The sequence below is a fragment of the Paenibacillus sp. Y5S-9 genome (assembly GCF_036894235.1).
In the GTDB taxonomy this organism is placed as follows: Bacteria; Bacillota; Bacilli; order Paenibacillales; family Paenibacillaceae; genus Paenibacillus.
Map to the genome: position 1 here is coordinate 1,153,430 of NZ_CP145887.1, position 57,671 is coordinate 1,211,100.

The following is a 57,671-nucleotide window of genomic DNA, read 5'->3' on the forward strand; positions in this document are numbered from 1 at the left end:
GACCTGAACGAACTGGAGAAGCTCTATACCCATAACAAAATCCGTGCCAATCAGATCATCCAAAGTCTGAACAAATACGTAACTGATCTGGACGATGTGAAGGGACTTGGGTTCTGCGTTGGGGTGGATCATGCGCTGTATATGGCAAAAATATTTAACGAAGCCGGCATTCCATCCATGGCCCTACATGGCGGGTCAAGCGAACAGGAACGTCATTCTGCGAAAGGACAACTGGTGAACGGGGAACTTCGCATGATCTTTGTCGTTGATCTGTACAATGAGGGCGTGGATATCCCTGAGGTGAACACCATCCTGTTCCTACGTCCTACTGAAAGTCTGACCGTATTCCTGCAACAGCTTGGCCGTGGACTACGGATGGCGGAGGGCAAAGAGTGCCTGACTGTACTCGACTTCATCGGGCAAGCGCATCAGGAGTACAGGTTCCAAGATAAATTCCGCGCCCTGATCGGCGCTACTAAACATTCCATCTCGTACTACGTCGAGAATGGCTTCTCGAACCTGCCTCGTGGGACGTTCATTCAATTGGAAAAACAAGCGAAAGAATACGTCATGCGCAACCTCAAGCAGATGAGTCGTAATCGCAGAGCGTTGATCCAGAAGCTACAAACGTTCGAGCAAGACACCGGACTGCCGCTGACCTTGGCTCATTTTGTAGAGCATCACAGGATGACACTATATGAATTGTATGGTGGACGTACGGGAAAAAGGTATTTCCGGGGTATGCTGGCCGAAGCCGGACTGACAGAGCCAATCGAGAGTGAGCAAGATGAGTACATCCGCAGACTGCCATCTGTGCTGACGATCAACTCCCGAAGCTGGCTGACGTTCCTGATCGACTTTATTGAAAAAGGCAAAGAACCGACCAACGCTGATGAACAGCGCATGTTGATCATGTTCTATTATACCTTCCACCGGGCTGAGCCTGAGAAACTAGGGTTGAGTAGCATCGAAGAGGGTGTGCAGCGTGTGCTGTATTTTGAAGCATTACAAGCAGAGCTTGTGGATATTTTCAAATATAATCTGGCTCATCTGCGATTTGTGGATAAAAGTAATTCGTTCCCGTACACTTGTCCACTGGATATCCACTGTATGTACTCCATCGACCAAGTGCTTGCCGCCTTTGGCTACTGGAACGCTGAGCAATCACCCGCCTTCCGTGAAGGCGTGAAGTATTTTGCCGATGAACAGACCGATATCTTCTTCATTACATTGAACAAATCGGACAAAGATTTCTCACCATCTACGCTGTATGAGGATTATGCGATCAACGAGCGTTTATTCCACTGGCAGACACAGAGCCGGGTATCAGAGCATACGGCTACCGCGCAGCGGTATATTCATCATCGAGAGACGGGCAACCGAATCGTGCTGTTCGTGCGGGAGTATAAGGAGGAGCATGGCTATACGTCTCCATTTGTTTTCTTGGGCGAAGCGGATTATGTGAGTCATGAGGGGAATAAGCCGATGAGCTTTGTATGGCGACTGCGGGAAGAGATGCCTGCGAAGATGGTGGCGGTGGCTAATAAGTGTATTGTTTGAAAACTAGCGGTATTAGAATATGTATGGAGGCAAGGTCATGTGGGATAGAATTTTGGATGGTCAATTTTTATCTAAATTAGGCGGATTGGGCGGGATTGTTGCTATTCTTAGCTTTATGTGGACTTTTTTTAAGAAAAATCAGGTAATAACTTCGTTAACTTCATCCAAGATCGAAAGGTTAATTTCATCAAAAGAAAAGAGGACTTTGATAAAAATATCCAATTACATCTTTTATGTTATGATAGGCTCTATTTTTTCTGTTTTTCTGACAGTGTTATATTACAATTTTGGTGTTAATGAATATTTTACATTTTGTATTTCAATCATTGGAACAATTTTTTATTTTACTATCTTATATGTTAGCCTTACACAAAAAAGTATTTTCGATAAAAGGTTATCAAGGTCAAAGAATCTTACATTCACATTAATCGTACTTACGTTACAAACATTATGTTTTTTCTCCGTGCTCCCAAGTTTCTTAGCCAGTAATATAGCAGAAGGTAGTTTAGTGTTAACTATGGACAAACCAGAAGTGTTATTAATTAATTTAACACTGAGTTTAATTACGTTGTGTTTCTCAAGTTCCATGTTTGTACTATTAATAATAATGACATTCACACAACTCAGAGAAAAGTTTACTAGGTATGCTTATGAGTGTTTTTATGTTCTAGATCAGGAAGATGAGGAAATAAAATGGTTTATTTATCATCTCCTTGATAAGGATCATTTTTTACTTGGAAATTGTGAGTATATACATGATGCTACAATTTTCCGTACCGAAGAGCGTTCTAAATTACTCTCCGAGAAAATCCATTTACTGAAATTATTGAAAAATAAGGAGGGGGAAATAGAATACTATATATAGAGAAAAACTGATATATAGGTGATGGCAAATGTTCCATTAAAGCAGTGATGCATTAGCTTCTTGTAAATCATGTCACTTAAAAAGTAAAAAATTAAAATGTATTATAGATTTTGCGTATCGAAGAAACCCTATCATTCCAATAATGGAGAGATAGGGTTGTTGTTTTTTACATCAATATTCCTTTTATAACATTTTTGGCGGTTCGTATATGTTCTGAATTAGAGTCTCTTAGTAGTTGTACAATTTCCTTGATTTGCTTCTCATCTTCAGTTACTTCAAACTCTTCCTCTACATACGCAAATAATTGAATTAAGTTCACTTCCAGTGACTCAGCGATCTTAGCCAGATTCACCAAAGAAACATTCTTTTCTCCACGTTCAATCTGTCCTATGTATGAAAAATGAAATCCGCCTTTTTCTCCGAGGGATTCCTGTGAATACCCTCTTTCTTTGCGTAGTGCGCGAATTCTGGCTCCGACCAGCTTCAGAACTTCTCTGTCCTCGTTCATGGTATTCACCTCTCTATGTTCAAAAGTGTAGACAAGTTTCCTCAAGGTAAACACCAAACGAAGAATACAAATAATCTAATTGATTACTATATGTATCATTTTATTGTATAATACTGGTATTAACTCTTTGGAGGGATGACAATGGCAAGAAATTGGTCCATAACCGTAGCACATTGTAATCACCAAGTAGATTTTACCCCACGTTTGCAAGACCATGATATCTCCACACAACCTAGTTCCAAACATACTCCTGCTTACCACATGCTACGTACCACAATAATGGCCTACCACCAACATGCTATGTATCATCTCAAACTTGCCGCTATCATGCGTAATCACAGTCAGTTTAAAGTCTGCCTAATTCTATGTGATTGGGCTCTAGCCTCAATGATTAAGGCGCTTTATATCCATAAGTATCATTCAGTTCATCCACCTAAGGAACTCACCATGAACGAAATCTTACCTTTAGTGCATACGGACACTGAACCTGGATTGGATATCGCTTTGTTCATCGGTACTATGCAACATATGTCATCCCAAACTGATTATCTATATGACCAGCCAATAGAACTGAACAACATCGAAAAGCTTCTTCACCGAACAGAAGAGATATTGGACGAGTTAGCCACTCGATTGAAGGATGATTCATCAGGGTAAGATGTTTTTTAATTGATCATTTGGGTTAAATGTTTGATTTATCTGTGTTACGCTTACAAGATGACATCATCCTAATAAAGGTATTTGATGCAGAGATTACATAGGATGCTCTTTGCTTTGCATCTGGAAAGTAGGTGTACATTTTGAAAAGAGTGATTGCTATCGCGTTTTTTATATTATCTATATTGGAATTGGTTACATTAATCCTAATTGGTAAAAGCATGATGACTGGATACATGGAACCGAGTACGTTTAGAGGGATAATTTCATTCCCACTAGGCGCTACGTACCTCTCGATCTGGATGTTCTTTTCACGGCAAGAGTTTACCGGAGGACGAGTCGCGGCACAGATCAGTTTTACAGCGGCATTGTTAACGGCGTGCCCGTTGGTGTGTTTGTTAATTATTTTCTATTAAATCAAGAGATTAAGAAGATTTCCTTTGAATTAGGACCTATGAAGTACGTTGTTGGAAATATTGTTATGGTGAGAAAGGAAAAATCAGGATTTTAGAAGGATGTATATACATCAAGCTTCTGCTAACATGGTAAAATCCTATTTCAAACGCGGAGAATGATATGAGTACAATTAAAGTGACACCAGAGCAACTGTTGTATGTATCCAGACAGATCGAGCAGGGTAGGCAACAGTTGGAGGGTATACGTAATGACCTGACCGCACGGATCGGATTCATCCAGTCTCAGTGGGCGGGAGCAACACAAGAACGATTTTTCTATGATTTTCAGCAGTCACGTCCAGTGTTGGACCGAGCACTGGAAAGTATGGTGAAGTCCTCTCAGGATCTAATGTCGATTGCCGAGAGATTCGAACAAGCAGATCAGGAACAGGTGAGCTTGGGAGGCGTTGCTGGACAGATTGCTGCCCATACAATGATGAACCATAATACAAGTAACCCAGAAGAGCAACGACGAATGGTATATAATCCTTTGTTTGGAGTTAACATGCCTGCCAGTGAAGCAGAGGATGGGATGCCAGGGCAAAAGGAGTTTGTTAAGTATTGGGAACAGGGTGGTACCTATGAAGAAATGAGAGCTGGACCGAAGCAACCGGAGTCTGGCGGTGGGGATATATATGATGAACAGATTAGTGCATTTAAGGAAGGTCATCATCCCATAACTGGAGAATCCATACCAGCATGGCAAGCAGCAGTTTCTATAGGAGGTTTACAGACTGCTAAGCTCGTATTGGCTTTTACAGGAACGTATAATAGGGGTTATAAGGTTCCGACTGGAGGATTGAAGTTTCCAAAGTCTAAGCTAGATAACTTGAATGGTGTAAACCCTGTGATATTTAACAGAGATACCGTTATTAGTTCTGCTACTGCCCCCAAAAAAGGTGGAGAAACCGTTGTAGGACATGCTTTGCAGAAACATGCAGGGCGAAACCCCGATATATGGGGAAGAGTTAGAGGTGGGCCTGAACAAATTAATCAAGTAGCTCAAAAGCATTTACAGGATATACTTGATGCTCCAGGTGAATTTAAGAAAATTACAAATAATAGAGGTATTACTTTCCTCGAAAAGAATTTACCTGATGGTCGCGGAGCAAGGCTTAACCAAGATGGTTCATTCAAAGGATTTATCGATCAATGATGGAGGTTGTGAATTTGGAAAGTTTAGAAATCATTTTAATTGATTTTAACAAAAATAATCTGGATCAATTCATGAAAAATGATTTGAACATTCAGGTAGATCGGATCAAAAGTTCTCACTTTTATGATAACCGTAGTGAAAACGATATTGAATTTCAGCAAATAGAGAGCCTTGAAGAGATTCTTTCTCCTAAGGGAACGGGGAATATATTATTATCTCAGCTTAACCTAGGTCATACCTATAACGACGTGATGATTGTATTTTCATTCGATGAGGAATCTGGAGATATCGTTATGAATTTTCCTGAAGAGGAGTTGTTCAGCGGAGAAAATTCAGAGACAACGTTAAATGCTCAGAAGTTAATAGAGTATATTCTTGATATTAAGAAGAAGTATGCAATTGAAAAAGTTAGAATCGGTTATGAACCAGCTATGGATGATGACACTTGCTTGGTCGAGATTGATAAAGAAATGATGGATACGAATGTGATTGTCTCAAAACTGTTGGCTTAGAATCCTTATGAACCAGAGTTTGATGCAGAAAAATTAGACATTACAAATTACCGAACGCCCATTTCAACTCGAATACGAGTAGTCATGGGCTATTTTTAACTCCTCATTCCAATCCAACCACTTTACAAAATCAACCCATCGCTCTCCATGGCAAATGGTATAATGGCAAAAAGGGAGATTCTGGCGCAAAGCTGGAAAACCTCCAAAGCAGAAAGGATGTTATACCACATGCCTACATACAACAAATTGGTGCGGGACAAGATTCCGCATATTATCACATCCAGTGGCAAGGAATGCCGCACACGTATTCTGGACCCGGAGGAGTATAAGCAAGAGTTAAGAACGAAGCTGCAAGAAGAATCGGATGAGTACGTAAATGCAGCGAGTGATCAGGAAGCTTTGGAAGAACTAGCCGACATGCTGGAGGTCATCCGGGCACTGGCGGAGGTGCACGGTGTGAATGCAGCTCAGCTGGATAAGCTTCGGGCAGACAAAGCCGAGGAGCGCGGTGGATTCCAGGAACGGGTGTATCTGATCGATGTCGACGAAGCTTAACGTTAAACTCATTACAGATAACTTGGCAGACGAACTCATTTCCCGGATGCAGCATGCGTCCGGGATTTATATTATGACGTCCTTTATTATGCAGTCTGGTGTGAAGCTGCTTGCCCCGCATTTGAAACGGGCAGCAGAACGTGGAGCTGAGGTGCGAATGCTCGCGGGAGACTATCTGTATATCACGCAGCCGGAGGGACTTCGGGCGCTCTGTGAGGTCGATCCACGAATTGAAGCGAGGCTGTGGCGAAGTATGGGGACTTCTTTTCACCCGAAAGCGTATCTGTTCGATCATGACAACGGGGAAGGACTGCTGATCGTTGGTTCGTCGAACTTTTCGTTCACGGCGCTGAAGACAGGGTATGAATGGAATCTGGCGATGAATGCGGAGGCGGAGCCATATACGTTTCAGTCAGCTTTGGACAAGTTCATGCAGAGCTTCTACCACGAGACAACCTTGCCAGTGAACTTGGATTCGATTGCGCTGTATGAGGAAGAGTATCTCAAATATCACCAGAAGAACCCGGAGATGATCCAGCGGATCACGGAGATGGAAGAAGCGGAGTTTGGCACAGGTCTACCTGAGGACAAAGAGGAAGAAACCGCCACCGAGCTGTCGCTTGCCCCGATCCAGCCGCGTTTTGCGCAGTTGGATGCGCTTGAAGCACTCCATGGCACGATGGAGGAACAGTACGATAAGGCGATGGTCATCATGGCGACCGGGCTTGGCAAAACGTATCTGGCGGGCTTCTTCGCGCAGCGGTTCAAGCGGGTGTTGTTTGTGGCGCATCGGGAAGAGATTTTGTTCCAGGCAAAGAAGTCTTTTCAACGGATCATGCCGGAGCGCAGTCATGGGATCTACAACGGGCAGTATAAGGATGGAACCGCGGATTGTGTGTACGCTTCGATCTTTACGCTGAGTATGCAGAAGCACCGGGATGTGTTTGCCGTCAATGCATTTGATCTGATCGTGGTGGATGAGTTCCATCATGCGGCGGCGAAGACGTACATGTTGGTGATTGAGCATTTTCAACCAAGGTTTCTGTTGGGCATTACGGCAACTCCGGATCGACTGGATGGCAAGGATGTGTATGCGCTCTGTGATGGGAATGTGGCTTACCAGATGCATTTTATTGAAGCGATCCGGCGAGGTTGGCTGGCGCCATTTCAATATTACGGAGTATTCGACGATACGGATTATTCGCAGATTCGTTGGATCGGCACGAAGTATGATGAAGAACAGCTCATGGCTGTTCAGTTGCAAGAGGAGCATGTGGAGACGATCTATGCGGCCTGGCTGCGGCACAAGCAGACGAGAACGATTGGATTTTGCTCATCGATCCGGCAGGCCGACTATTTGGCTGCGTATTTTCGCAGTCAGGGAGTGAAGGTGCTCAGTCTGCATTCGCGCACATCGGAGATGTCGCGGGAGGAAGCCATTCGCCAGCTTGATGTGGGTGAACTGGAGGTTGTGTTGACGGTGGATCTGTTCAATGAAGGAACGGATATACCGCGTGTAGACACGCTTCTCTTTGTGCGTCCAACGGAGTCACTTACGGTGTTCACCCAGCAGGTAGGTCGCGGTCTGCGGCTGGCTGAAGGCAAATCTCATTGTGTCATCATCGACCTGATCGGGAACTACCGAAATGCGGATGTGAAACTGAGTCTGCTGGATGTGCGTGGGGAGCTGGAAGGAACTGCGAAAGATCGGGATTCGGCTGTGCCGGAAGTTCCGGCTAACTGTGGCATTCATCTGGAGACGAAGGTGGTGAACCTGCTTCAGGAGCTAAGCCGCAAACGTCTGCCCCGTCGTGAGAAGTTGCATCAGGATTTTCTGGATGTGAAACGAGAGCTGGGGCGCATCCCTACGTATCTGGGGCTGCATCTCATGGGGCGTTCGAAGAGTATCGGGTATCGGAGCGAATTCGGTTCCTATGTTGGGTTTCTGTATTGGGCAGAACTACTGACCCCATATGAGGGAGAGATGTACGTCCGGCATGAGGCTTGGCTGCGTGATGTGGAGAAGACAGTTATGAACAAAAGCTACAAAATGATCGTGCTGCTATACATGTTGGAGCGAGGCGAAGCGCACTGGATGGACCCGATCTCGCCTGGGGAGATGACGAGATTTTTCCATATGTACCTGACGGAGAAGGAATACCGGAAACGGAAAGACTTTTCAGACAAGGATAAGCAAGCGCTCTGCGAATGGAACGAGAAAACGGCATCACGGATTGTGAAACTGATTATCGACATGCCGATGTCTATGTGGAGTGGGGCGAAGGGCAGCATGACACGATTCGAGGAAGGCGTGTTCTCGCTGAATGTAAAAGTGCAGGATAGGGAGGAACAGGCAGTGTTATATCGCTGGACACGGGAAATATGTCTGTATCGGCTGCATACGTATTTTGAGCGAGGAAGTTATTGATAAGTAGCGAGAAGAAGTTCTTACACAGTCAGTCAAATTGAAATTTTACTTGGCAAATATAAATTTACCAAGAAGAAAAAGCAAAAAGCGTACCAGTGGATTATCGGTACGCTTTTTGCTTACTTGAAATTAGCTTTTTTTAGTTTCACTTATATTATTCGAATAGGGGAACTGTCTAATAATTGTAGAGAGACCGAACAACAAATATATCAATATAAAAAGATTAGATATTATTAATTTTAAAAGAGGGTTTTATTATAATTTATTGAATAATATATAATATATGGAAGTGGAATCGTCATAAGGAGGTGAACTATTTAGACCTATTTTTTATTAAAAAGTAGATTGTGCCAGAAACTAGTCCAGCTAAGATAAGAAGGCTAACAACGAGAATAAGAATATTATTCCACACAATGTGCATTGTCGAAACCCCTTTCATAATAATTTTTAGGAGGTATTTAAAGTGAAGAAGATCAGTATGTTATTGACATTATTCTTGGTTTCAATATCCATTTCCGTTCTTTTTACTAATTCAGCCCACGCAAGTACAGGTGAGGAAGATACAGCCTTAAAAATACAAAATATACTAGATAAGTATGAAGTGAACGAACCATTTTCTGACGAAGATACACAATATTTAAAAGAAAACTCAGCTTTAAACAATAATATAACATATATTCAAAATAAAGGGGACGTATCAGTCTTTTCGGTATCAAAGAAATTTTTCACAGGTAACAATAAAACATTAGCTTTAACTGGTTATGTAGAATACGATAACGGATTCGGTAAAAATAGTTGGAATTTCTATATGGACGCATGGGACACAGCTGGCATAAAAAGAAACATCCGAGCAGAAGTTAAAATTGATTGTGTAGGTATTGTAAATTTTGAAACTGGAGCAATAGGTAAGATCTATAACAATACAGTAAGCCAGACATCGTCTGGCAAAGTGGATTTCCTTACCTTAAATAAGTCTGATTCATTCACAGGCCTACCTATGTTTGTTTATTATTATCCAAAGGCTACATTTGACGGAGTTGATCTAGTTGGTGAATTCAGATAAAAACATTTCTAGAAATTAATATTCATCAACAAACCCATGGCTAAGGTGCTCTAGCCATGGGTTTGTTAGATACATCATCTACATAATGGGGCGTTTAATTGATATTACCATTGTTCCGTGTTTTTTCTGTGCGTTCTTTCGGAGGTCATCTAACATCTTTCACAGTTGATATGACCCCACTCTCCACATAGACCATAATCGCTTGATACAAAAACCTCACAAAATCCCCATCGCCAAACTGATCAAAATAACCGCATAGCGACGATCCGTCGTATAGGTCTCCGCGATACATCTCAGAATCTCAGCATCACAGACCATAAACTGCTCCAGACAACTCTTCCATTTACGCACTAACGCTTGTACCTCACGAGAATCAGGGGACCGATCCTGATGTTTCGCCAATTCCCGAAATACCTGCTCCATGTTGACCGAGAAATGCTGGTAGGCTTTTTCTTGTTCTTCCACAGACAGTTGGTTCACATTAGCTTCGAATTCCTGATATTTCTCGGTATCTCCGTAGATGAACTTCGCCTCGGATTCATATTGTTCTTGGATGGGCAGAATGGAAGAGTCGTCAAACAGATGAAGATGAACAATATCTTTTCCATCCACATACTCGTCCAACTGGTCGATGATGGTTTCAAGCTTTTGTTTTCGTTGAACGAGTGTACTGCGGTGCTCTCTCAGGATTTCTTTCTGTTCGTCTTTGGAGAGTTGCATCATGGCTGCAATGTCTTTTAAGGAGAAATTCATTTCTTTGAACAACAGAATCATTTGCAGATTCCCCAGTGCCTCTTGATCGTAATACCGATAGCCATTGTCCTCGACTTTGCTCGGTTTTAATAGATCAGTTTTATCGTAATAATGTAATGCGCGTTTGGTGATGCCTGTAATCTGAATGATATCTTTAACGGTGAAATAGGGTGTCTTCATTCCAAAAGTCCTTTGTTTCAGCAAGGATAACACTTGCCGGAGTGATAGTTGCTTCGGTAATCGGTGTACCTGTTTTGTTCAGATAATATTGAATTAGGTGATAACCGCAGACATAGCCAGCCGCATAGGGCATACCTACGGGCGTAAAGTTTTGCATGATGGCAAGTTCATCGCCGTATAGATACGGATTAATATGGTCAAAACCGGTGACATGCAGCTGGTCTTTCATTTTCGGCTTGATAACGTTATTCAAATTCTCCATATCCGTTTTGGCTACCCAGGGTCCTAGCAGTTCTTCTCCAAACAGGGATGTCGCAAAACTCTCGGCCAGCCCCTCGCTAACAACCATCTCGCCAAGCGTAATCTGTGGATTCCACTGGATATATTGATATCTCACATTATGATTGCATTCATGGGCTAACACGGATTGCATACGAGGTAGAGTATACCCATTGGGGATAAGGTTCGCAATAATATAACCCGGGATTCCACCATCTCCGCTGATGCCTTCGTTCATGGCGAGTGAAGGACTATTCTTGTCGCCTAATAAAATCGTGTATAGATATTCGGAGACCGATAGCTCAATTCCATGATTTGTAAAGGTCGATAGACTCCTACGAACAGCTTCATGACACTGTTGCCAAAATGCTTCCGACGAGATCGCTGCTAACGATTCGTTAATTTCAGGTGTAATATCTGCTGGAGCGATATTCATAAAGTTATTCATCATGATTACATCGAAGCCATTAGGTTCGCTTGATCGAAACGGGATCTGTTGAATGTTCCATTTGTTCATGAATGGACTCATCATTCGCTCGCGGTATAACTCCAATTTCTCATCGGGTGCAGCCTGGATGATCTTTTCATAGATTTGATCTGAACGTAACGCGGTAATTTTCATCCTTAATCTCTCCTTCATGTAAGCTTGAGATCATTATCAAGTATGACCTAACGTTACAGTCAAGCGTTGATGTTACGCTGCTGGCTCTCTGAATGATTCTTCATCTTCAGTGCGAACATCAGAGCAGACAGGATATAGATCAGGCTTAACAAGAGATAAGGGAGTTGCAGCGAGAATACGCGATCAAATGTCGTCTCACTAACCCGCACCAATAATCCGCCGAGAAGTGTACCAATGGCACTGATGCCAAAGGATAGAAAGCGAAACACACTTCCAACCCTGCCAAGCATTTCATTAGGAACGGAACGTTGCAGGATGGAGGAACGGGTAACATTGTAGACAATAATGAAAAATGCAGCACAGAAGTACAGACTGCCTACCATATACGCATTTGTAGTTAAACCCACCACACCGTAGATGATTCCCATGCACAAAATGGAGGTAATAATCAATTGTTTTGTACTCCATTTCTTGCGCATATAAGCAACAGCCTGACTTCCTACAATGCTGCCGATGGTTGCAATGGAGATGAGAATACCGAATGCAAAAGCATCCAACTGAAGCACATCTCTTACAAAAAAGATCTGAGTAGCCAGAATGATCGAATACATCAGCGTAATGGTGACAGATAGAATGGCTAGTCCGCGGAGAAAACGATCATGATAGACATATTGAATACCGGACCACATCTCGCGTTTCCAATTCTTCATCGGTCGAACTTCCTTCTTGGTTGTTTCCGTATCCCCTGGATAGAAGTTTCCCTTCAAACTGATCAAAAAGAGTAGAGCAATAACAGCTGTTACGGCGTCTATGGCAAAAGGAAAAACAATATGCAGGGTTATGATGAACCCTCCCAGGGCAACGCCCAGAATATCACTTGTGATTAACTGTCCGGCGGTGAACTGCCCATTTGCTTTCTCCAACTTACTCTCATCTACCAGTTGTGGGATCACCGTCTGTACTGTACTGTCGAATACAACTCGGCTCAGGCCAATCCCAAACATGAACAGTGCCAGAATCGGAATACTCACCCATCCTCCCCAGATGCATAACGTCAGGACAAGCAGAAGGATCATTCGAGTAAAGCCTGCCCCAATCAACATATGTTTGCGTGAGTAACGGTCGATGAGGACACCTACTGGCAGACTGAATAGTAGCCAGGGTAAACGAAGTGCCGTCATGGTGATGGAGGCATACAGCGTATCGCTCGTAAGTGTTGATATGAGCCATGGAACCGCAGCAAGTGTAAGTCCATCACCCAAGAAAGTAAGCGAAAATGCACCGAATAACTTGGTATAATTCGACTTGATTTTCATCGTTCCCTCCAACAATAAGATGTTAAGCATACCAACTTTGAGGTTGGAAAATAATGTGTTTTCACTTAAACCAAATTTAAGTTATTCTAAAATGGTTTTCAATCCTATTTTTACAACAAATAACTTCACAAAACGCTTACAAACTTTCAATTCTACCCTACCTTTTCCGCTACGAAGCTGAGATAATGGGAGAGGAATAAGGCATGAAACAGACGCGACAACCATGTTCACCAATAGTCTAAAAATAAAAGCTGCATATCCATAGGAGGATTATTAATGACGACACAACCATTGAATCTGATCCAATCCACGGAGGGCCAAGCGTTGCTTGCCCAAATGTATGGACAATCACAAGTAGAGGAGCAGACCACACGTTACACGAAGCTGAACGCAACATTCGAAGAGTACTTTGGCGCACAAGAAGGAAGCAAGTTGTTCAGCGCGTCAGGACGCAGCGAGATTGGCGGTAATCACACGGATCATAACCATGGTAAAGTGCTCGCAGGCAGCATTACGCTGGATACGATTGCAGTGGCAGCACCAACTTCGGAGTCGGTTATTACGTTTTACTCAGAAGGTTATGACAAGAAATATGTAATCGATCTCACGGACCTCACGCCAAATACGGAAGACGATGGCACAACAGCATTGATTCGCGGTATGGCTGCGGGATTTGGAGAATTTGGATATAAGGTTGGCGGCTTCCAGGCGTATCTCTCAAGTAATGTGTTCTCGGCATCTGGGGTGAGTTCCTCGGCGTCATTTGAGATGCTGATCTGTACGATTTTGAATCATTTCTATAATGACGGTGCACTGGATGTTGTGACAATGGCGAAAATCGGTCAGTATGCGGAGAACCACTATTGGAACAAACCTTCCGGTCTGCTGGATCAGATGGCTTGTGCGTACGGCGGACTGATTTCTATTGATTTCGAAAATCCTGCACAGCCTGTCATTGAACCTGTTCAGTGGGATTTCCAACAGAACGGCTACTCATTGGTCATTGTGAATACGGGCGGTAACCACGCCGATCTGACGGAAGATTACGCTGCTGTGCCATATGAGATGAGAGCGGTTGCTCAGGCGCTCGGCAGTGAGTATGTTCGGGAAATTACAGCTGACGCAATCTATGCTAACCTCAAGAAGGTTCGTGAAGTTGCTGGGGATCGTGGAGTGCTGCGTGCACTTCATTTCCTGGAGGAAAATAATCGTGTCGATGGTCAGGTTCAGGCGTTGCGTGATGGACGGTTTGCTGATTTCTTGAAACTGATTACGGCGTCCGGTAACTCGTCATGGAAGTGGCTGCAGAATGTATATCAGAGTGGTGCTGTGAAAGAACAGGAGATTGGCATCGCGCTGGCACTGACCGAGAATTATCTGCAAAACCTGGGTGATGGCGCTTGTCGTATTCATGGTGGTGGATTCGCAGGGGTTATTCTGACGATCCTTCCGAACGAAAAAGTAGAAGAGTATATGTCATGGATGCACGACATGCTGGAAACGCCGATTATTGTTGTTAATGTGCGTGCACAGGGTGCAGTATGTCTGAATGCATTGATTGCCTAATGCTGGCTAAACAGTACTCAGATAAATAGTTATTATTCAAGGAAGTCCGGGCGATGCCCGGGCTTTTTGGGTTATTCCATTTTTGAAAAGTTTCAAACTTTGAAGGGTGTAATGTGTTATTTAAGTAGTGGTTGTATCTCAATAATGTGCTCATGGGAGGAAGGATCAGATGATTACACCTACAGTGGCTGGGCAGGAAGAGGCTCAATTATACGAGGAGTTACGGCGTGCGATCGAAGAATTCGAAGAGAGCGAGGAGCGGAAAATCGTTCTCAATCGGATGATCAAACAGCTCAGATTCGCCAAGTGGCGCAAAGATCGGATGAGCAAGGTCGATGCATACTGTCAAAAGATCAAGCCCGCGACACTTTGGATTATCTTAACCACAGGTGCTCTTGTGCCCGTCTTGTTATTTACGATGTTCATCTGGGTATCTCTATGGGTAGAGTAGCAGACAACTAGAGAGATAAGGAGAGATCTATTCCGTATGTTATTTATTGTGTTTTTGATTGCGATCGTATTTGGTACTTTGTTGATTTTTCGGATGGATGAGGATAGAAGGTTAAAAGCCGGAGCGCTGACCGTAGTCGTGTTCAGTATTCTGCTGTGTATGCTACTCATATTCCAAATGGGCAGTTACGGAGGCGATTCTTTTAGCTATTTGGGTTTTTTCAACATGTCATATGGGGCAGCCAACGTATGGATTCACATCTTTATTGTGACGACGCTGGCGGCGTTACTGACGTATCTGGGTGCGAGTGAGTAGCAGAGAAGTGAGGTTAAACAGTGAGGGGAGTTGGTCGGGATTACTCGTCACTGTCTAACCTTTGGCATGTAACGAAGTGCAACTGATCTGACCGCAGCATGATACAGTGATTTTTTATACCTGCTCACAAGTAAATAGTTAGAAGGGAAATAAGCTTCCCATCTAACTATTGTTTGCTTCGTTCATACATTTTTATAGATTGAAGTCACTCGGGTAATCAGTACTGTTACTGTTTAGTGTAAATTGGGATTACTGCTGTTCAAGGATTGCACTTGTCCCTGAATATACTGATGGTAATCACGGAAGCTGCTGATGTGATGCAAAGAATCGGAGTTCTCAGACTGGATCTTAATTTTACCGTCCTGAGGCAATTTTTTCATCTCAGCAATGACGGATTTGGAACCTTGGATATCACCAGACATATCTTGAATTCGCTGTAATAATGCGGGATGTCCTTCATGCTGGAGCATTTCGGCAAGCGGTCGCATTTCCTCCAACTTTTGGCTCGATCGTTCAAGTGTGGTCATCACTTTGTCTCCATCTGTACTTGCACTAAGTGAGACCATTCGGTGGATATGATCTTTCTCCATACGCTCAAGTGCCTCAAGATGAGAAGCTTCCAGTCGTTTGGGATCGCTCCAACTCTCCGACCGGACGGTGTCATTCTGCTGCTGGGAAGCATTATTCGCGGTGCCATTACCACATCCCCATAACAAAGTTGAGCAAGTTAACACAGCTCCAACAGCAATCATACTTTTTAATCTCATACTGTCACTCCTTCGATAATTTCCTGAAGGTAGTATGAGCAATTATATCCAAAATGATGCTTACTCGCTTCATTTCTCTGCCATAATTAAGCATATCACTGGTTTATCTGGTCAAAACGGCCTAGATGGATTCAATTTTATTTAGCTATTCAAACTCAATTTACAGACTTTCTGCTTATTTTTGCAGACATCTGTTTTCGGGTGTACAGATATTGATTTATAATGAATGGATATAAATACAGGTAAATTGTTACAAATAAACTACGCCTAACAACTGAAAAAAAAGAGACCTGGACATTTGGTCCAAGTCATTCCTAATGAAACATAAAAATTGGTGTATCACTTTGTAGTTTTTTCTCAGGAGGAAGGTACTTCCTTTTTCGGGTTTCGACTATCGATAAACCAGCCAGGTCCTTCTACACTGATAACCTCCTGCGAGTCGTAGTTATAGGAAACTGTGATACGTTCATCCTCATGTCCCGTTATATGACCGTATAGATATAGTCGTGAATGAATGGAAGGATCATCAATATCGTGACTCGTTACAATAAAGTCGGCATTATAGTATTTCTTTATGTACTCAACACTTATTGGTGTAGCTGTTTCAACAATACTTTGCTTATCTGAGGTAGACATACTTGAACATCCTCCTAATAAGAATAGAAAAATAAGTAAGGTCAGAGCTGCAGGTTTTATTTGCATAAGCGTTAATTCTCCTTTTATGGAAATAAACTCTAAGCACACTTTAATACAAATTAATGTAATAGACAAGGTGGGGTATCATGACATACATAAATGATAAGACCTATTGGACCATTGCTGATGAGGTATACAAACGAGATTTACCATCATCCGGATATAAAAATGAAAATCTTCCAGGTTGGACAATAGTTGAACCGAAGGGAGCAATACTCCACGATACGAATGGTTCGGGATTTGATGCTTCAGTGTTTTACAATGAGGATAACAATCAAGTTATTATTGGTTATAGGGGAACTGAACCCCCTGATCGTCCCAAATGGAGTGTACTAACAGACTGGGAGACTGATTTAAATGATGTTGTGGGTAATCGAACCAAGAATTTGGAGGAAACTCACAATTATATGGAGCAATATAAGGAAGAGATTGCCTCGTTACCTCTGCATAAACAAATGCCTTTTATTGAGGCTGAATCTAGGTATCAGAATAATCAATTTGTTCAGGCAATGAACCTCTTTGATAAGGTGAAGGAGGAGTACCCAGAAGCTGAAATATCAACGACTGGACACTCGTTGGGAGGTGCTCAGGCGGAATATGTGGCGATTCGTAATGGAATATCGTCAGCTAGTTATAATCCGCCAAGTATTGTGCATTTACTTCCTGATGATTTGCAAGAGAAGGTTCGGAACGGAGATTATCTGAAAACGAATGTGGCCTATGTCCATCCAGGGGATTCTGTGGGTTCTGGTGTGAAGAATGCTGAGCAGCATGTCGGTGCTACTTATTATATCAATTCGACTTTTGAAGATGCTAATCGATACGAGACCATCCCCATGTTCTTACCGGCACCTCGGGAGACGTGGTGGGAACAAAGATTGTTTGGTAACAAGTGGTCGTTTGAATTTATTCGTGTTCCGTCTATATCCGGAGAACAGAGTGTACTATCTAAGTTTTTGGATTCCATGCTAGTGGGTCAGAGAACACATAGTATGGAGCATTTTACATTCGATGAGAAAGGGAACATAAGTAATACATTGTATACGATAGATGGGCGACGTGTGGATGGTCAGCCTAGAGTAGAAAATTATTCAGAGATGATGAAGGCAAGAGAAGAGTTTAAAGAAGCGATGAATATGCTTGTCGAGAAGCATGGTTCTGCTATGGGAGGTTTTGGCCAACTTGCGGCAGCAGTACTAGGAATCAGCCCAGTCGAAATGAATAGACAGAACTCAGCGTACTATGTTGGCGACCAACACGGAAGCACCATTCAGCTAACACCTGAGGAGCTTGGACATGCTTCCAGACAGATGCGGGATAGTCTACATGGTTTTGCCAATGATGCGCGCTCTTCAATCCAGATGTTTCAAGCGCATATATCAACAAGTGAGAGCCAGTCCTTTACACCCATTGCCTATGATGCTACAGCAACGTTGGAGCGGGTCAATCGGTGGTACCAAGAATCCATTACAGAGATCGCAGATTATATCGAACGAAAAAGACAGGATTTTGTTCTGGCAGATCGATAATAGTTTAGCTGCAATGAACTACAGGAGGTGTATATATGGGGAGAATATCTGTCTCTCTGTCAGATTTGAGAAGAGCGATCCAGCAGTGTGAACAGTTGCAGCAACGCTTGATTCAACAGGAACAGCAGATGCGAAACATATATGGAAGACTGCACGATTGGAAGGGAGAGTCCGCAGTACAGTTGTCTGCAAAAATGTCGACATTTCTTGAAGGAACTACATCCAAATTAGCAGAGTTAGAAGCACACAAAGAACAATTAAAACAATATATAAGGAAGATGGAAGAGGCCGACCGCGAAGATCGACGCAAAGCCCAGTACCCTTATTAATCGTCCTTATTTTCCGAACTGGGGGGAATTATGTATATCTATAACAATTTGATATGGCGCTGGACCATCAATCTTCTATATCCTGCCATTATCTTTGTCTTCCAGAGCTGGGGCCCGCTATTGGATTCGTGGACAGGTCCTATTTTGTTCGTCGCGGTGTTCTGCTTTCTATGGAGCGATGTAAAAGACATGTTCCTCTCGACGGGATTGACATGGTTTATTGCCATCCCGTGCTGGTGGTATTGGATTGAACGTCCGAAACCATCGTTCGGTGCAGAACATTTTGCCGCACATCTATGGTTAATTGTACTTATGTATATTGTCTTTGTGCTCATTCCTCAGACCTTAATCCTAACTACTCGGTTGCGGGTAATGCATTATTATAAGAAGTGAAAGTTAGTTGAGAGTAAGCGCCCGTTGGCCGTCTTTTTAAATAAAATGAACGCATGGGAGAGAGTATGCTTGTTAAGCAAAGATATAACGAGAAGTAAAGAAAGAAGTTTTTTGTACATCATGATTTTCACCTTAATATATGGTCTGACATTACTGATCTGGCCGTTGATCGCATTTGCCATGGGAATGTCGCTCGCTGCACCCACTCCATCTGAGTATCAGGTGGCAAGTCGTTTGGAAGGCAATATACTGATGTCATACCCACTCTGTGTTATTGCGGCTTTGGTTTCGGGATGGGTTTCTTATCATGAGAAGAGATACATCTTTCCTTACTGGATCATGCAGTTACCATTGTTATGGATCGCTGCATGGATGCTGGTAGATTACTTCGGGGCAGCACTATCTGACATACCATTTCTACGATAATTAATTGTTTATAGAGATTCAATTTTAAGGAGAGGTTAATCTATGCCCCAAGACAAGCAACCGTAAACGCTTAGCGTACGTGTTGTTCTTTGTATTGGTCGCTCTGTTTTTGATCCGCTCTTGTGGTCCTCAGGACATCGATTCAGTGCTCGGCCAAAATGGTATTGATTTCGAACAGGTGAAGCTAATTACAACTATTGAACCGCGAACACAATTGGTTTTATATCAAGATCTCACTACGAATAACCTGACTCCTGCTTTGATCCAGCAAAATATGTGGTTCCCCGAACTGGCCAGAATAGGCGGGGGTCTGCAGGATAATCCGACCGAGCCGCTTTCTTCTCATATATCAGGATACGAGGAGTCTAAAGGAAAAATGATCTATATTATATACGGGTATCTCCACGATGCTGACATTACCCAGGTGCATATTCGCTACGAATCCAATCTGGCAACTTCACGGTTGGAAGCGGAAATCGTGAAATCGTCTTCCAATCAATCCAGCGGCAGGTTGTGGTATGCGGTAATCCAGCAGCCGATTCACGAGATGATATGGGACATAAAAGGATTAAATGACGAAGGTCACATCATATACTCATCTCTCGATAGTGAGGCATAGGAGCAGGCTGGCTTATGGAATGGAAACTTCGCTGTCATAGATCCGCATGATCTGAACTGCAAACGAACGACATCTAGCTACACAAACACCCCTTATCCGGTTCCAGACGGGCAAGAGGTGTTTTACGTTGTTGCTATACTTTTCTTTTATATTTTCCGGTATATGGGATCGTGAGGTGAATATTGAGTTCCTCAATAGAATCCTCGGATAGAATTAATTTTTCTCCGTCGCCTGATAACTTGTGCCACAATTTCGGATCTTTACGATACAGATTTTCTTGAAGGCCAAATACATCCACGCCACGTTCCAAGCCATGACGATACGTTTGCATGATTTGTTCTTTCAGCTTGGCTTCACTAACCCTGGTCATTTCATCGTATGGCATTGGAATCAGATATTCATATAACGCTGTTAAATATTTGGCATCAATAGAGAATGTGACGTGATCTCCGTGAATGATTGGTTTAATTTTAATGGTAGGCAGACCAACACTGAGGGCGCCATAGATGACATTGTCCTTCTGGATCAGCAAGGGCGCACGACGCATATTTTTGATCAGCCAGTGATAGCCAGGCAGTTGGCTGTGCGGCAAATACTCAAACTTTTTTCCAGACCTCTCAAAAAACGCTCCCTCAATCAAAAACAATTCATGTTCTTTTTTGTTCTGTAGCCAGAGTTCTTTGTTGAGCGCAATGGCGGGCAGATATGTTGTGGTTGCCTCTTCATTATGCTTCGCAATCAGCTCAAAGCTGAGAACAGGTGGGAAGAGTGAATTCTCCATATAACTGGGCAGTGGGTTATGAAGGACGCTGTCCAGCGGTGAAAGATTATAAATAGAAGCTGTGCTCAAAATATCCAGTAAAGGTTCACGTGTACCATATACCCAGGTGGTATAACGTGCCTCCGGGAATCGACCCAGCATGTCGAACACGTCCTTGATGTGTTTGTTATTCAACACACCCTCTGCAAGTACAATCGCCGTCACATGTCCCCAGGCAATGTGTAATTGCGAGGCACGCCACAATTCGTTCATCGCGAGACTCATCGTCTTCCCTTCAGCATGACCAACCCAGATCGGAGGGGCTTCCGCAGTTTTGCTGGAGCTCTCACTTTTGGCTATACTCGCAAAATCCAGTGTCTGTACATAGATGTGATACATACCATCCTTGAAATCGACACCGATCGCCTTGGCATAGTCTACCTGCTGAATTTCATATGCACTCCAGCATCCAGTCGTCATGACAACTAGCGAAAGACTTAACAAGCCTAGCGTACAGCGATGCAACAGTCTGTTCATCGTCCATTACCTTCCTTACGCGGTTTCTGCGTCTCCAAATAGACAGGTCTGCGTTTGCCAATGCCCGTGGGCATTTTGAATAAGGATGAGATGGCTTGTCTGAAATTCAGTGGGGTTAAAGGTGTCAGATAAGGGATGCCAAATGATTTGAGATCTGTCAGGTAGATGAGAAACAGAATCATCGACAGAATGAACCCATAGATGCCCAGTGTTACCCCCAGGACAAAACATAAAAAACGCAAAATCAGGATGGAACTTGTCATGACTTGATTGACAATGGTTGCTCCAGCAACCACAGTTACAGCAATAACAACAATCATCAGCGGGGAGACCATACCGGCGCGGATGGCTGAGTCCCCAATAATCAGACCACCCACCACCGTTAAGGTCTGACCGATGGCGCTTGGCAAACGAACCCCGGCTTCTCGGAACAATTCCATCAGCAACATGATCAGAAACATTTCTATACCAGACTCCATGGGTAATCCCATCCGTCCAACAGATATCGTTGCCACGAGTGGAAACGGAATCTGATCCATATGAAAGGAGGTTAGCGCAATATAAAATCCGGGCAAAAATATGGTGACCAACAGACCGATAAACCTCAACATGCGACCTACATTGACAGGCAAAAAAGGAAAGCTGGCATCCTCTGGTGATTTGAGCAACAGAAACAGATTAACGGGTCCGATAATCGCACTGGGATTACCGTCTACAATAAGAATGAAGCGACCATTGAGCAAGCATTCTGCTGCAAAGTCTGGCCTCCCGGTATAGTGTGTTAACGGAAATAAGGTGATTTTGGCAGGTGATAACAACTCTTCAAGTTCATTAGCCGTCATGATCCGCTCTGTTTGGATTGTGCGAAGGCGATGTTTGACATCGTCAATTAATTCCGGATTGGCAATATTCTTGATATACATCAATGCTACCTTGGTGGCCGAAACTGAGCCAATAAGTTCGATATTGCAGGCTAACTGGTTGGTACGCAGTCTGGTACGAATCAAAGCGACATTTACTGCAAGCGGTTCGATAAACCCGTCTCTCGCTCCGCGGATGGATACTTCTGTCGTGGATTCTTCTGGTGTCCGTGTAGGGATGTTGGATATATCTAAGCTCCACATGGTTTGAAGAGAGGGGAGGCAGATGAGAATATGTCCTTCAAATACCCGTAGGGACATGAGTTCTGTCCCATATGCCGGATCATTCAGATCAAGAGTATTCCACTGGAGATTGATATTTTTTTCGATGTCATTAATGCGAATAAAATGGGTTGATTCATAGGTCCTTTTCAAATCTGGCAGAATGATATCATAGATGGCTTGAGTATCGACCATACCGCTGCAATAGGCCATAATCAGCTTCATTTGCGAATCGCCAAATACATGGCTATCAATAATAACATCATCGGACCCGGCAAAAAAGGTGGTCAGATTGTGTACATTTATATGGAATGGTTTAATCGGTTCAGGTTTTGTTGCTGTTGTTTTGGGTGGGTTTGACATGTTCAGGAACCTCCTTGTCCTTTTTGTGAATGAGAGCGGCTAGCGTTAACAGGATAGTTACGATTGCCACATAAGCTAGCATGACGGGAAACTGTATATGGTGCACATAATAATCTACATAATCAATGCGCCACCACTGGATAGCGAAAGCGCACATAACGAATGAGATACAGACAATGGTAATATATCGCTTCTTCGGTCTGCGGATATCCAGCAGGTCCACAATAAGATATATCGAGATGGCTACTCGGGCGAATGAACCGCTCAGCCACTGGTAAATGGAGAGGAAATCCACGTGTTGAAACAGCTTGCCGATATTCACAAGCTTCCATTGTTCATAGGGACTGTTGCGCTGTTTGGCCGCTTCTTCCGGGCCGAATTCGACAATGGCTCCCATGGTAGGCCCGATCGCCATGCTAATCATGAAAATTCCGAGTAACAGTACATGCCACCAGCGCAGCTTGCTTTTGATCTCATGCTGGAATAACATCAGAATCCAGATTTCCATCAGTCCTGCGAGAGAATAGATCATGCCCCGCATAATCGGAGTGAAGCCGTGTTCCATCATGGGAAACAACTGACCATAATCTTTATACTTCATATTGGCAGACATGACGAAGTAGCCGAGCAGAATAACTAGTGGCAGAAGGATGCTTGAAGTCATGGCGATAGAACGGATTCCTTTAGCTGCTGACCATGCTGCGACGAGTACACCTACTCCGGCTAACACATAGGTGGGTGTAAACGGTAGATAGGTGGACACCGTCCAGTTCGTTGTTTCATATAAAGTATGTGTCCCTAACGCAAGCAGTAAAATCGCAGCAGTTATTCGAAAAATCCACGATGGAATAATGCCAAACTCTCGGGTGATCCAATCGGTTAACCGCTGTCCACGCACACGCCGAATAACGATAAACATCATGCATAGAAACAACATGAATAACGGTGCAGCTACGATAACTGACAACCAGCCGTCCCGACCAGCCTCTTCAAGAATCGCAGGAATGGACAAGACGTGGCAGACCAGTCCGGCACTTAATAAAATGATGGAAAAGGATAACCAGATGGTAATTTGACCTTTTTCATGGCTCATGACATTCACCGTCCGCTCAAGGTAGTTTCCGTTAGGTTGCACAGCATACAGGAAGTTGATTCCTTTTTCAGTTTTTTTCACAGAAAGCTGTAACCGATATGGACGGACTAAGCAGAAAGCTTTAACATACAGTTATAGCAATGTCGAAGACAAGCACTGAGCGAAGTTTAGAGAAATAGGGAAAATAGGGAGGAAACCTACGATGACAAATACGACGAAGGCACCTGGAGAGACAAAAGTTGGCTTTATTGGTACAGGTGTGATGGGTAAAAGCATGGCTGGGCACATCCAGAGAGCCGGATATCCGTTGCATGTCTACACGCGAACTGCTGCCAAAGCGGAAGCATTGGTGAAGGAAGGTGCCGTATGGCATGACACACCAGGCAAACTGGCTGCCGCGTGTGATGTCATCATCACGATGGTGGGGTATCCGAAGGACGTGGAAGAGATCTATCTCGGTGAGGATGGTCTCGTAGCCAATGCCAAACCGGGTTCATATCTGATTGATATGACAACATCCAGCCCGCTGCTGGCTGCACGGATCTTTGAAGCTGCGGAAGCCAAGGGATTGCATGCACTGGACGCGCCTGTATCGGGCGGAGATATCGGAGCGCAGAACGCGAAGTTGTCCATTATGGTTGGTGGTAGTTCGGAGGCATTTGAAGCCGTGCGTCCGCTGTTTGAGCAGATGGGCAGCAACATTGTGTTGCAAGGCAAGGCGGGAGCCGGGCAGCATACCAAAATGTGCAACCAGATTGCCATTGCCTCTGGCATGATGGGCGTATGCGAAGCACTTGCCTATGCCAAGACGTCTGGTCTGGACGCGGAGACCGTGCTGAAGAGTATTGCTACCGGTGCAGCCGGAAGCTGGTCACTCAGCAATCTCGGTCCGCGCATGATCGCAGGCGATTATGAGCCTGGATTCTATGTGAAACATTTTATCAAAGACATGGGAATTGCACTGGAGTCTGCAAAAGCGATGGGCATGAAAACACCTGGGTTGGCTCTGGCCGAATCTCTGTATCAGGAAATAGCGAATAATGGTCTGGAAGAGAAGGGTACACAGGTGCTCTACACCTATTATCTTCAGGCTTAACATCCAAGAGAACAGCAGCGTATTCTTTTTCTATTCAGGAAAGGGTTGCGCTGCTTTTTTTCAATTTTGCGGTTTGTTTATGCGTCTAAAGTCACGGAATTGGTTAAATGTTCATATGTACTTTGCGTTTTAGAGAGATTTTGATCGTTTTCCCTTTATTTTTACCCCGCTTTATCCGACATAAGTAATAGAAGTTTACATAATGAATGTGTCAAAGGATGTTATTCCTCCTGTAATGGTCACCCGTAACCCACACTATAATAGAACGGAGCTTGCCCATGTTCAAGAAAATCCTGTCTCTGTTCAAGACACAACCAGAGCTTGCGAACCAGATTACAGCCTCCGCTTCAGCGTTACCATCAACGACAACCATTCCCCCGCGTATGGTCCGAAGTAAGCGCAAGAAAAAAGCGGAAGGGGATTGGACACGCCAGCCGGAGGAGCCTAGTACAGCAGATCAGCTGATAGGTCTTCCAAGTCAATATAAAGTGCTGAACGATCTGCTCGTTACCAATCCGAAGTCACGCTCCGGTTATTCGCAGATTGATCATGTTGTGATCGGCCCTCGGGCAATCTTTGTGATCGAAACCCGAAATCTGACGACAGGTGAGATCCGTGGCGGACGAAGAGAGGCCAATTGGTCGGTCAGCAGCAGCCGGGTCAAAATGTACAATCCACTTATGCAGCATCGTGCACATGTGGAAGCTATCCATGCACACCTTGGAGACTACAAAAGAGTACGTCTCGTCTCCATGGTGACCTTCACCAACCGATGCCGCATCAGTGTTGATCCTGCTGTGAGGTATGTGAATTCGGACGAACTGATCATCTACGATCATGAATTGGTGGAAACGATTCAGCGCAAGACAGAACGACTTGAGACAGAGGTTCCCGAAACCGTATTTCAAGAGAAGGATATCCAGGCGATCTACGCTCTGTTATCTTCGGTCAATTCCACCGATCCTCAGATTCGGTCAGAGCATATGGAGAAGGCTAAAGGGATCAAATAATTACGTTTCACGAACACTGTTGTCCATATGGACGGCAGTGTTTTTGTGTTGCGGTGGTAGTTAATGCGCGCATAGTAAAAGGCTTTAGACACAGGTATATCGTCGTATACAACCGATTTTTAACTTATGATAGAATGTAGACCATGTCCAATTGTGTGAATCAAGCATGTTATATGAAAGGATATTTTTGTAAGTGAGTGTTCAAGTCTTGGAGCAGAGGTTAATGGTTCTCAGGAATATACATACGATAGGGGAAGATTATACGATGAAATGGAATTATACGATAAAGACGTTCACAGTGATGCTTGGTTTGGCAGCGATTCTGACAGCTTGTGGTGGCGGAGCGAAAGACACGTCTTCGCCGGAGTCTGCTTCCGGTACAGAAGTTGCTTCATCAGAAACAAGCAGCACGAATGCTGCCGTAACAGAAACCGCAGCAACCGGTTCGAATGGGAGTGAGGAGACAGGTTCAGCCGCAAAAGAATCTTCTTCAGCTGACGACGGCAAGATTGGAAAGGACTCCACACTGGAAGAGTTGAAGCAGCAGTATGCGGATAAACTTGGTTATATCCGTGTCCCTCTGAATGATTATCCGGTGCGTCGGGTCAGTGAGGCAGGTTCCAAAAATATTAATGTAGCCAATTATAGCGATGCCGTTGTGGACATGAATGCAGGGGTGCCGATTCATTCCGATTCGCAGCGGTTGATTGATGATGCCTTTCCATTTTTCACAACCGTACAAGCACCTGACGAATCTTATATAACTTGGGAAGAAGCAACCAATCTGGAGCGTGCCATGGTGAAAACACTGTTTATCGCCCGTGAAGGCCTGCTGATTACCGAAGATGCGATGAAAAATAAGGATTATAGCAGTACATCGTTCCAGGATTCGATGGATTTCTTCAGAGTCACAGCGAAATTTGAATCCATGGCACCTGTTGCACAACATCCGCGTGATATTACGTTGAGTACGTTATACGACAAAGCCCGCACGTCATGGGGCAAGCTTGCTGCGATGGACCCGGAGCAGGATGAAGCGGCGTTTGCCGAGATGTATAAGACGACGAGAACCGATGCCAATAATGCCATGGGGTTGCTTAATGTTCTGTTGTCTACCAATGAGGAAGAACGTGTAGAGGAGATTTACGGAAAGGAATAGTAGTATTGAATAAAATTTGAATGAGTTGAACGAAATATAAATATATATATGCTGAGGTATTTCATAGAACCCTGACTGCCGGGACGATCGGTGGTCAGGGTTCTATGTGTTGTGCGTGAGAGTGGAAATAAGAAAAGAGGTGTCGAGCAATTTTTTGAAATCCGCTTGAAACTATATCCAGAACGATGCGTATCATAAGGTATTAATTGTTTTTTAATGTAGAATATTGCCGTATTTCAGAGTATAGTTAAGGAATAATTTAACTTATATTCAACATGATGTAGACATGAAAGTTACTGAAAAATCTTGAAAAGAATGTACGGAACACCAGGTTGAAACTATTGGAGGTTGAGTATGAGTTCATTTAAAAGCTGGTTAAATTCAACAAAACAAGGACTTGAAGAGCAAGTCAAAAAGTTTAAAAATAAAGATTTTATGGATGCCGTGGTTGCAGGGTGTGCACTGGTTGCTTTTGCAGATGGTTCCATTGACGAAGCGGAAAAGAACAAGATGGCCGGTTATATCAACCTGAGTCAGGAATTGAAAGTATTCGATATGGCTGAAGTGATTACACGTTTTAATCATTATGTCGCGAACTTTGAGTTCTCTCCAGAGATCGGGAAGCAGGAAGCGCTGAAAGCCATTGGGAAATTCAAAGCCAAGCCGGATGTAGGACGCGTTATTGTGGGCGTATGCAGTGCGATTGGTTCAGCTGACGGCAACTTTGATGATCAGGAGAAAAGAGTCGTTGCCGAGATATGCATCGTACTTGGACTGAACCCGAGTGAATTCAATCTCTAAGTAGCTATTTTACATATGAAGGGAGGTGAAAATCAGTGGCAAGCATTAATTTGGTCAAAGGACAGAAAATTGATTTAACCAAAGGCAATGCAGGACTTACTGAGGTGATTGCTGGTCTCGGTTGGGACCCGGTAACTGCCAAAGGTTTCTTTGGAAGAAAAAAACAAGCGGATATCGATTGTGATGCATCGGCGATCATGTTGAATGAGGAAGGCAAGTTGGTCAAGGATTCCAACCTGGTTTGCTTCCACAACAAGCAAAGTGCATGTCGTTCGGTTATCCATTCAGGCGACAATTTAACAGGACAGGGAGACGGTGACGACGAACAGATCAAAATGGATCTGTCCCGTATTCCTGCTGATGTTCATAAAGTATTAATCGTTGTTAATATCTACGATTGTGTCAATCGCAAGCAAGATTTTGGCATGATTGAGAAGGCTTATATTCGTATTCTGGATGGTAAAAATTCCAGTGAGCTCGTGAAGTTCAATCTATCCGATAACTACACAGGTTCAACAGCGTTGATCTGTGGTGAATTGTATCGTCATGGAGGCGAATGGAAATTCTCGGCAATTGGAGAGGGTTCCCATGCGGTACATATCAATGAACTCGCTCGCAGGTACTCCTAAGTACAAGATTTAACCTAAATCGACAATAATCCTGATATTCATATGTCACGATAATACAATACACTTAAATAAGCGAGGATGATCATACGATGGCAATTAATCTCTCTAAAGGTCAAAAAATCGATCTGACTAAAACGAACCCAGGTTTGACAAAAATCACAGTAGGCTTGGGCTGGGATACCAATAAGTATGATGGCGGAAAAGACTTTGACCTGGATGTATCGGTATTTTGTGCCAATGCAAACGGTAAAGTAGAAGGCGAGAAAAACTTCATCTTCTTCAACAATCCACAAAATGAAAATGGTTCAGTTGTTCACACCGGTGACAACCGTACAGGAGATGGCGATGGTGATGATGAGCAGATCAATATCGACCTGCCTAACGTACCCGCCAATGTAGAGAAAATTGCATTCTCCATTACGATCTACGAAGCTACAGAACGTAGCCAGAACTTCGGACAAGTCTCCCGTGCTTATGTGCGAATCGTCAACGAAGCAAACAACGAAGAACTGATTCGTTTTGACCTGGGAGAAGACTTCTCCATCGAAACGGGTGTAGTTGTTGGTGAATTGTATCGTCATAACGGTGAGTGGAAGTTCAGTGCCATCGGTAGTGGTTACCAGGATGGATTGGTTGGATTGACACGCGATTACGGTTTGCAATAGGACGTACAGAACGACTTACAGGATGGGAAGAACCGTCTCCTGGACGGTTCTCCTTTTCATTTAATCACATATCTTGGAAAGGTGGAAAAACAAATGACGATCAGTCTTGCCAAAGGACAACGTATTGACCTGACTAAGACGAATCCAGGCCTTACCCGTGTGGTAGTTGGTTTAGGTTGGGACACAAACAAATATAGTGGTGGAGTCGATTTTGACCTGGACGCTTCGGCTTTTTTGTTGTACGAAGATGGAAAAGCCAAAGGTACGGATGACTTTGTTTTTTACAACAATCCAAGCGGCGGTGCGGGTTCAGTGACACATACCGGTGACAATCGTACGGGTGAGGGTGACGGCGATGATGAGCAAGTTGTCGTTGATTTCAGCAAAATCCCTGCGCACATTCACCGGATCGGTATTACGGTAACCATCTACGATGGAGATGGACGAGGGCAGAATTTTGGACAAGTCTCCAATGCTTTTGTTCGTGTTGTAGATGCTGCAAGTGACCGGGAAGTGCTTCGGTTCGACCTCGGAGAGGACTACTCTACAGAAACAGCTGTGGTGTTCTGTGAGTTTTACCGTGCAGGTGCGGACTGGAAATTCCAGGCGGTCGGCAGCGGCTTCACAGGTGGACTATCTGCTTTATGCAAAAATTACGGACTGGATGCACAATAACATAACTTGGCATAGAAAGGTGATTCTGCTATGGCGATTTCTGTCGTGAAAGGCCAGAAGAGTGATCTGACCAAAACCAATCCGGGCTTGTCCCGTCTAACGGTAGGCATTGGTTGGGAGGCAGCCTCGGGTGTAGAGCTGGACACATCAGCATTCCTTCTGGGTCCAGACAATAAAGTGGCTGGAGATGAGGATTTTATCTTTTATAATCAGCCCTCTACCTCGTTCATCACGTATATGGATGGTGGACAGGTTGGTGGCGAGAAGAAACAATTCGCCATTGATCTTGGCAAAATCCCTGCCCGAATTGAGAAAATCGCCTTCAGCCTGACGATTCATGACGGTGAAGCACGACGCCATCATTTTGGACAGGTTCAGCATGGCTTTCTACGGTTTGCCAATGCAGCTACAGGTCAGGAAGTAATGAGATATGATCTGGGGAGCGGTTTTACAGTGGAGACCGCGATTGTCATCGGTGAATTGTATCGTCATAACGGAGAATGGAAGTTCAATGCAATAGGGTCGGGTTTTGCAGGTGGTTTGAATGCACTCTGCGCTAACTTTGGTGTGGATGTGGATGGTGGATCAGACCCTGCACCAACGATTTCAACCGTTCCTCCGACAGCTGTACCGACTCCGCCACCCCCGGTGCCCGCACCAGAACCGACGCCTGCTCCTGTGAATTCGATCAATTTCAGCAAAATTGAATTGAAGAAGAAGGGTGACACCATTAACCTCAAGAAAAATGCGGGGGGACTTGGTGAAATCCTGATTAACCTCAACTGGAATCAACAGGGTAGCAAAGGGTTATTTGGTCGCAGCAAGAGTGTGGATCTGGACTTGGGCTGCCTGTTCGAGATGAAGGATGGTACACGAGATGTGATTCAGGCCTTGGGACAGACGTTTGGTTCACTCAACCGTTTCCCTTATATTGCCCTGGATGGGGATGACCGGACGGGATCGGTTAAGACGGGAGAAAATCTGCGGATTAATGGTGCCCGTATCTCGGAAATTGAGCGCATCTTGGTATTCACCTATATTTATGGTGGTGTGGCCAACTGGTCTCAAGTAGACGGTGTGGTAACCATTCAGCAGAAGGACGGTCCCGATATCATCGTTCGAATGAATGAATACGGGAGCCCGCTTGGCATGTGTGGCATCGCGATGTTACGCAATGTGAACAATGAGACATTCAGTATTGAACGAATCGTGCAGTTCTATAATGGGCATCAGGCGTTGGACGAGGCTCATGATTGGGGAATGCAGTGGGTTGCGGGAAGAAAATAATCATTTGTATTTATTCAATATATAAACGCTGTATCGGTCAGCACCATTGCAAGGATACTGTTGACCAACGTTATCCTCGATAATAGACCATCAATCCCTCCAGATTAGGAGGGATTGGTTTTTATGCCCCGACAGCTGGAATCAACTATTGCAGATTGGCTATTGCCAAAGGTGCGAGGAGGAGACACCCCTGAAATATTTTAACTTTTTGAGTCTGGAAGAAGAAGATACTTTATTTTTCTCTTCACCCGTCTCGTTCAATCACCGGACATCCAAAGATCTACTGGCATATGCTGTTGGGGCTGCTTTATATATGCCCGCGACGCGCACACATATCGCGGACGACATTATGAATGGTAAACATGAAGGTCTGACGACCATTATTATTGATCTGGAGGACGCTGTGGGTGACGACCAAGTAGAGTTTGCCGAGCAGTGTCTGGTACAGCATCTAACTCAACTGATGACTTATATGGAGACAGGCATGCTGAGTCAAGATCAAATGCCTCTTCTGTTTGCTCGTGTACGTTCACCACAACAGTTGGAACGTCTCATTGATACGTTGGGAGAACTGGTGTCCATGCTGACAGGCGTGGCTTTGCCCAAGTTTTGCGTGGGCAATGGAAGAGCCTATTTTGACCAGATCCGCAAGTATAATCAACAGAAACCGGATCATTATCCCGTTCTCTATGGAATGCCTATATTGGAAACGGCTTCAATTATATATCGGGAGACACGTTGGGAGACCTTACTGGGCCTTCGAAACATCCTAGATGAAAATGTTGAATATGTGCTCAATGTACGCATAGGTGCGACCGATTTCTCCAGCTTGTTTGGACTACGCCGAAGCCCGGAATTGACCATATACGATATCGCCACAATCCGTGACTGCATCTCGGATATTATCAATCTGTTTGGACGGATGGACAAGCCGTATGTAATCTCAGGTCCTGTCTGGGAATATTTCAGTCAGCGGGAGCGCGTGTTCAAACCTCAATTACGACAGACTCCATTCGAAGAAACCCTGGGCAAATCAGGGCTGCATCTGAGAATGAAATATATTACGAACACAATGGATGGATTGATGCGTGAAGTCATGATGGACAAGGAAAATGGAATTGTAGGCAAAACGATCATTCATCCTTCTCATATTAAGCCTGTACAAGCGATGTACGTTGTTACACATGAGGAATATTCCGATGCACAAGACATCATCGCCCGTAATGATGGTAGCCTGGGTGTGTTCAAAAGTAATTACTATAACAAAATGAATGAGATTAAACCACACTTGAGCTGGGCGAATCGAATTCTAATCCGATCACAAATATATGGGGTGTTACATGAACAGCAGCATTTTGTCGGGCTCTTGCCCAAGCATGAGCAACAACACAACTACGTTCCCAATTCTTGATCAATTCAGTCTAAACGTTCAGGTTACACATAACCCGCTGCAACTTCCACTAGAATCTCTATTTTCCATGGCCGCACGAATTAATAAGAAACGTTCATTTCTGTTTGTAAGCAGACTGCTGGGCAAGCACATCCCGGTTAACCCGTATACCTCGCTTCTGAGCGGTGCGGCATTGGCTGTTCTGTTATATGAGCACCTGACTGAGGAGACGGAAGAGACGAAATTTCAGATCACCGAGTGGAAACGGGAAATGGTCGAAGGTTTGATTGATCCCAAGCAAGCTCGGCAAGTGTACGGCATGTTGTTGCAAGAGAAATTGAGTTTGCCGGAAACGATTCGTTTTGTTGGTTTTGCGGAGACAGCAACAGCGCTGGGCCACAGCATGTACGAGATGTTTGCTGATCAAGCTTCCTATATTCACACCACTCGCGAATATGTTCCAGCGATGCATCCAGATATTCAATTTGAAGAAGAACATTCCCATGCGATGGCTCATCGTTGTTACGCGTTGGATCATGAAGCCTTTGCAGGAGAGGGTCCGATTGTTCTGGTGGACGACGAGATTACGACGGGCAAAACGACGTTGAATATCATTCGGGATATTCAGGCTAGATACCCCCGGAAGCAGTATGTGATTGCTTCGCTGTTGGACTGGCGTACGGAAGCGGACGAGAATCGATTTGCCGAGTTGGAAGCTGAATTGGGAATTACCATTACACCGTTAAGCCTGTTGAAGGGCCGTATTGAAGTGGTGGGTACTCCACAGTTGGAAGCAACACAGCAAGATGAGCAGCTATCCTATCCTGCCGTGACGATTCAGACCTCTACCGTTGCAGATGCCTTCCATCAGCTGCACGCTACTTCCGAGGATGGTGAAGGTAAACGTAGCACAGCGAGCTACGTCCAGCATACGGGCAGGTTTGGTTTACAATCTCGTCATAATGGCGTATTGCGTCAGGAGATTAGCCGGATTGCAGAACGACTTCAGTCGCAGCGTAAGGGAGAACGGACGTTGGTGATGGGAACAGGGGAGTTCATGTACATTCCAATGCGTATTGCTGCCGAGATGGGAGAAGGCGTGTTGTATCAATCGACTACCCGCAGTCCAATCCATACACATCCGGCTCCAGGATATGCTGTTCGTAGTGGTGCCGGATATGCCTCACCGGAAGACGCATCTGTTCGTAACTTTATCTATAACATCGCCCCGGGACAATATGATGAGATTTTTGTTCTGCTGGAGAGACAGATGTCCGAAGAACGAATGGAACCGATGGTGAAGGCACTGGAGCAGTTGGGATGCGGACACATTCATATTGTGTATTGCGGCTTGCCAGAGAAGACAGGGGACAACGAGCAATGAACTTAACTACACTGGAGCTAGTCAGACAACGTGAGATTCCGTCTCCCGAGCCGATGGGCAGTTATGCTGCATCAGACGTTGTTTTCTTACTGAAGGATATCAGCCATGTGGATCTGGAAAAGGGAACGGGTGAACGGGAGCAAGCGATCCAATCCGGGGTTCATTATTCGGAGATGCTACCCGTGGAATATCAGCCCACAAAAGAATACATCGAGCTGTTCCATCAGACGCTGGAACAATCCGCTGCAAGAATCGCTCGTCATACCGCCATTGTGGCTGAGAAGATTGTAGAGCGCAGGGGACTTAATCTGGTGCTGGTATCTCTGGCTCGAGCCGGAACGCCTATAGGCATCCTGATCAAGCGTTATATTGAATTGAAATACAAAGTGACGATTCCGCATTATAGCATTTCAATTATTCGTGGCAAGGGTATGGACGAGAACGCAATTTTATATATTTTACAGCAGCATGGGCTGGAAACAGCCATTCAATTTGTAGACGGTTGGACAGGCAAAGGGGCTATTCGCAAAGTGCTGAAAGAGTCCTGTGACCAAATGGAACGGACTTATGGTGTAAGTCTTGATGATGATCTTGCTGTATTGGCCGATCCGGGTCAATGCTCAGGCACCTTTGGGACAAGGGAAGATTATCTTATTCCTAGTGCTTGTCTGAATTCCACGGTATCGGGACTGGTGAGCCGTACCGTACTACGCGATGATCTGATCGGGCCGGCAGATTTTCACGGAGCCAAATGGTATCGTGAATGGTCTTCTGCGGATGTGTCGACCCAATACGTGGATACTATTGCTCAGCATTTTCCGCAAATGATGGACCAAGTGGAGATTCGCTCGGACGACAATGCTACCGATACTTCGGAAATCACCTGGAAAGGCTGGCAGGATATCGAGGCCATCCAGCAATCTTTTGGCATTACGAACATTAATCTGATCAAACCTGGAATCGGAGAAACAACCCGGGTGTTACTGCGCCGTGTCCCTTGGAAGATTCTTGTGGACCGTCTGGATAATCCGGATTTGCAACATATTATGATGCTCGCCAGAGACAGAAATGTGCCGGTTGAGGTATATCCCGGACTAACCTATTCCTGTTGCGGCATTATTCAATTCCTGGGAGGTGGAGGAGAATGATGATCTACGCAAGTGATCTGGACCAGACGCTGGTGTACTCCCGTCGTGCGCTCCGTATTCCCGAAGATACACCGGGACTTGTTCCCGCAGAGTGGATTAACGGCAAGTTGTCCGCTTTTATGTCAGCATATGCACTGGAGCGGTTGCAGTCTTTGCCACAAGACATTGTATTTATGCCTGTGACGACACGTACCGTGGAGCAGTACCGGCGCATTCATATTTTTCAGACCGAATGTATTCCGAAATATGCGGTGACGAGTAATGGTGGCAACATCATTGTTGACGGTCAGGTAGACGATGAATGGAACCTGCATATTCGTTCTTTGCTTCGTCAGCAGGCAGCTACTCCTGAAGAGATCCTGGATTTGTTTGACGATGTACTGAGCCCGGAATGGGTGATTAATCAGCGATTGTGTGATGAGCTGTTCTTTGCATTGCTGATCGAACGTGACAAGCTTCCTATGGAGCGCATTGCGGACAAGATTCGGGTGTTAGAGACGCTTGGATGGGAGAGTTCGATTCAGGGTCGGAAGCTCTATCTGGTGCCTTCGGCCGTGAACAAACGAGCTGCAGTGGAGCACATTAGGCAACGCATTGGCGATGTGCCTGTAATTGCTTCGGGCGATTCCTTGCTGGATCGCTGTTTGCTGGACTTTGCGCAGCATGCCATTGCTCCATCTCACGGAGAGCTGCATGTGGAGAGACAGCGTGCACCTGAGCTGGTGCCGTATCAATTTACGAAGCAATTCGGTGCTTTTGCAGCAGATGAGATTCTCGATTACGTCCACCGTATTCATAACGATCAACAGACCCAGATAGACCATGCCGAGATAAGGGAGACCGTATAAATGAAAAAAATGAAGATTTACTTCAACCGTTGGTTCTCTGTAACGTATCATTATATGAATGCAATTCGGGACAATGAGGACGGCATGGAATTTGAGATCTACGGTACTCATCCTGATCCGGGACACATGGCATTACAGGGCTGTGATGTTGCAGAAGTTGAACCGCGTGTAACGGGCCGGGAATATGTTGATTTTTGCCTCGACTTTTGCCGTCGTCATCAGATTGATGTGTTTATTCCACGCTGGAACATGCTGGACATCAGCAGACATATCTCCCTGTTCGAAGAGATCGGTACACGGGTTATCGTATGCTCGGACACGGAATTGTTGGAACAATTGATGGAGAAAGACCGCTTCTATGAATCGGTGCGTGAGAAGGGCATTATGGAGATTCCGGATTATTTCACGGTCAGTAATGCTGCACAATTCCAGCAAGCCTATGAGGCGTTGCGTGCACGTGGACATGATGTATGCTTCAAACCATGTAATGGTGAGGGCGGCATGGGATTCCGGGTGATCAACAATGAGCGTGATCCTTTGCAGGAGTTGTTCGGATATGCGCTTAACTCCATTTCGTATGAAGATGCCCTGCGCGCTTTCTCTTCTGCTCCGTCCTTTCCCAACGTCATGGTGATGGAGGTACTGGAAGGATATGAATACAGCATTGATTGTCTTTCGGACCGCAATGGGAAACTATTAACGGCTATTCCGCGTAGAAAAGAAAGAGGACGTTTGCGTTTGCTTGAAGAAAACGAGGAATTGCTGGCGATTGCCCGCAATGTGGCAGAGGTATATCGGATTCCTTATAATTTTAATATACAGATGAAATATCGCAAGGATACACCGAAGCTGCTGGAGATCAATCCGCGTATGTCGGGTGGGTTGCACATGTCCTGTCTGTCGGGCGTGAACTTCCCGTATCTGGCGGTCAAGTCTGCACTTGGCCATGATATTGGACCACTTCATCCGAAGTTTGGCATACTGGGAAGTCATATCGAACAGCCATTTATAATCGACGTTCAGAAGGTAAGCGGAGTACACCACGTCTAGCTGAGAATTTTCCTCAACATTGACACCTTCTGGATGGTTTTTTTACAATACGGATGAGAGGTTATTCAAAAAGTCCATCTTCTCGGTACTGAAAATCAGACTTTTTGAATATGCACTTTATGTGTTGTTAAGGCAGGAGGACAAGTAATGTTACGGAAAACGAAGATAGGTATAGGCGCATTGGTCGGTTATGGTCTCGCGGCAATCTCGAGTCCCTTTCTACCGGATGTCATCACGTGGGCAATTCCCGCACTGGCAACTGTGGTCGGGGGATTGATTCCTTCACGTTCCACGCCACGTACACAGGTCCAGGGTTCGTCATCAGCCCCTGTACCCATTACAGATATCGGAAATGAACCATCCCGCTTGAATGGTGGACAAGCACCGAGCACAGTGCCAACAGGGGCACGAGAAGCTTCTCTGGCAGAGCCCCAACCGAGCTCCACTCCCGCACAGCATGCGGGCACAGAACAAGCGAAGTCTTCCCGGACCGAACCAGATCCTGTATTTGATCCGGTGATTGAATACCTGGAAGTTCTGGAGGATATGATCATCTCTGAAGGTCAGAAGAACGAGCTGGATAATGAGATCGTGGAGAAATCATTGGCGTTGTTTGCCCGTCTTCAGCGTGTGATTCCTTCCCTTCAGGAGTTAAACAACGGGGATATTAACCATACGGTGCGCAGACTGATTTTGAAAGACCTGAACGGTTTTATTAATCCATTTCTGCGTTTAAGTGGAGAAGCGAAACGCAATAATCGGCGTATGCTGCTGAATGGTCTTCGAGACGTAGATTCCAAAATATCGGATATTGTATCAACGATTGAACATAAAGACTTAATGGAGCTTCAGAACAAAGCGGAACTAATACATCAACGGTATAACAGCTCTGAATTATAGGAGGGATTGGCATGGCAACGGAATGGGCTCAGTTGAAGCAGGAAGATGAGCAACGGATTAACCAGGAAGCAACGCAGCTTATTCAGAAAGTGTCCCAAAGTGATCCGGCTCACCTGGATACCTTAATGGATGATATCGGCAAGTTGGGCGTGAAAACACAAGAGAGAGCAGGACAGACCCTCAAGCTGCTTGATCGTCCAGTCAATGAACTGATGTCCGGGAATCGGGCAGAGGTATCCAACATGATCCTGAAGCTCCGTGATGAATGTGAGAGTTTGCAGCAGAGTAAAAATGTGAGTTTTGTCGGGAAGTTGTTACGTAAAAGCCCGCTGAAAAACTACGTATACCGTTATCAATCCGTTCGCACGAACATTGACGCCATCATTAACGGGTTGCGGGACGGCAAGGACAACCTGGAAGAAAGCATCGTGAACATGCGTCAGTTGAAACGTTCTTCGATTCAGGAGATATACAATCTGCAGACCAAAATCTCCTTTGGTAATCAATTGAAAGCATTGTTCGAAACAGAGATTGCCAAGCCTGAGAACGAGAATCGCAAAGCACATCTGGAGCGTGGATTGCGCAAAGTGGTAACACGTACCCAATCCATGACAGAGATGATTATGCTGTACAATCAGGCAATCGCAGCTACTGACATCATTAATGATAACAATGACAAGCTGATTGATTCCGTTAATAATGCCATTGATAAAACAGCAAATCTGATCACCGTTTCGGCCATGATTGCGATGGCTCTTAATGATCAGGAGAAGGTCATTTCCGCTGTGGAAGCTACGAATAAGACGATTGAAGATCAATTCAAGGAGAACGCCAGATTGTTGAAGACAACAACAGAGAAAACGAATGAACTGTTGTCCAAACCGGCTATGTCCCTTGAAGCGGTCAATCAAGCGATGGGTGATCTAATGTCTGCGCTGGATCTGTCTGAGCAGTCCAATCGCCGGATCATCGAGAGCTGTAACGACTATACCAACAAGATGACAACACTTAACGCCAAAATGAGCGATCGATTGGGTCTGGAAGGGCCGAAGGCTGCTGCTATTCCGGAGAAAAACAAACCGGATTCCAGTGCATTAGGATCTTTCCTGGATTAGTTAATAGAGTAGGGACTCGCTGCATATGGCATGGACATCACTACATGGTTTTATTTTCTACGAGGGACGCTGAGTGCGTCTCTTTGTTTCATTTATTTGATAGAATAAAGCTAAAATCTGGGGTTGTGCGAAGGAGCTTGCTGAACATGCTGGACTTTTCATTTGAGATTATTGATGAGACCAAGATTAATATTCAATACAAATATGGCAGTGAGTTCTTTAACTTTAACCTGTATTATGCGAACGGGAATTGGACACTACATCCTTTTGACGGCATACTGATCCAAAATCGTGAAATGTGCAGTCTGATTGTATCGGAGCTGCTCCGTAACAAAGATTTTCATGTCATGTTGGCCAAAGAGAAAATTATCCTATCCCAGCTGCGTACGAGTGTTAATCTCCAATCCGACGAGCCGGATGAATGGGTTGCAGATCGAAGAAACGCAGATTATTCCAGTCCTGATGATGAGTTGATGGATTACATAGGGAACCACAGTTTCGAAGACATATTACAGCTTGAGCAAGAACAGATTGAGGCCAGAGTGCAGTTCTTCCAACAGATTATTCAGAGAATGTTTATGGAGGGACTTGGACCTGAGGATGCTGATTTTATCAAAGTTCAGGCCGTGATTCGGATATATAAGGAGACGTACGATCGCCTGGGCGAGTTGAATGATGACTACCGGGGTGACCGTGGACGCAGAAGATGGTAGGAAGTAAACTTGAAAAAAAGGTTCATCAGCCATAGGCAGATGAACCTTTGTGTTCTTCTGATACTCAAGGGAGATGAATGGTTTGGATATGATCGGTATGCATAATTAAAGAAGTCCCATCCGCTTCTACCAACGCAAGCAAGTGGCTGTCTGCATTTTTCAATAACCCTGCTCGGTAAGGCTTGCAACCGAGGTTGAGTACAACAAGTTCACCTATCATTTTATGAAGTTGCTGATCGAGTGTACGGGAGAGTGACATGGACGAAGGTTGCATAGGGAAATGTTGCTTACTAAGGGAGTAGGGTGTGCTGTTAGTAGGGGAAGGAATAATATACTTCAGATGATTAATGGAAACATAGATAGAATGATATAACGGAGAGTAGAACATGAAGTAGTCATTCATAATATTTGTAATATAACCATGCAATGTTTTCCCTCCGATGGAGATTTCACTGAAACGTCCACGGGCGTTCATCAGCATTTTGCGGTAAGAGATGTTGGTGTGATCCATCTCGGGGTCAGGTGTTGGCACAATCATACTTGAATCATCTGCTGTGCCGACATGCATGGATTGAACATGATGAAGTGGAATATAGACAAATCGCTGGTTTCCGTAGACTACAATCAGATCCTGGCCTACATCAATGATCTCACCCTGGATCGGTAGTTTACAGCCAGATAGCTCCAATTCGACGGATTTACCCAGCCAATGCGTAAGAAGTTCCACAGTATTCCTCCTCTCAATAGAGAATAGATGTCCAAATATATAGTGAAATTAGGCTAACAATTAGACTGATTGGTATCACAATAAAGGTAACTTTCATATACTGTTTCCAGGAGATTCGAATATGATGGGTCTTTAATATATACATCCAAATTAACGTTGCCAAGGTGCCAATAGGCGTCAGCAAGGCTCCGATATCACTTCCCAGAATGTTCGCAAGATATGCAAGATGCAGTTGAGATTCACTTAGTGGAAGATCTGTAACAGCAAAGGTCCCAATCATGACGGAGGGCAAATTATTGAATAGATTGGAAAGCAGAGTGAGCATTAACCCCGACACAGCAATGATGCTGGCATTTCCTCCTTCTATTATAGGTTTCATCCACTGAATGATCCAAGCGGTCATGCCTGCGCGGTGAAGACTATCCACAATAACATAAATGCTGAAGGCAAAGAGTAGAATGTGCCAAGGCGTTTGTGTTATCACATCTTTGAGTCCAGTCCGGGTGCGATACCAACGCACAGCGAGCATGAGAATAACACCAGTGATTGCAACTACCTCCATGCGTATACCGACTTGCTCAGCTAGAAAATATCCTGCACGGATAAATACAACGATACCTATACAGACACGGAACAGCCACCAGTCTACTTTATTCTCGGATTCAGTTGTCTGCAGCGGATGATATCCTGAACCTGATGAAGACTGCAGGGATATAGGGAAATGATGAATAACTTTGGGAATACTTCTGCGAAAATAATAGAATAGCAGTACAGTCATCACCATGATCGCAAGCATGGATGGCACAAACATCATCTGAGTATAAGTATTCAGATTTAAGCCAACCATTTGCAGAGCAATCAGATTAGCCAGATTACTAAGTCCAATTGGCGCACTGGAAGCCGTAGCGATTAGAGCACCGGAGATCAGGTAGGGCAACTGTTGATGCATTTTCAGACGAAGTATAGAACAGATTCGAATAATAATCGGAGTTGTGATCAGAATACTGCCATCATTATTGAAGAAGATGGTCATGAGAAAACAAAGTAATAGAATTAGCCAGAACAATCGAAAGCCGGAACCTCTCGCTTTCTCAATCATATTCAAAGCGATCCAGCGAAAAAAACCGATGCTATCTAGAATAATCGACATGACTATGGTAGAGAGAATTGTTACGGCTGCACCAGATACGATCCCGAAGATTCCAACAATGTGAGCATAGCTGCTCACTCCAGTTAAAATAAGAAGAAGGGCGCCAAGCGAGGTGGGTATAGATTCATTCAATCCGCCAGGACGCCACATCAGGAAAATGACAGTGATGATAAAGACCCCGAAGGTTAACCACAACTGGTAGTCAGGCATTTACTGTGATTCACCTCCCAGGGGGAGAAGTCCTGACGAAGCCTGAAGCAGATGTTCATGGGATGGAGTGGGCCTTCCCGGTGCAACGATCCAGTAAAAAGGCACACCAATCAAGACTAATGCGACGAAGATCAACATGATAATTCCCCCCTTTAAGCTGGTAAATAACTTAGTTTTCAGTTTATTTCAGTTACTTCTTTTTACCGCCGGATTTGTTGCCACGGGACTGGTTGCCTTGATTGCCTCGCGACTTGTTACCACCAGATTTATTTCCTTGGGATTGGTTGCCTTGAACTCGTTGCCCCTGAGAACGATTGCCTTGGTTGTTCCGTGACTTGTTGCCGCCGGACTTATTACCCTGGGATTGGTTCCCTTGAGCTGCTTGGTTCCCTTGAGAACGGTTGCCACGCGACTGGTTGCCTTGAGCTGCCTGATTACCTTGGGCTGCTTGGTTCCCTTGACTTGTATTACTACTGTTATTGTTATTGTTGTTGTTGTTGTTGTTCCCACCACCACGTACGAGGGATACAGATTTCACATGTTGCATCGGAATACGAACAATCTCTTGATTTTTCAAAGCCATGATCAATTGGTTCTGATTGGCATCGGCCAGGATGCCTTCCACTTTTTCAGGTCCTCCCCGGTTAATCTGAACACGGCGGAAGCGGAGTGCTTGCATAACGCCCAGAAACGTGTTGGAAGGAATAGGGTTCCCCATGGCTGCATTTCGGTTACCACCGGAACGGCCTGTATCTGTTATGCTTTTGACATGTGATTCATTAACGTAGACAATCCCTTCTTTGCAGTTCATCGCCATGTAGTCCCAGCGTACGTCCGTAAGTGTACCTTGTACTGAATCAGGTCCTCCCCGGTTAATCTTAATCTCTCTTCCCAACAAACTTCTCATTCCTTGACCATTCATAGACATTGTGTTTGACCCCTTCCATGATATAAGTTCAGATGGACAAAAATGGTGGATGTAATTATGATCCCTTCCATTCGTCATTCGTGTCTGTCTGTAGTTTAAGCATATGTGACATGCCTCTTGGAGGGACTAGCCAGTTAACTATATTTATACTATTTTGGCTATAATCTATTAGAATTTATGTATATTTATAGATTAATAACTCGGTTTTTCCGCATTATGACAAGTGAGTTTGGATGTGATAAGTATCAGCACTGTGCATTCGCCCGTACGACTTTCTGTGCATCTGCATAGGATGATGTAAGAGCCTACGGGCGAATCTTACAGGTATTCGAAAGGCGGATGGAAATGGCTCTACCTGTCTACCATATCAGCTTGTCTCCAACCGAATATCAACAGTTAACGTCCAATATATGGTCAGAGACGTTTGTGAACAGCACGATGCAGATGGACGGCAAGCCGTTTCCGATCCGGCTTCGATACCGGGGAGGACATACACGCGGTTATCCCAAAAAATCATTTGAGGTTCGTACATCCAGCCGGACATATCATTTTAATGCGGAGTATGATGATCCTTCGTTGCTTCGCAATGCACTTTCTTTTCGTTTTTTTGAGTCGATTCGTGTACCCGCACCGTCTACACAACACTGTGTACTCTATCTGAACGGGCAGCTTTTGGGTGTATACCTGCGGATTGAAGGGGTGAAATCCTTCTTTTTTCGCCAAAGGAAAATCCCTGTACGCAGTATCTTCTATGCAGTGAATGATCATGCTGGTTTTACAGTAAATTCGGATAACTCCTCAACAAGTACCGATCTATTGTCCGGTTACAGCTTAATTCGGGGCAAAGATGTGGATCGCACAAGGTTGCGTAACTTTATTCAGCAGTTGAACACCAAGTCCAGGCTGGAATTGTTTCGTTTTTTACAGTCGAGGGTGGATACGGACAATTATTTACGCTGGTTAAGTGGAGCTGTGCTCACAGGGAACTTCGATGGATTTCATCAGAATTACACATGGTATGAGAAAATCAAAAGTGGGAAATACGGTATCCTGCCTTGGGATTATGAGGGTACTTGGGGGAGGAACTGTTATGGAACACGAGTTGACCCCAATCTTGTTCGTATTCAGGGGTATAACAGACTTACCGGACGATTGCTGGCATTCCGCAGTTTCCGTCAACAATATAAGAAGCTGATGCGTCAGCATCTGATGAATGCTTTTACAGAGAAGCGAATTATGCCCTTGGTGAATCGATTGCACAATGAGATTCGTGAAGATGTCTACAAAGACCCTTACATGAAATGGCCCATGGATATATTTGCAGGTGAACCGGAAAGAATTCGCGAATATGTGGTGAAACGTCGGGAGCATCTAAGTGAAAAACTACGTCAGCTGTGAGCACTTAACTAGCGTGGGGAAGGGAGACCTTCCTTTTTTTACTGCCAAAATGATGAGAAGTTTATTGTATTGGGAAAAGTAGGGTAATAAGAATAGAAGCGGCATTGTAAAATACGCTATAATAACCATATGTGTACATAGAAATGATTACATATTGGACGCTGTGGAGAAAACAACATGTCTAATGGAGGCTCTGAGCTGGAACGTGTTATCGGTTTAGGGTGCTCCGAGCCGGAGGAATGCTTATGATCAAGCTGTTGTACTACTTGAAGAAGTACCGAGTTGCCGCGATTGCAGCCCTGGTCATGATGTTAATTGAGCTTGCGGTGGAGCTGGCTCAGCCTTATCTGATCTCCAAGATCATTGATAACGGCATTCAACAGGGAGACTTATCTGTCGTCTGGTTATGGGGTGGCGTGCTGGTCGGCAGTGCAGTTGTGGCTTTTGCTGCCGGAATTGCGAGTTCGTTCTTTGCATCCCATGCGAGCTTGGGGTTCGGATACGATCTGCGGGAGAAGTTGTATGAGAAAGTGCAAACGTTCTCTTATGCTGTCTTTAACCGGTTCGCGACATCGTCCCTGATTACCCGATTAACGGGGGACGTGACCCAGGTTCAGGACACCGTCTTCATGAGTCTGCGATTCATGACACGTGTGCCCCTGGTGGTGATTGGTAGCATGATTATGACAGTGATCGTGAACCCGAGGTTGGGTCTGCTGCTGGTTGTCATGGTGCCTGTACTACTCATTGTTGTAGTGTGGATGATCAAAAAGGCAGCGCTGCTATTCCGCAATGTGCAGCGCAGACTGGATGCCGTCAATGGAGTCATCCAGGAGAATCTGACAGGCATTCGGCTGATCCGTGTTTTCGTACGGATGGGCCATGAGATTGAACGTTTTGCCGGATTCAGCGGCAAGCTGATGAAAGGCACTATCTCCGCGCTGCGCCTGACGGAGACTACGATGCCTTTCATGCTGCTGATGATGAACGTTTGTATCATCGCCGTGTTATGGTTTGGACGAGTCGACATTGCCTCCGGTAATGCAACCGTGGGTGAAGTGGTCGCCGTCATTAACTACCTGCTTCGCACAATTGGCGCCATGTCTGCGTTGTCATGGATTCTGGTAACTTTCTCAAGAGCAAGCGCTTCGGCGCAACGACTGAATGAAGTGTTTAATACGGAGGATACATCGGAGACTGAACAGAATAATGCAGTATCAGCGTCTATACCATCTGCTGGATCTGTGAAATCTTCGCATTTTCCGCAATCTGTATACCCAGCGAAGAAACAGCGCGCTGTGCAGGGAGCGGTTGAATTCCGCAGTGTAGGCTTCAGTTATCCGAATAGTGAAATTACAGTACTGGATAACATCACATTCACGGCAAAAGCGGGGGAGCGTATTGCCATTATGGGAGCAACAGGCTCAGGCAAATCTTCGCTGGTACAGCTTATTCCGCGTTTATACACAGAGGATCAAGGAAAGGTACGGATTGATGGTGCCGATGCATCAGAGCTGGATCTGTCCATGCTGCGTGGTGCGATTGGTTATGTGCCTCAGGAGGTTGTCCTGTTTACCGGTTCCATTCGGGAGAATATTGCCTGGGGTCAGGAAGATGCTACCTTGGATGAGATCGTGGAAGCCGCGAAGCGCGCGCAGATCCATGAAACAATTGAGAATTTACCAAACGGTTATGATACATTGCTGGGTCAACGGGGAGTGAATCTCTCCGGTGGACAGAAGCAGCGACTTTCCATTGCACGAGCACTGGTACGTAGACCAAGAATTCTGATTCTGGACGATAGCACGAGTGCGCTGGATGTGGCTACAGAAGGCAGACTGCTCGATGCGCTGGAGGAATTGTCGTGTACCACGTTTATCATCACCCAGAAGATCAGTTCAACCACTTCGGCGGACCTGATTCTGCTGCTTGATGATGGACAACTCATTGGACAGGGAAAACATGAAGACCTGATGGAATCGTCAGAGCTGTATCGTCGAATCCATGAATCACAATACGGGGAGGGTGCACAGCATGTTCAAAGCATTCATTGAGCCTTTCCGTCAGCCGCCACCGCCGATTGATCCGGAGACGTTACGATCAGGTGGTGGTCGTAAACCCAAGGCACGGGCGAAGAACTGGTCAGGTACGCTAGGTCGTATCTGGACCTATCTGGCACGGCGCAAGGTTAAGCTGTCCATGGTACTGTTGATGGTGTTTGCCAGTTCCGCACTCGCTTTGCTTGGCCCTTACATGGTAGGGGTGGCCGTGGATGATTTCATCGCGGGTGAAGCCGGGGCAAGCTGGACTCGGTTTCTGATTGGATTAACCGCAGTGTATGTCTTGTTCTCTCTTACATCCTGGTTACAAAATATATGGATGATCGAAATTGCACAGGAAACCGTGTTCCGCATGCGGTATGATCTGTTCTCCCATCTGCACAAATTACCGATTCCATTCTTCGGTAAACGCCAGCAGGGGGAGATTATGAGCCGGGTAACCAATGATATCGAGAATGTCAGCGGTACGTTGAACAGCTCGGCCATCCAGATTTTTTCGAGTGTATTAACGCTGCTCGGAACGTTTGGGGTTATGCTCTGGCTCAGCCCGCTGCTGACCCTGCTTACCTTTATCGTTGTGCCTTTGATGGCCATCGGTATGCGCTGGATTACGCGCAGAACGGGACCGCTCTTCAAGGAGCGGCAGCGCAATCTCGGTGAACTTAACGGTTACATCGAAGAGACTTTATCCGGGCAGCGGATCATTAAGGCATTCTCCCAAGAGGAGCGGGTGATTCGCGGTTTTGAGGAACGGAATACCCGCATCCGGATTTCCGGTTTCTGGGCACAAACGATCTCTGGTTTTATCCCGAAACTGATGAATGGATTGAACAACCTGAGCTTTGCGATTGTGGCGGGCATTGGTGGTATACTGGCGATTCAGGGTTCGGTTACGGTCGGGGTGATTATTATCTTTGTGGAATATGCCCGTCAATTCACCCGTCCGCTGAATGACCTGGCGAACCAGTGGAATACGTTATTGTCCGCGATTGCGGGGGCTGAGCGTGTATTCGAGGTGCTGGATGAAGATGAGGAAGCGAAGGATGAAGGGGCAGCGGTATCTCTGGACAAGGTAGAGGGAGCCGTTCGTTTCGACAAAGTATCCTTTGGATACGATGAAGGACGTAACATTTTGAATGACATCAGCTTTGAAGCCAAACCGGGGGAGATGATTGCCCTTGTGGGTCCGACCGGAGCGGGGAAAACAACATTAATTCAGCTATTATCCCGTTTCTATGATCCGACAGGTGGCACATTAACGGTAGATGGACGTGATATGACCACCATTCGACGTGAGAATCTGCGGTCACATATGGCATTTGTACTACAAGATTCATTTCTGTTTCAGGGCACGATTCGGGAAAATATTCGATTTGGCCGTCTCGATGCGACGGATGAAGAGGTAGAAGCAGCCTCCCGGCTGGCGAATGCCCATTCCTTCATTGTGCGAATGAAGGACGGGTACGACAAAGTGCTCCAAGCCGACGGGAGCGGCATTAGTCAGGGGCAGAAGCAACTACTCGCCATTGCCCGGGCAATCTTGGCAGATCCATCCATACTCGTACTGGACGAAGCGACGAGCAGTATTGATACTGTTACGGAGATTAAAATTCAGGAAGGGCTGCAACGTCTGATGCAAGGCCGTACCAGCTTTGTCATTGCCCACAGGCTGAACACGATCCGTCAGGCCGACCGAATTCTGGTGCTGAAAGATGGGCATCTACTAGAGCAAGGCTCGCATGATGCGCTGCTGGAACAAGGCGGTTTCTACAGCGAGCTGTATTACAGTCAGTTGCGTAAGAAAGCGCAGTAGTCATTTTGGATAATAAGTGATATGTATTAGAAAAAAACTTGTAGGTATGTAAAAAGAGCAGGGATGAGGGCATGATGCTCCTCACTTCTGCTCTTTTGCATATTTTATTGAATAAACGTGGGAAATGGAACTGTGATTGTATGTTAAAATAAGGATATATTGGAATAGGTCCGTTTTTGGAAGGTTACCAGCGGTTTTGAAGCATGAGAATGAATTTTTACACGTATGCCTGTAGTCAGTCATGTGTTGCATTAAAAGAGAGGAGGGCAATGCGGAATGGAATTTAAATTTGGGAATGCTGCTCTTCTTTTTCCCCCTTTACACATTACGATTATCGCAATCATTATTATTTTCATTCTAGTAAGGTGGAGCAAGCAATTAGAAACAAGACGTTTTACGGTTTTCTTTTACTTTTTGATTAGTACGTTCATTACTCCAATTTATTCTCAAAGTACAACAAATGGTGTCTTTGAGCTATGGATCCCCGCAGGGTTTATTTTGGTTTTCTTATATTTGATTCGTAGCGAAAGAAATCATCCATCTAAAATGAAAGCGAGTATCTTAGGATTTTCAATAGCAATATATCAGTTAATCCTTCAATATGTCGGATAACGGGACAGTACAGGATAGGATAATTCAACAAGAACAAGTAAGTAATAGGTTGAAAACAAAAGAGCAGATCCTGATCACAGGACCTGCTCTTTCTCATTTAACTTCCAATAACTTTCCAGTTATCCGCCTGCTCCACCGTTAACGGTTGATGTCTGCGGATGTAATTCTCCACCAGTGCGGCCATGTCCGTGGCACCTTCGTGCAGTACCTTTTTGCCCGGATACATTGCATAATCCCCGCCGCCAGCAGCACGGTAACTGTTCATCACCACAGAGTACATGCCATCCATATCCATTGGCTTGCCTTCACGTTCCAATTTCACAACTCGACTGCCCACAGGTTGGGAGATATCCAACTCGTATTCCATGCCAGCCCACATATCGTAATTATAATGTTGGGGTTTGGGCTCCATATAAGCCGGATTGACTGCCACCTCGCCAGAAGCATTCACTTCAAAGTAACGAGCCGTTTGTTCCAGTGCCTCCCGGATATCCTGACCACTCAACTCCAGCACCGTCAGAGTATTAGGATAGATGAAGTTGGATAACACGTCCCGAACGGTGATGTGACTCCCGAAACCGCGAGCTTCTTCACTCAGCATGGCGGTATTGGAGAGCTGCGCTCCAGTCGCTTCCATCTGCACTTGATGTACAAAAGCAATGAAGGGATGTGCCTTGAGTCGCAGAGCCGTAGCATTGGTGATAGATAAATCCCCAGCCACCTCACCAATAGGTTGATCGAGCCATGCTTGAGCCTCATTTTCTACCTCATCCGTCAGTTTCAAGACCGTCGCATCAGGCTCAACTTCACTATGTTCATCCAGAAGTAACAACCGAGCCTTCTTATCTGTAATCTGCCATTTCCCGCCCGATGATTGTTCCAACTGAAGGGATACATGCCCCGCACCATTTCCACTGAATCCCGGCTGAATGACGGTTACACCATGAATATTAGCGGTAAGCTGACGATGCTGATGTCCGGTAAGCAACACATCGATGCCTTCGATGTCCCGGCAGATGGCATAACCTTGATTTTCTCCAGTTAACCGTTCGGTGGGCTCGCCTGTCTCCAGATCACTCTCAAATCCGCCGTGATAACTGACAACCATTACATCTGGTTGTTCATGCTGATGGATATAGCTAACCCATTCACGAATCGTCTCCAAGGCATCAAGGAACTGTAACCCCTCAATATTTTTCGGGTGCTCCCAGTTCGGTATGTAGTGCGTAGTTGCGCCCAACAGGGCTACTTTGATGCCTGAAGACAAGGTTTTGATTAGATACGGAGGACCGAAGGCAGGTACGTCTGGTTGCTCATCTTTTACAATATTGGCAGACAGCCAAGGGAAGTTGGAAGCTTCAACTGCTCCGCGCAACAGATTCTGACCATAGTTAAACTCGTGATTTCCCATCACCGCAGCATCATAACCCAGTTCATTAAGTACTGTTATGAATGGATGTACTTCGTTTTTGGAAACCTGTGAAGCTGCATAAGAGGCCAAGGGTGATCCTTGCAGCAGGTCCCCGTTATCTACCAGCATCAATTCAGGTGAACGTTCACGTTCCTTACGAATCAGGGAAGCCAGCAGGGCAAGCCCAGCCGGGCGGTAGGCATTGGTATTGTAATGAATGGGACGGATCGCACCGTGCAGATCACTGGTATACAGAATATCGAAGCTTGCCGTATGGTTTGTGGATGTCATTTTACAATCTCCTCTAATATATAAGTTCAGATATATGGAATTACCATAAAACGGAGAAGAATGAATAGCCTGAAGAACCGAAGTATACGCCGTTATCTCCGATGTTCTTCTTATATCTTCAACCATAATGAGCCTATTCTAACAGATACAAGTCGCGCTGACAGCCTGACAGGAAACTTTACAAAACTCCAAATTTCGTTTCACATCGCGCTAATATTTGGCAACTATAGTAGATAAGTACTGAAAAATAGAAACTCTTTGGAGGGTGTTCGTTTGAAGAAGTCTGCTTTATTTTTACCATTGTTGATTTTGGTTCTGTTTCTGAGTGCTTGTGGGTCTAGCAGTAGTACAACAGGTTCGGCTAACGGGGATAATGCGAGTTCTAATGCATCCGGTACGTCTACGGCAGAGACAGAGAAAGCTGTCGAAGGTTATGTGCCAACTGAATTGACGGTTCAATTTGTTCCTTCCCAGAACGCAGATACGCTTGAAGCCAAAGCGAAACCGCTGGAGAAGCTGCTTGGTGACAAACTGGGCATTCCGGTAAAAGTCAGCGTATCCACCGACTACAACACAATTATTGAAGCAATGGCTTCCAACAAAGTAGACGTAGGTTTCTTGCCTCCGACAGCTTATGTACTGGCTAAAGAAAAAGGCGCTGCGCAGGTTATCTTGCAAGCACAACGTTTCGGTGTAAATGATGAGACAGGTGCTCCAACCGAAGAGTTGGCGGATTCCTATAAATCCATGTTCATTGTAAAAAAAGATTCTCCGATTCAATCCATCGAGGACCTTAAAGGTAAAAAAGTCGCTTACCAAAACGTAACGTCTTCCGCAGGTTATGTATGGCCAGCAGGTCTGTTGCTGGACAGAGGCATTGATCCATTAAAAGATGTAACACCTGTAACGTTGAAAGGTCATGACCAAGGTGTTATCGCTGTATTGAACGGTGACGTTGATGCAGCAGCTATTTTCCAAGATGCCCGCAACACGGTAGCTAAAGACTATCCGACTGTATTTGAAGATACACGTGTACTGGCGTTCACTGAACCTATTCCTAACGATACCATTGCCGTTCGTACAGACATGAATGCAGATTGGACTGCGAAGATCAAACAAGCCTTCATCGATATCGGTAAAGATACTGAAGGTCACCAGATCATCAAAGAAATCTATACGCATGAAGGTTATGTAGAGTCCGATGATAGCAAGTTTGAGATCGTTCGCCAGTATGGCGAAAAAGTGAAAGGTGAATAATTTTGATCCAAAAGTAGTTCGGGATCTGTTCACTTTGTAGTCGCTTTCTTGGATGGGAACAGCTTAATCGTAGCAATGGACAGGCCAGTTCAGCGTGATCTACGCTGCGCTGGCTTGTGCCATTATAGCAAGGACTCATGTATGGTTGATCATTATGAATGAAAGAAGGATATTGTCATGATTGAGCTTCATAACGTTACCAAAACTTACGCTAACGGCACCAAGGGCCTGGATAATATTAATCTGAAATTTGAGCAGGGTGAATTCATTGCTGTAGTGGGTCTGTCCGGTGCAGGTAAATCAACACTCTTACGCTCCATTAACCGACTGCACGACATTAGCGAGGGCGAGATTCTGATTAACGGAAGTTCCATCACGAAGGCACAAGGCAAACGGCTGCGCATGATCAGACGTGACATCGGCATGATCTTCCAGAGTTTCAATCTGGTGAAACGGTCCAGTGTACTACGTAACGTACTCGCTGGGCGGGTTGGATACCATTCCACCATGCGTACCATTCTCGGACGTTTTCCAAAAGAGGATATTGAACTGGCATTCGGCGCCCTGGACCGCGTGAATATCTCCGAGAAAGCCTATTCCCGTGCAGATCAGCTATCGGGTGGACAACAACAGCGTGTGGCTATTGCCCGTGTACTGGCACAGGAAGCAAAAATCATTCTGGCCGACGAACCAGTTGCTTCACTTGACCCGCTTACAACAAAGCAGGTTATGGATGACCTGAAACGCATCAATCAGGACCTTGGGATTACGACCATCGTCAACCTTCACTTTATTGATCTGGCGAGAGAGTATGCGACCCGTATTGTCGGATTGCGAGCAGGCGAGGTCGTATTCGACGGTCCGGTGGAAGAAGCAACGGATGAGCGCTTTGCAGAAATATACGGCAGACCGATTCTGGCTGACGAATTGCTGGACAAGCAGGCTGTACATGAGCAGGGAGAAGTTGTGGTATGAAGGGGCAGTCCAACGTTCCACTTCAGAATTCAGGCGGAGTAGGGAAGGGACCTGGTTCCAGCGCGGCTCAGGTTGTAAATCGCCCAAAACCACCTGGGCGTACGAAACATTTGCTCACTTTAGTGATCATTCTGCTCCTTCTATGGGCCAGTGCCAAACAGACGGATGCCAGCTTTACGGAGTTGTTTGAAGGTTTTCCCAACATGTTGGATCTGCTAAAGGAAATGTTCCCACCCCGTTGGAGTTACTTTGATAATATCGTGCAAGGCATGCTGGAAACGATCCGAATGGCCCTGATTGGGACAACCATTGGTGCGATTATTGCGATTCCCGTCTCGATCATCTGTGCTGGTAACCTGATGCCAAGTCGCTGGATTTACTATCCGGCGCGCTTTCTGCTGAACCTGATTCGGACCGTGCCAGATCTGCTGCTTGCTGCTTTGTTTGTTGCTGTGTTTGGTTTGGGGCCCATCCCCGGAATTTTGGCACTGGCTGTGTTCTCGATAGGTCTGATTGCGAAGTTGACCTATGAGACGCTGGAAACCATTGATCAGGGGCCACTGGAAGCGATGACGGCTGTTGGTATGAACCGGATTCAGCTCATTGTATATGGCGTGGTGCCGCAACTGGCTGCCCAGTTCACATCCTATGTGCTGTATGCCTTTGAAATTAATATACGTGCTGCTGCCATTCTGGGACTGGTGGGAGCCGGAGGAATTGGACTCTATTATGAGGCCACACTTGGATTCCTGGAGTATGACAAGACAAGCGTAATTATTCTGTTTACTCTCGTCATTGTCCTGGTCATTGATTATGTAAGTACTAAGCTGCGGGAGAAATTGCTATGATGAAAAATGAAACAAGCCGTATCCGGCCTAAACCACGGAAGAACCCGCTTCGCTGGGTCATTGTGTTACTGCTGATCCTTGTGTATGTCTGGGCGCTTGCCGGTGTACCATTTACTGGTTTCAAGGAAACAGCCGCTCAGATTATGAAGGCCATTGTAGCCGGGATTTTCTCACCGGATTGGAATTTTGTATATTTGCCTGAAGGAGAAGACTTGCTACGAGGATTGTTGGACACGTTGGCAATCTCCGTACTAGGTACTGTAATCTCGGCCGTGCTCTGTATCCCGTTTGCATTCTGGTCTGCCCGTAACATGAGTGGGCATCGTTCCATCTCGGGTGCAGGCAAAATGGTACTTAGCTTTATCCGCACGTTCCCTGAGATTATCATGGCCTTGTTGTTCATTAAGGCAGTAGGTCCCGGATCGTTTGCAGGGGTACTCGCCCTTGGATTGCACTCCATCGGCATGTTAGGCAAATTATACGCGGATGAAGTTGAAAATATTGACTATGGCCCATCTGAGGCGCTGCTTGCCTCTGGAGCCAATCGCATGCAGCAGTTGTGGTTTGCCATCCTGCCGCAGGTTATGCCTGGTTTCCTGAACTATACGTTGTATCGTTTCGAGATTAATGTACGTTCCGCAACCATACTGGGTGTAATTGGAGCAGGGGGGATTGGTACACCGCTGATCTTTGCATTAAGTACCCGAAACTGGCCGCGAGTAGGTATTATCCTGTTGGGTATTATCGTGATGATCACGATTATCGACTTGATCTCGGGGTATATTCGTAAGAAGCTGGTGTAGAGTTAATGTGGCGCTACGAATATATTAGATGATAAAGTAAGATTAGATGATAGCGTAAGAAGAGAGGGCTATTCGGTGCCAGAATATGGGCAGGGATAGTCTTTTTTTGTGTCTGCGAATAAACAACGGTGCGTTCTTGTTGCTCAGCTAACTTTTGAGGAATAAGAGGTTTCTAAGAATATTTTTAAAGATGATTGAATTATTTTCCATATACATGTAAGATTAATAGGTTTCTATATAAAGGGAATTAAGGATATTAATCAATACTCCTCCTAGATACCAATAAAAGAAGTGAGTTTTTAAAGGAAGGTGAACTATGGAATTATTTTATTTTATATGGATTGGGTTTATGGTACTCCTACTACTATACAGAATGATCTTTCAGAAGTTTAAAAAACATAACAAAGAAAATATTGGGCTCAGTGCAATCCTGATTATTTTCACGGGAAGCAGTTATACATTTACACAGATGAACTTGATTTTTGTCATTAGTGTCATCGCCGTCGCCGCTTATTCTGCTGTATGGAACAGCATTCTATTTGTTAGAAATGGATATGAGCCGGAACGTTTGAAATGAACAGGCGCTCTGCATCGGCGATAAAGAATTTAAACAATGTAGCATAGCCTTGCGGGAACTGGGCTAAGGAACCTGAGAGTCCCTATTTAGCCTCATAAGGCACCACTGGAATTCTAACGAATCGTAGTGGCGCTATATGTTGCATTTTGTCCGATTTGATCCTTTGGGAACTGAAATGTTGTTCAATAGCGATGCTGAGGTTCGTTAGATTTTGGAATTCGGTCAAAATGGCTGAATAAGATCTGTCAGGTTCGTTAGCGCCTAGGGAGTGCAGCAATTTGGAAAGGCTGAAGCCGGAAAAATTATCATTAGCGCGACTAGTGCAAAAAGTGCAATAAATGCCACAAGTGCCACGAGTGTCTACTTTCTGGCCAAGGGTTCTACATGCACGATCATCAAAGAAAACGTGACCACTTTACTGTTTTACCGACATATGTCCTTCCATATAAAAAAACCGAAACCAGGTTGCCCTGTGAATCAGGCAATGTTGGTTTCGGTTTTTTAGTTGCTCGGTTAAACGTCAGGCTTCGTTACTGAGACTTAGCTAGCCAAAGGCAATGCTTTGGTCACTTGAACCGTAATTGTCTCGGTGCTGGTTACGCCTGCGGCGTTGATCAGCTCAGCACGGTACGTATACGTTCCGTTAGTACGACCGGACAATTCCGTTGTAGCACTTTGAGAAGCTGGTGTAGCAGCTTTCAATGTTTGTGTATCAATCAGAACATCATTCTCATAGAGACGGTATTCAGTTGCGTTTGTACCCCACCAGAGGTTCATGGATACGTTATAGCTGCCGTCACCATCCCAGTTGTTTTGGGACAAGTTGGCTTTCCCGGGAGCAGCATTAGTTACTTGTACCGTCAGCACGTCACTGCGTGTTGTGCCTTTGTCATTGGTCAGCTCAGCTACGTAAGTATACGTGCCGTTGGCTTTACCTGTAATTGCTGTTTTGGCAAATTGGGCGGACGGTGTAGTTGCAGTCAACTTCTGTGTATCGATCAGAACGCCGTTCTCATACAGTTTGTACTCAGAACCATTTTCGCCCCACCAGAGGTTCATGCTTACGTTATACGTACCTTCGAACAGGCCAGTAGTATATCCATTATCAGAAGAAAGCACCGGTTTACCCGGTGCTCCTGCAGCTGGAGTGGAAGGCACTTCGCCGCCACCTTGCTCTTCAGCAGGTACAAAATCATTCAAACTTCTAGGTTTCAATTGATATACATCTTTGAAAATAGCGGAAACGCCTGTGATATCGATTTTGTCACCAGCAGCATAAGGGAAGGAAGTCTCCGTCACACCTGTACGGGTGTCTACACGGATGTGTGTGCTCGTTCCATCTGCTGCTACCGCGTCGAATTCAAAAGATCCAACGGGTGTAGCACTGATGATATTCTCGATCGTTACATCTTTCAATTGAACCAGTTGACCCTGGTTCGCATCTGTAATTGCTGTAACTTCGATTGGAGCAGGTACGGAAGCCGTACCTGTTTTCTCAATCGCAACGATATCCGTAAGCTCGAACTCGCTGTTATAGATGGTTGTTGCTGCCGTTACTTTCACCTTGTCACCTGCATGGAAGCCGCTAGTATGCTGGAATACGTAAATTCCGGCAGTTTCATCTTGTAGATAGAAGGCTTGTCCACCGAATGCACCTGGTTCTGTCGTCACAACACCTTCGATAGTTATGGTCGTACCAACTGCTTTGGTGCGTGCTTCAGCAACGGTGATAGCCGCTGGAATCGGTCCTTCTTCTTCCGGAAGCTGTTCTGCTGGCACATTGCCAACAGTCACGGCATTGGTGATCAGGTTGCTGCCATTCAGACGCAGACGCAAGCTCGCAGCACCAGTTGTACCCGGTTTGATACGGACGTTCAGGTCTTTGATCCCGCGACCTTGGCTGTCCGAGGTTACACTGAATGTGGAGCTATACCCGTACGAAGTTGGCCAAGTACCACTTTCATTCTGGATCATGGCGACCTGTGTTCCGCCAGTCAGATAGATACCGGCACTATAACCGGATACGGTTGTGTTTGGAGCCATATTCTCCACAACTACACGAATCTGGAAGTCTTCTGCATTTGGAAGTGTATCCTGCTTCACGAAGCTGTAAGCAGCGTTTGCGCTGGATGCAGGTCCGCCATAAGAACCAGCCTTAAACGTGGAACGATCGTACCACTTGTATCCGGCAGCAGGTGCGGCCCAAGGTTCAGCCTGTGGTTCTGTGGAAGCAGCTGGCTCTTCAAATGGCAGCAGCGCTGTAGCTGTGTCCAATTCAAGTCCGTTCACTTCAGTTAGGCTTGTGTAGTTCTCTTGTGTAGCGAGCCAGTTTACGGTGTTCACGAGCAACACGGCATCATCGGCTTCTTTGAAACCGTCATAAGTTGTTTTGCGTGTGCCTGTCTCTTCACGCAAATATTTTGGTGATGCATCTTCAACCGGAGAGGAGTCACCGATGAAGGCAGCTTTACCTGCGCCCAGCTTGGATACAGCCACGTAAGGACCTTCTTCAATCCCGCCACCGTTGTAGACACCTTGGTCTACCGCGTTATTCCATTTTGCGTTGGTTTTTGGCAGGTACACAATGCCTTTTGCCTTTTCCGGATCGGTGATAGCGAGTGTTGAACCGGCGTGCATGGCTACAGCCGATACGCCTTCTGTGATGCCGAAGGCTTGATCTGCCGGTACTACGATATTGGCGTTGATATCGCCAAGTGCGTTATAGCGGAAACGTACGCCGAAGTTATCGGACAACCAGTCCGTGCTAGTTACATTTTGCATGGCATCCGAGTTACGCTCATCGGTGCTCATACCTTTGGCCGGATCTTCAAAAGCTCCCCGACGGT

General features: G+C 45.2%; 56 protein-coding genes (2 of these 56 running past the window's edge). 41 read left to right on the top strand and 15 right to left on the bottom strand.

Features of this window, described 5'->3' with window-relative positions; all coding sequences use genetic code 11:
• Positions 1-1,560: the 3' portion of a DUF3427 domain-containing protein gene (locus tag V6669_RS05040; protein ID WP_338591317.1), read on the top strand. 1,578 nt of this gene lie to the left of the window's left edge; the window shows 1,560 of its 3,138 coding nt (coding positions 1,579-3,138); its start codon lies off the left edge, out of view; its stop codon occupies positions 1,558-1,560.
• A 37-nt stretch (positions 1,561-1,597) separates the two neighbouring features.
• A complete protein-coding gene (locus V6669_RS05045; protein ID WP_338591319.1) occupies positions 1,598-2,425 on the top strand; it encodes a hypothetical protein in 828 nt (275 codons plus the stop codon).
• Positions 2,426-2,591: 166 nt separating this feature from the next.
• Here V6669_RS05045 and V6669_RS05050 read toward each other — a convergent pair whose 3' ends face one another.
• Positions 2,592-2,933, bottom strand: a complete 342-nt coding sequence (locus V6669_RS05050; RefSeq protein ID WP_315794627.1) for a helix-turn-helix transcriptional regulator — start codon at positions 2,931-2,933, stop codon at positions 2,592-2,594.
• A gap of 141 nt (positions 2,934-3,074) precedes the next feature.
• On the opposite strand from V6669_RS05050, the gene V6669_RS05055 reads away from it, so the two are divergent.
• The 6 genes from V6669_RS05055 (at position 3,075) to V6669_RS05080 (ending at position 9,759) form a co-directional block, all read left to right on the top strand.
• The gene (locus V6669_RS05055; protein ID WP_338591326.1) at positions 3,075-3,590 is read left to right on the top strand and encodes a HEPN domain-containing protein; all 516 of its coding nucleotides are present in this window, start codon (positions 3,075-3,077) and stop codon (positions 3,588-3,590) included.
• 576 nt (positions 3,591-4,166) lie between these two features.
• Positions 4,167-5,201 carry a WXG100 family type VII secretion target gene (locus tag V6669_RS05060; RefSeq protein WP_338591328.1) on the top strand — a complete coding sequence of 345 codons (1,035 nt, stop codon included), beginning with the start codon at positions 4,167-4,169 and terminating at the stop codon, positions 5,199-5,201.
• An 8-nt stretch (positions 5,202-5,209) separates the two neighbouring features.
• Entirely contained in the window at positions 5,210-5,713 is a 504-nt protein-coding gene (locus V6669_RS05065) for a hypothetical protein (protein WP_338594844.1), read from the top strand.
• Between the two features lie 228 nt (positions 5,714-5,941).
• Positions 5,942-6,268, top strand: a complete 327-nt coding sequence (locus V6669_RS05070) for a nucleoside triphosphate pyrophosphohydrolase (protein WP_338591330.1) — start codon at positions 5,942-5,944, stop codon at positions 6,266-6,268.
• Positions 6,252-8,696 carry a DEAD/DEAH box helicase family protein gene (locus V6669_RS05075; RefSeq protein ID WP_338591332.1) on the top strand — a complete coding sequence of 815 codons (2,445 nt, stop codon included), beginning with the start codon at positions 6,252-6,254 and terminating at the stop codon, positions 8,694-8,696. The genes V6669_RS05070 and V6669_RS05075 overlap by 17 nt, the downstream gene beginning before the upstream one ends.
• 463 nt (positions 8,697-9,159) lie before the next feature.
• Complete coding sequence (locus V6669_RS05080; protein WP_221818900.1) at positions 9,160-9,759, top strand: hypothetical protein; 600 nt, start codon at positions 9,160-9,162, stop codon at positions 9,757-9,759.
• Positions 9,760-9,975: 216 nt separating this feature from the next.
• Here the strand turns inward: V6669_RS05080 and V6669_RS05085 are convergent, their stop codons facing one another.
• Genes V6669_RS05085 through V6669_RS05095 form a run of 3 tightly spaced genes read right to left on the bottom strand, consistent with a single transcriptional unit; the run spans position 9,976 to position 12,909 of the window.
• The gene (locus tag V6669_RS05085; RefSeq protein WP_338591338.1) at positions 9,976-10,692 is read right to left on the bottom strand and encodes a MerR family transcriptional regulator; all 717 of its coding nucleotides are present in this window, start codon (positions 10,690-10,692) and stop codon (positions 9,976-9,978) included.
• Positions 10,667-11,593, bottom strand: a complete 927-nt coding sequence (locus tag V6669_RS05090) for a DUF2268 domain-containing protein (protein WP_338591340.1) — start codon at positions 11,591-11,593, stop codon at positions 10,667-10,669. The genes V6669_RS05085 and V6669_RS05090 overlap by 26 nt, the downstream gene beginning before the upstream one ends.
• Before the next feature lie 59 nt (positions 11,594-11,652).
• On the bottom strand, positions 11,653-12,909 hold the full coding sequence (locus V6669_RS05095) for an MFS transporter (RefSeq protein ID WP_338591342.1): 1,257 nt from the start codon (positions 12,907-12,909) through the stop codon (positions 11,653-11,655).
• A gap of 276 nt (positions 12,910-13,185) precedes the next feature.
• On the opposite strand from V6669_RS05095, the gene V6669_RS05100 reads away from it, so the two are divergent.
• The 3 genes from V6669_RS05100 (at position 13,186) to V6669_RS05110 (ending at position 15,241) form a co-directional block, all read left to right on the top strand.
• Complete coding sequence (locus tag V6669_RS05100) at positions 13,186-14,475, top strand: galactokinase family protein (RefSeq protein ID WP_338591344.1); 1,290 nt, start codon at positions 13,186-13,188, stop codon at positions 14,473-14,475.
• A gap of 169 nt (positions 14,476-14,644) precedes the next feature.
• Positions 14,645-14,926: a hypothetical protein gene (locus V6669_RS05105; RefSeq protein ID WP_338591346.1), complete on the top strand. Its 282-nt coding sequence runs from the start codon at positions 14,645-14,647 to the stop codon at positions 14,924-14,926.
• A 36-nt stretch (positions 14,927-14,962) separates the two neighbouring features.
• Entirely contained in the window at positions 14,963-15,241 is a 279-nt protein-coding gene (locus V6669_RS05110; protein ID WP_338591349.1) for a hypothetical protein, read from the top strand.
• Between the two features lie 233 nt (positions 15,242-15,474).
• On the opposite strand, the gene V6669_RS05115 is transcribed toward V6669_RS05110, so the two are convergent.
• Both V6669_RS05115 and V6669_RS05120 read right to left on the bottom strand, forming a co-directional pair.
• On the bottom strand, positions 15,475-16,008 hold the full coding sequence (locus V6669_RS05115) for a hypothetical protein (protein WP_338591351.1): 534 nt from the start codon (positions 16,006-16,008) through the stop codon (positions 15,475-15,477).
• 357 nt (positions 16,009-16,365) lie between these two features.
• The gene (locus V6669_RS05120) at positions 16,366-16,644 is read right to left on the bottom strand and encodes a hypothetical protein (RefSeq protein WP_338591354.1); all 279 of its coding nucleotides are present in this window, start codon (positions 16,642-16,644) and stop codon (positions 16,366-16,368) included.
• Positions 16,645-16,790: 146 nt separating this feature from the next.
• Here V6669_RS05120 and V6669_RS05125 point away from each other — a divergent pair, with 146 nt between their 5' ends.
• The 5 genes from V6669_RS05125 (at position 16,791) to V6669_RS05145 (ending at position 20,000) form a co-directional block, all read left to right on the top strand.
• Positions 16,791-18,233 (top strand): hypothetical protein, encoded by a 1,443-nt coding sequence (locus V6669_RS05125; protein ID WP_338591356.1) that lies wholly within the window; start codon positions 16,791-16,793, stop codon positions 18,231-18,233.
• A 35-nt stretch (positions 18,234-18,268) separates the two neighbouring features.
• Positions 18,269-18,562, top strand: a complete 294-nt coding sequence (locus V6669_RS05130; RefSeq protein WP_100526553.1) for a hypothetical protein — start codon at positions 18,269-18,271, stop codon at positions 18,560-18,562.
• A 30-nt stretch (positions 18,563-18,592) separates the two neighbouring features.
• Positions 18,593-18,955 carry a hypothetical protein gene (locus V6669_RS05135; protein ID WP_338591362.1) on the top strand — a complete coding sequence of 121 codons (363 nt, stop codon included), beginning with the start codon at positions 18,593-18,595 and terminating at the stop codon, positions 18,953-18,955.
• A 69-nt stretch (positions 18,956-19,024) separates the two neighbouring features.
• Positions 19,025-19,381 (top strand): hypothetical protein, encoded by a 357-nt coding sequence (locus tag V6669_RS05140; protein ID WP_338591364.1) that lies wholly within the window; start codon positions 19,025-19,027, stop codon positions 19,379-19,381.
• 145 nt (positions 19,382-19,526) lie between these two features.
• Positions 19,527-20,000, top strand: coding sequence for a hypothetical protein (locus tag V6669_RS05145; protein WP_338591367.1), 474 nt, complete (start codon positions 19,527-19,529; stop codon positions 19,998-20,000).
• A 133-nt stretch (positions 20,001-20,133) separates the two neighbouring features.
• Here the strand turns inward: V6669_RS05145 and V6669_RS05150 are convergent, their stop codons facing one another.
• The 3 genes from V6669_RS05150 to V6669_RS05160 are packed head-to-tail and all read right to left on the bottom strand — an operon-like array spanning position 20,134 to position 23,976.
• Entirely contained in the window at positions 20,134-21,297 is a 1,164-nt protein-coding gene (locus V6669_RS05150; RefSeq protein ID WP_338591370.1) for a Ger(x)C family spore germination protein, read from the bottom strand.
• Positions 21,294-22,802 carry a spore germination protein gene (locus V6669_RS05155; RefSeq protein WP_338591371.1) on the bottom strand — a complete coding sequence of 503 codons (1,509 nt, stop codon included), beginning with the start codon at positions 22,800-22,802 and terminating at the stop codon, positions 21,294-21,296. The genes V6669_RS05150 and V6669_RS05155 overlap by 4 nt, the downstream gene beginning before the upstream one ends.
• The gene (locus V6669_RS05160; protein ID WP_338591373.1) at positions 22,765-23,976 is read right to left on the bottom strand and encodes an endospore germination permease; all 1,212 of its coding nucleotides are present in this window, start codon (positions 23,974-23,976) and stop codon (positions 22,765-22,767) included. Before V6669_RS05160 ends, V6669_RS05155 begins: the two co-directional genes overlap by 38 nt.
• Before the next feature lie 121 nt (positions 23,977-24,097).
• Between V6669_RS05160 and V6669_RS05165 the strand changes: the two genes are divergently transcribed.
• The 16 genes from V6669_RS05165 (at position 24,098) to V6669_RS05240 (ending at position 39,765) form a co-directional block, all read left to right on the top strand.
• Complete coding sequence (locus tag V6669_RS05165; RefSeq protein WP_338591375.1) at positions 24,098-24,991, top strand: NAD(P)-dependent oxidoreductase; 894 nt, start codon at positions 24,098-24,100, stop codon at positions 24,989-24,991.
• A gap of 278 nt (positions 24,992-25,269) precedes the next feature.
• Positions 25,270-26,001, top strand: coding sequence for a nuclease-related domain-containing protein (locus V6669_RS05170; protein WP_017690394.1), 732 nt, complete (start codon positions 25,270-25,272; stop codon positions 25,999-26,001).
• 265 nt (positions 26,002-26,266) lie between these two features.
• A complete protein-coding gene (locus V6669_RS05175) occupies positions 26,267-27,160 on the top strand; it encodes a hypothetical protein (protein WP_338591379.1) in 894 nt (297 codons plus the stop codon).
• Between the two features lie 354 nt (positions 27,161-27,514).
• Positions 27,515-27,961: a tellurite resistance TerB family protein gene (locus V6669_RS05180; RefSeq protein ID WP_036606259.1), complete on the top strand. Its 447-nt coding sequence runs from the start codon at positions 27,515-27,517 to the stop codon at positions 27,959-27,961.
• 35 nt (positions 27,962-27,996) lie between these two features.
• On the top strand, positions 27,997-28,590 hold the full coding sequence (locus tag V6669_RS05185; protein WP_062837433.1) for a TerD family protein: 594 nt from the start codon (positions 27,997-27,999) through the stop codon (positions 28,588-28,590).
• Between the two features lie 89 nt (positions 28,591-28,679).
• On the top strand, positions 28,680-29,255 hold the full coding sequence (locus V6669_RS05190) for a TerD family protein (RefSeq protein WP_091015801.1): 576 nt from the start codon (positions 28,680-28,682) through the stop codon (positions 29,253-29,255).
• Positions 29,256-29,348: 93 nt separating this feature from the next.
• Positions 29,349-29,930: a TerD family protein gene (locus V6669_RS05195; RefSeq protein WP_036606267.1), complete on the top strand. Its 582-nt coding sequence runs from the start codon at positions 29,349-29,351 to the stop codon at positions 29,928-29,930.
• 30 nt (positions 29,931-29,960) lie between these two features.
• Complete coding sequence (locus V6669_RS05200; RefSeq protein WP_338591393.1) at positions 29,961-31,217, top strand: TerD family protein; 1,257 nt, start codon at positions 29,961-29,963, stop codon at positions 31,215-31,217.
• Between the two features lie 190 nt (positions 31,218-31,407).
• Entirely contained in the window at positions 31,408-32,628 is a 1,221-nt protein-coding gene (locus V6669_RS05205; protein WP_338594845.1) for an HpcH/HpaI aldolase/citrate lyase family protein, read from the top strand.
• Positions 32,558-33,991 carry a phosphoribosyltransferase family protein gene (locus V6669_RS05210; protein ID WP_338591396.1) on the top strand — a complete coding sequence of 478 codons (1,434 nt, stop codon included), beginning with the start codon at positions 32,558-32,560 and terminating at the stop codon, positions 33,989-33,991. Before V6669_RS05205 ends, V6669_RS05210 begins: the two co-directional genes overlap by 71 nt.
• A complete protein-coding gene (locus V6669_RS05215) occupies positions 33,988-35,139 on the top strand; it encodes a cysteine protease StiP family protein (protein WP_338591399.1) in 1,152 nt (383 codons plus the stop codon). Before V6669_RS05210 ends, V6669_RS05215 begins: the two co-directional genes overlap by 4 nt.
• A complete protein-coding gene (locus tag V6669_RS05220) occupies positions 35,139-35,987 on the top strand; it encodes a hydrolase (RefSeq protein WP_338594846.1) in 849 nt (282 codons plus the stop codon). Before V6669_RS05215 ends, V6669_RS05220 begins: the two co-directional genes overlap by 1 nt.
• Positions 35,988-37,037, top strand: a complete 1,050-nt coding sequence (locus V6669_RS05225) for an ATP-grasp domain-containing protein (RefSeq protein ID WP_124117250.1) — start codon at positions 35,988-35,990, stop codon at positions 37,035-37,037.
• A gap of 147 nt (positions 37,038-37,184) precedes the next feature.
• Positions 37,185-37,937: a hypothetical protein gene (locus V6669_RS05230; RefSeq protein WP_338591402.1), complete on the top strand. Its 753-nt coding sequence runs from the start codon at positions 37,185-37,187 to the stop codon at positions 37,935-37,937.
• Positions 37,938-37,948: 11 nt separating this feature from the next.
• Entirely contained in the window at positions 37,949-39,052 is a 1,104-nt protein-coding gene (locus V6669_RS05235) for a toxic anion resistance protein (RefSeq protein ID WP_036606281.1), read from the top strand.
• A gap of 146 nt (positions 39,053-39,198) precedes the next feature.
• On the top strand, positions 39,199-39,765 hold the full coding sequence (locus tag V6669_RS05240) for a hypothetical protein (protein WP_338591407.1): 567 nt from the start codon (positions 39,199-39,201) through the stop codon (positions 39,763-39,765).
• A gap of 64 nt (positions 39,766-39,829) precedes the next feature.
• On the opposite strand, the gene V6669_RS05245 is transcribed toward V6669_RS05240, so the two are convergent.
• The 4 genes from V6669_RS05245 to V6669_RS05260 are packed head-to-tail and all read right to left on the bottom strand — an operon-like array spanning position 39,830 to position 42,780.
• Positions 39,830-40,492, bottom strand: coding sequence for a DUF2642 domain-containing protein (locus V6669_RS05245; RefSeq protein WP_338591410.1), 663 nt, complete (start codon positions 40,490-40,492; stop codon positions 39,830-39,832).
• A 13-nt stretch (positions 40,493-40,505) separates the two neighbouring features.
• Positions 40,506-41,852 carry an arsenic transporter gene (locus V6669_RS05250; protein WP_253505941.1) on the bottom strand — a complete coding sequence of 449 codons (1,347 nt, stop codon included), beginning with the start codon at positions 41,850-41,852 and terminating at the stop codon, positions 40,506-40,508.
• Positions 41,853-41,990, bottom strand: a complete 138-nt coding sequence (locus V6669_RS05255) for a hypothetical protein (RefSeq protein WP_161799422.1) — start codon at positions 41,988-41,990, stop codon at positions 41,853-41,855.
• Between the two features lie 52 nt (positions 41,991-42,042).
• Entirely contained in the window at positions 42,043-42,780 is a 738-nt protein-coding gene (locus tag V6669_RS05260; RefSeq protein ID WP_338591417.1) for a hypothetical protein, read from the bottom strand.
• 345 nt (positions 42,781-43,125) lie between these two features.
• On the opposite strand from V6669_RS05260, the gene V6669_RS05265 reads away from it, so the two are divergent.
• The 4 genes from V6669_RS05265 to V6669_RS05280 all read left to right on the top strand — a co-directional run bounded on the left by V6669_RS05265 (position 43,126) and on the right by V6669_RS05280 (position 48,663).
• Positions 43,126-44,178: a CotH kinase family protein gene (locus tag V6669_RS05265; RefSeq protein ID WP_338591419.1), complete on the top strand. Its 1,053-nt coding sequence runs from the start codon at positions 43,126-43,128 to the stop codon at positions 44,176-44,178.
• Positions 44,179-44,423: 245 nt separating this feature from the next.
• Complete coding sequence (locus V6669_RS05270; protein ID WP_338591421.1) at positions 44,424-46,232, top strand: ABC transporter ATP-binding protein; 1,809 nt, start codon at positions 44,424-44,426, stop codon at positions 46,230-46,232.
• Entirely contained in the window at positions 46,213-48,051 is a 1,839-nt protein-coding gene (locus V6669_RS05275) for an ABC transporter ATP-binding protein (protein WP_338591424.1), read from the top strand. Before V6669_RS05270 ends, V6669_RS05275 begins: the two co-directional genes overlap by 20 nt.
• 276 nt (positions 48,052-48,327) lie before the next feature.
• A complete protein-coding gene (locus V6669_RS05280; RefSeq protein ID WP_338591426.1) occupies positions 48,328-48,663 on the top strand; it encodes a hypothetical protein in 336 nt (111 codons plus the stop codon).
• A 97-nt stretch (positions 48,664-48,760) separates the two neighbouring features.
• On the opposite strand, the gene V6669_RS05285 is transcribed toward V6669_RS05280, so the two are convergent.
• Positions 48,761-50,365: a bifunctional UDP-sugar hydrolase/5'-nucleotidase gene (locus V6669_RS05285; protein WP_338591428.1), complete on the bottom strand. Its 1,605-nt coding sequence runs from the start codon at positions 50,363-50,365 to the stop codon at positions 48,761-48,763.
• A 273-nt stretch (positions 50,366-50,638) separates the two neighbouring features.
• On the opposite strand from V6669_RS05285, the gene V6669_RS05290 reads away from it, so the two are divergent.
• The 5 genes from V6669_RS05290 (at position 50,639) to V6669_RS05310 (ending at position 54,825) form a co-directional block, all read left to right on the top strand.
• Positions 50,639-51,622, top strand: coding sequence for a phosphate/phosphite/phosphonate ABC transporter substrate-binding protein (locus tag V6669_RS05290; RefSeq protein ID WP_074093727.1), 984 nt, complete (start codon positions 50,639-50,641; stop codon positions 51,620-51,622).
• A 177-nt stretch (positions 51,623-51,799) separates the two neighbouring features.
• On the top strand, positions 51,800-52,597 hold the full coding sequence (gene phnC / locus V6669_RS05295; RefSeq protein ID WP_211081919.1) for a phosphonate ABC transporter ATP-binding protein: 798 nt from the start codon (positions 51,800-51,802) through the stop codon (positions 52,595-52,597).
• Positions 52,594-53,445 (top strand): phosphonate ABC transporter, permease protein PhnE, encoded by an 852-nt coding sequence (phnE, locus tag V6669_RS05300; RefSeq protein ID WP_282319250.1) that lies wholly within the window; start codon positions 52,594-52,596, stop codon positions 53,443-53,445. Before phnC ends, phnE (V6669_RS05300) begins: the two co-directional genes overlap by 4 nt.
• The gene (phnE, locus tag V6669_RS05305; protein ID WP_282319249.1) at positions 53,442-54,248 is read left to right on the top strand and encodes a phosphonate ABC transporter, permease protein PhnE; all 807 of its coding nucleotides are present in this window, start codon (positions 53,442-53,444) and stop codon (positions 54,246-54,248) included. Before phnE (V6669_RS05300) ends, phnE (V6669_RS05305) begins: the two co-directional genes overlap by 4 nt.
• Positions 54,249-54,564: 316 nt before the next feature.
• The gene (locus V6669_RS05310) at positions 54,565-54,825 is read left to right on the top strand and encodes a hypothetical protein (RefSeq protein ID WP_338591441.1); all 261 of its coding nucleotides are present in this window, start codon (positions 54,565-54,567) and stop codon (positions 54,823-54,825) included.
• 540 nt (positions 54,826-55,365) lie between these two features.
• Here the strand turns inward: V6669_RS05310 and V6669_RS05315 are convergent.
• Positions 55,366-57,671 carry the 3' portion of a DUF5689 domain-containing protein gene (locus V6669_RS05315; RefSeq protein WP_338594847.1) on the bottom strand. The gene runs 442 nt beyond the window's last position, so the window shows 2,306 of its 2,748 coding nt (coding positions 443-2,748); its start codon lies beyond the right edge, outside the window — the gene reads right to left on this strand; it ends in the stop codon at positions 55,366-55,368.

What these genes read in the sequence shown, in the direction of transcription:
- V6669_RS05045 (WP_338591319.1), top strand. Translation starts at nt 1,598, where the DNA reads ATGTGGGATAGAATTTTGGATGGTCAATTTTTATCTAAATTAGGCGGA.
- V6669_RS05050 (WP_315794627.1), bottom strand. Translation starts at nt 2,933, where the DNA reads ATGAACGAGGACAGAGAAGTTCTGAAGCTGGTCGGAGCCAGAATTCGC.
- V6669_RS05055 (WP_338591326.1), top strand. Translation starts at nt 3,075, where the DNA reads ATGGCAAGAAATTGGTCCATAACCGTAGCACATTGTAATCACCAAGTA.
- V6669_RS05060 (WP_338591328.1), top strand. Translation starts at nt 4,167, where the DNA reads ATGAGTACAATTAAAGTGACACCAGAGCAACTGTTGTATGTATCCAGA.
- V6669_RS05070 (WP_338591330.1), top strand. Translation starts at nt 5,942, where the DNA reads ATGCCTACATACAACAAATTGGTGCGGGACAAGATTCCGCATATTATC.
- V6669_RS05075 (WP_338591332.1), top strand. Translation starts at nt 6,252, where the DNA reads ATGTCGACGAAGCTTAACGTTAAACTCATTACAGATAACTTGGCAGAC.
- V6669_RS05085 (WP_338591338.1), bottom strand. Translation starts at nt 10,692, where the DNA reads ATGAAGACACCCTATTTCACCGTTAAAGATATCATTCAGATTACAGGC.
- V6669_RS05090 (WP_338591340.1), bottom strand. Translation starts at nt 11,593, where the DNA reads ATGAAAATTACCGCGTTACGTTCAGATCAAATCTATGAAAAGATCATC.
- V6669_RS05095 (WP_338591342.1), bottom strand. Translation starts at nt 12,909, where the DNA reads ATGAAAATCAAGTCGAATTATACCAAGTTATTCGGTGCATTTTCGCTT.
- V6669_RS05100 (WP_338591344.1), top strand. Translation starts at nt 13,186, where the DNA reads ATGACGACACAACCATTGAATCTGATCCAATCCACGGAGGGCCAAGCG.
- V6669_RS05105 (WP_338591346.1), top strand. Translation starts at nt 14,645, where the DNA reads ATGATTACACCTACAGTGGCTGGGCAGGAAGAGGCTCAATTATACGAG.
- V6669_RS05110 (WP_338591349.1), top strand. Translation starts at nt 14,963, where the DNA reads ATGTTATTTATTGTGTTTTTGATTGCGATCGTATTTGGTACTTTGTTG.
- V6669_RS05115 (WP_338591351.1), bottom strand. Translation starts at nt 16,008, where the DNA reads ATGAGATTAAAAAGTATGATTGCTGTTGGAGCTGTGTTAACTTGCTCA.
- V6669_RS05120 (WP_338591354.1), bottom strand. Translation starts at nt 16,644, where the DNA reads ATGTCTACCTCAGATAAGCAAAGTATTGTTGAAACAGCTACACCAATA.
- V6669_RS05125 (WP_338591356.1), top strand. Translation starts at nt 16,791, where the DNA reads ATGACATACATAAATGATAAGACCTATTGGACCATTGCTGATGAGGTA.
- V6669_RS05130 (WP_100526553.1), top strand. Translation starts at nt 18,269, where the DNA reads ATGGGGAGAATATCTGTCTCTCTGTCAGATTTGAGAAGAGCGATCCAG.
- V6669_RS05135 (WP_338591362.1), top strand. Translation starts at nt 18,593, where the DNA reads ATGTATATCTATAACAATTTGATATGGCGCTGGACCATCAATCTTCTA.
- V6669_RS05150 (WP_338591370.1), bottom strand. Translation starts at nt 21,297, where the DNA reads ATGAACAGACTGTTGCATCGCTGTACGCTAGGCTTGTTAAGTCTTTCG.
- V6669_RS05155 (WP_338591371.1), bottom strand. Translation starts at nt 22,802, where the DNA reads ATGTCAAACCCACCCAAAACAACAGCAACAAAACCTGAACCGATTAAA.
- V6669_RS05165 (WP_338591375.1), top strand. Translation starts at nt 24,098, where the DNA reads ATGACAAATACGACGAAGGCACCTGGAGAGACAAAAGTTGGCTTTATT.
- V6669_RS05170 (WP_017690394.1), top strand. Translation starts at nt 25,270, where the DNA reads ATGTTCAAGAAAATCCTGTCTCTGTTCAAGACACAACCAGAGCTTGCG.
- V6669_RS05175 (WP_338591379.1), top strand. Translation starts at nt 26,267, where the DNA reads ATGAAATGGAATTATACGATAAAGACGTTCACAGTGATGCTTGGTTTG.
- V6669_RS05180 (WP_036606259.1), top strand. Translation starts at nt 27,515, where the DNA reads ATGAGTTCATTTAAAAGCTGGTTAAATTCAACAAAACAAGGACTTGAA.
- V6669_RS05190 (WP_091015801.1), top strand. Translation starts at nt 28,680, where the DNA reads ATGGCAATTAATCTCTCTAAAGGTCAAAAAATCGATCTGACTAAAACG.
- V6669_RS05195 (WP_036606267.1), top strand. Translation starts at nt 29,349, where the DNA reads ATGACGATCAGTCTTGCCAAAGGACAACGTATTGACCTGACTAAGACG.
- V6669_RS05200 (WP_338591393.1), top strand. Translation starts at nt 29,961, where the DNA reads ATGGCGATTTCTGTCGTGAAAGGCCAGAAGAGTGATCTGACCAAAACC.
- V6669_RS05210 (WP_338591396.1), top strand. Translation starts at nt 32,558, where the DNA reads ATGAACAGCAGCATTTTGTCGGGCTCTTGCCCAAGCATGAGCAACAAC.
- V6669_RS05215 (WP_338591399.1), top strand. Translation starts at nt 33,988, where the DNA reads ATGAACTTAACTACACTGGAGCTAGTCAGACAACGTGAGATTCCGTCT.
- V6669_RS05220 (WP_338594846.1), top strand. Translation starts at nt 35,139, where the DNA reads ATGATCTACGCAAGTGATCTGGACCAGACGCTGGTGTACTCCCGTCGT.
- V6669_RS05225 (WP_124117250.1), top strand. Translation starts at nt 35,988, where the DNA reads ATGAAAAAAATGAAGATTTACTTCAACCGTTGGTTCTCTGTAACGTAT.
- V6669_RS05230 (WP_338591402.1), top strand. Translation starts at nt 37,185, where the DNA reads ATGTTACGGAAAACGAAGATAGGTATAGGCGCATTGGTCGGTTATGGT.
- V6669_RS05235 (WP_036606281.1), top strand. Translation starts at nt 37,949, where the DNA reads ATGGCAACGGAATGGGCTCAGTTGAAGCAGGAAGATGAGCAACGGATT.
- V6669_RS05240 (WP_338591407.1), top strand. Translation starts at nt 39,199, where the DNA reads ATGCTGGACTTTTCATTTGAGATTATTGATGAGACCAAGATTAATATT.
- V6669_RS05250 (WP_253505941.1), bottom strand. Translation starts at nt 41,852, where the DNA reads ATGCCTGACTACCAGTTGTGGTTAACCTTCGGGGTCTTTATCATCACT.
- V6669_RS05255 (WP_161799422.1), bottom strand. Translation starts at nt 41,990, where the DNA reads ATGTTGATCTTCGTCGCATTAGTCTTGATTGGTGTGCCTTTTTACTGG.
- V6669_RS05260 (WP_338591417.1), bottom strand. Translation starts at nt 42,780, where the DNA reads ATGTCTATGAATGGTCAAGGAATGAGAAGTTTGTTGGGAAGAGAGATT.
- V6669_RS05265 (WP_338591419.1), top strand. Translation starts at nt 43,126, where the DNA reads ATGGCTCTACCTGTCTACCATATCAGCTTGTCTCCAACCGAATATCAA.
- V6669_RS05270 (WP_338591421.1), top strand. Translation starts at nt 44,424, where the DNA reads ATGATCAAGCTGTTGTACTACTTGAAGAAGTACCGAGTTGCCGCGATT.
- V6669_RS05275 (WP_338591424.1), top strand. Translation starts at nt 46,213, where the DNA reads ATGTTCAAAGCATTCATTGAGCCTTTCCGTCAGCCGCCACCGCCGATT.
- V6669_RS05280 (WP_338591426.1), top strand. Translation starts at nt 48,328, where the DNA reads ATGGAATTTAAATTTGGGAATGCTGCTCTTCTTTTTCCCCCTTTACAC.
- V6669_RS05285 (WP_338591428.1), bottom strand. Translation starts at nt 50,365, where the DNA reads ATGACATCCACAAACCATACGGCAAGCTTCGATATTCTGTATACCAGT.
- phnC (WP_211081919.1), top strand. Translation starts at nt 51,800, where the DNA reads ATGATTGAGCTTCATAACGTTACCAAAACTTACGCTAACGGCACCAAG.
- phnE (WP_282319250.1), top strand. Translation starts at nt 52,594, where the DNA reads ATGAAGGGGCAGTCCAACGTTCCACTTCAGAATTCAGGCGGAGTAGGG.
- phnE (WP_282319249.1), top strand. Translation starts at nt 53,442, where the DNA reads ATGATGAAAAATGAAACAAGCCGTATCCGGCCTAAACCACGGAAGAAC.
- V6669_RS05310 (WP_338591441.1), top strand. Translation starts at nt 54,565, where the DNA reads ATGGAATTATTTTATTTTATATGGATTGGGTTTATGGTACTCCTACTA.